Source organism: Arthrobacter sp. NPDC055138 (assembly GCF_053607305.1).
Genome location: NZ_JBSGTH010000001.1, coordinates 710,956 through 765,024, shown reverse-complemented (window position 1 = coordinate 765,024; position 54,069 = coordinate 710,956). Strand labels below are relative to the sequence as shown.

The following is a 54,069-nucleotide window of genomic DNA, read 5'->3' as shown; positions in this document are numbered from 1 at the left end:
TGGACCGGGAAGGCGGCCTGTTCGCGGGTGTAGGGACGGTCCCAGTCGGAGCTGATCACGGCCGCGGTGGTGTGCGGGGCCAGCCGCAGCGGGCTGTTCTCCAGCGGGAAGTCACCGTTGAGCACCTGGTCGATTTCGCCCCGGATCGAGATCATCGCGTCGATGAACCGCTCGATCTCTTCCAGGTCCTCGGACTCGGTGGGTTCCACCATCAGCGTGCCGGCCACCGGGAAGGACAGCGTGGGCGCGTGGAAACCGTAGTCGATCAGGCGCTTGGCCACATCTTCGGCGGTCACGCCGGACTTGGCGGTCAGTTCGCGCAGGTCCAGGATGCATTCGTGCGCCACCAGGCCGTCATTGCCGGTGTAGAGCACCGGGAAGTGCTCGTTCAGCCGCTTGGCCACGTAGTTGGCGGCCAGCAGCGCACTCTTGGTTGCCTCGGTCAGCCCCTCGGCGCCCATCATGGCTACATAAGCCCAAGAGATCGGCAGCACGCCGGCCGAGCCGTACTCGGTGGCGGAGACCGGAACGCCCTTGCCCTCATGCTCCGCCAACGCGGCGTTGCCGGGCAGGAACGGCACCAGGTGCTCGGCCACGGCCACCGGGCCGACGCCGGGGCCACCGCCGCCGTGCGGGATGCAGAAGGTCTTGTGCAGGTTCAGGTGCGAGACATCGCCGCCGAACTTGCCCGGCTGGGCCAGTCCAACCAACGCGTTGAGGTTGGCGCCGTCAATGTAGACCTGGCCGCCGGCCGCGTGCACCGCGTCGCAGACGTCGCGCACATCGGCGTCATACACCCCGTGCGTGGACGGGTAGGTGATCATGATGGCGGAGAGCGCGTCTGCATGCTGGTCGATCTTGGCGCGCAGGTCGGCGTGGTCGATGGTGCCGTCCAGTGCGGTGGCGACCACCACTACCTTCATCCCGGCCAGCACGGCCGAGGCCGCGTTGGTGCCGTGTGCGGAGGCGGGGATCAGGCAGACATCGCGCTGGTCGTCGCCGTTGGCCAGGTGGTAGCGGCGGATGGCGAGCAGGCCGGCGTATTCGCCCTGCGAGCCGGCGTTGGGCTGGATCGAGACGCCCGCGTAGCCGGTGATCGCGGCGAGCCGGTCTTCCAGGTCGGCGATCAGTTCGCGCCAGCCGGCGGTCTGGCTGGCGGGAGCGAACGGATGGATGGAGGCGAATTCCGGCCAGGTCATCGCCTCCATTTCCGCCGTGGCGTTCAGCTTCATGGTGCAGGAGCCCAGCGGGATCATGGTCCGGTCCAGCGCCAGGTCGCGGTCGGACAGCCGGCGCAGGTAGCGCAGCATCCGGGTTTCGGAGCGGTAGCTGTGGAACACCGGGTGGTCCAGGTAGGAGGAGCTGCGCAGCAGGTCTTCCGGCAGCTCGAAGCCAGCGGCGGCCTCGGCGGTCTTGCCGGCCGCGTCCTCTACGCCGAAGGCCTCCGCGACCAGGGCGAGGTGCTCCGCCGTCGTCGTTTCATCGGTGGAAATGCCCACGTGGTCGGCGTCGATGCGGCGCAGGTTCACGCCCTTGGCCTCGGCGGCGGCGGCGATCTCCGCGGCCTTGCCCGGAGCCTTCACCGTGAGGGTGTCGAAGAACTGGTCGGCAACCAGGCTGAAGCCGGCGCCGGTGAGCGCGCCGGCGAGGGTGCGGGCGGCCTCGTTGGTGTGCTGCGCAATCGCCTTCAGCCCCTCGGGGCCGTGGTAGACCGCGTACATGCTGGCCACGACGGCCAGCAACGCCTGCGCGGTGCAGATGTTGGAGGTGGCCTTCTCGCGGCGGATGTGCTGCTCGCGGGTCTGCAGCGCCAGGCGGTAGGCGGGGCGGCCGGCGTCGTCCTTGGAGACACCAACCAGGCGTCCGGGCAGCGAGCGCTCAAGTCCCTTGCGCACGGCCATGTAAGCGGCATGCGGGCCGCCGAAGAACAGCGGGACGCCGAAGCGCTGGGTATTGCCGACGGCGATGTCCGCACCCTGCTCCCCCGGCGGCGTGATCAGGGTCAGCGCCAGCAGGTCTGCGGCCACGGTAACCATGGCGCCGCGTTCCTTGGCCTGTGCGATCACCGGGGCGTGGTCGAAGACGCGGCCGGAGGCTCCCGGCTGCTGCAGCACGATGCCGGAAATGTCCCCGTCGGGCAGCCCGGCGGCGAGGTCGGCCACCTCCACCTCGAAGTCCAGCGCCTTGGCCCGGCCCTTGACGACGGCGATGGTCTGCGGCAGCAGGTCCGCGTCCAGCACGGTCTTGCCGGCGGCCTTGGATTTGTTGGAGCGGCGCATCAGCAGCACGGCTTCGGCCACGGCGGTGGCTTCGTCCAGCAGCGAGGCGTTGGCGATCGGCAGCGCGGTGAGGTCCTGCACCATGGTCTGGAAGTTCAGCAGCGCCTCCAGCCGGCCCTGCGAGATTTCCGGCTGGTACGGGGTGTAGGCGGTGTACCAGGCCGGGGCCTCCACCACGTTGCGGCGGATCACGGCCGGAGTGATGGTGTCGTAGTAGCCTTGGCCGATCATCTGCACGGCCGTCACGTTCTTGGCGGCCAGCGCGCGCAGGTCGCCCAGGACCTGGGCCTCGCTGCGGGCGGCGGGTAGGGCCAGCGGTTCCTGCTGGCGGATGTTTGCGGGCACCGCAGCGTCCACCAGATCGTCGATGCTTCCGTAGCCCAACTGCTTGAGCATGGCTTCCGCGTCGTTCCGGCGCGGACCGATGTGGCGGTCTGCGAAGGAAGTGCTGCCGGGCCGGGTGTCGAGGTTGGCTTTAGCCGTCATTGAGGAACTCCAGTTGATCCCCGGCATGGGGTGGCCATACCGGTAGTGAAGGGTTCCTCCCCGCTCTGTGACTGGACCTGAGAGATTCCGCAGGCGGACGGCCCGGGGCCGGTTCCTGCTTGCACCGTCGGTGAGCCGGTCCTTTGACGGTCCGGCTGCTTTCCAGAGTTGCCTCTCCGCGGCGGTACAGGGGCCTGAGAGATTCCTGGGGAGGTATTGCTCCTACGGCGCCTGCTGACCTAGTGCTCAGCAGGACTCTCCCGCCGCATGTCGAAGGCTGTATGCAGTTGTTTCTAACTCCTTGTATGGTAGTCCAGCCGTTGGCGGGCAACAAGGTGATGACCGTGCCGGAGCCGGCACGGTCAGCCGGCCCAGCCCGCTAGACTTCCCCGCGGGCGAGCATGCCCTTGATGTACGCGGCCTGGCCGATGTGCTCCAGGCAGTCGTCCAGGACGCTCACCAGCCGGACGCCCAGCTTCACGTGCGGGTCCCACCGGGTATCAACAATCCGGTCCAGATCGTCCTCGGTCAGCCCGGCCAGATAGCTCAGCGTGCCCGCATGCACGTCGTCGTAATAGTCGCGCAGCAGGTCGGCCGATTCCACCCGGACGGCCGCCACCTGCTCGGACGTATGGCCGTAGCCGTGGTCCTTCTCGGCCAGCGGCAGGTCGAAGCGCTCCCACCAGCCCGCGAGCCAGTACTGCCGGGTGCCTGCGACGTCGGCAATGTGATCGTCCTGGATGCGGGTCAAATGCCAGACGAGCCAGGCGATCGAGTTGCTGTCGCCGCCCGGCCGGGCAGCCAACTGGTCGGCGTCCATACCTTCCAGCACGTGGTGGACCCGTTCCTGGATCCGCCCGTAGGCATCGGCCAGCAGGTCATTGAACTTCATGGTGCCTCCTCGTGGCGGACTGTGCGCCAGCCTACCGGCGCCGGGCCGCCCGGGGAACGGGCAGCCGCATCAGTCCCGGGCCGCGTCTTCCAGATAGCGCGGCCGGCCCACGATGACCAGGCCCACCGCCAGCAGAAGAAGGGCGGCGCCCAGCAGGCCGAAGGAAGCCGCCCAGTCGCCGCTGACGTCGCGCAGCAGTCCGAAGGCCAGCGGACCGGCGCAGGCGACCGTGTAGCCGATCCCTTGCGCGAACCCGGACAGTGCACCGGCGCCGGCCGTGGTCCGGGTCCGCAGGTTGACCAGCAGCAGGGCCAGCGCGAAGGTGCCTTGGCCCAGGCCGGCCAGGGTAATCCAGAGCCAGGTGCCGAACGACGGCGACAACAGCAGGCCGGCGTAGCCGGCCGCATAGAAGCCGATGAAGAGCAGGCCCAGTCCCAGCGGATTGCGCAGCCGCGCCGCGATCAGCGGCACCAGCAGGCTGGTCGGCAGGGCCAGAATGGCGTAATAGGCCAGCATGGTGCCCGCCATGGGCGGCAACATTCCGCTGTCCACCAGCAGCGGCGGCAGCCACGTGAACATCGAGAACGTGTTCGACGAGGTCCCGGCGAACACCAAAGCCAGGCCCCAGGCGAGCGGCGAACGCCAGACGCGCACCGCCGTCGTTCTGGTGGTTGCGGTGGTGGCTTGCACTGTGGCCGGCGGACCTGGCGCGGGACCGTCCAGGCCCGCCACGGAAGACGCACCGGCTCCGCCCACCCCTGCCACGGCCAAGGCATGACGCGCCTGCGCCCCGTCGTCCTGATCCGGCTCCAGGCCCCCGGGCCGGTAGGGCTGCAGCACCAGGCGTGAAATCTTGCGCCGGGAATGTTCTGTCCATGCGGTGACCAGCCACGGCACCAGGGCCGCCACGCTCACGGCCGCCCAGACCCCGATCGAGAAACGCCAACCGGCTGCCTCCTCGAGCGGCACGGCCAGCAGCGGGCTGAACGCGGTACTGACCGCCAGCAGCGTCACGTAGAGCGCGGTGATGAGGCCGATTCGGTCGGGGAAATAGCGCTTCACCAACGGGGGCAGAAGGATGTTGCCGACGCCGTAGCCGGCCATGGTCAGGCCGGACAGGACCAGGAAGGACGGCACATCGGAGGCCATCGCCCGGCCCAGCTGGCCCACCGCGGCCATGACGATGGCCACTAGCAGCAGGACTTCCAAGCCGATCCGCCGCACCAGAACCGGCACGGCGAACCCCGCGGCGGCAAAGGCCGCGGTGGGCAACATGCCCAGAACGCCGGTGGAGGCGGTGCCGAATGGCAGCTCTGCGGCAATGCCCGCCAGCACCGGCGAGACGCCGGAGACGGCCAGCCGCAGGCTCAGCGCGAGCAGCAGGATGCCGGCGAGGACGGTCAAGCGGCCACTAAACGGGGAGGTCTTCCGGGGCGCCGGGCCTTGGCTGGAGCGGGAGCGGTCCTCGGAATGCGGTCGGGTATCGGCAGTCTGTGGTGCGGGCGAGGTCAAGCGTGGTCCAGGGGGTCGAACGGCGGGGCGGGACGGCCGAGTGGATTCGGCCGGGTTTCACCCTATCCCTTCACGGCGCCGCCTCCCGGCAGACCCGCAGACCGGCTATGAACTCTCCGGCGCCAGCTCCTCGGCGAGGATCCAGAAGGTCCGGCGCAGCCTCTCCACCGCGGCTTCGGGCTGGCCGCGCTGCAAGTACTGCACCGTCTCGTCCCAGCCATCGGTCCAGATGGGATAGGCCACGGCATGTTGGAAGAGGTGCAGCCGGGCCAGCGAACGGCCGAGCACATGGGTGTTCACGTCCCGCAGTTCCTGATGGTCGCCGGCCTGAAGGATGATGCCCACCAGGCCGTCATTAGCGCGGTGCGACGCCAGCATGTCTTCGTGCGCCAGGGCTGTCCGCAGCTCGCCCACCAACGTTGCCATTCTGTCGATCTCGCCGGCCGACAACCGCGGGGCGGCCCGTTCGAACAGTGCCACCAGCACCACGCCCATCACGTCCAAGAGCTGCACGGCCTGCTGCCGGCCGAGGTTGGCAATGCGGTGTTCATGTCCCTCAGCCTCGATCAGGCCCTCGTCTGCGAGGGCCGAGACCGCCTGGTGCATCAGCGCGTCTTCGGTGCCAAATCGACTAGCCAGCCCGGACACAGTCACTGTGGTGCCGGGTGCCAGTCCGCCGGACAGGATCTCGTCCCGCACCGCTTGGACCGCCTTGTCCACTTGCGCCCGATCGGCCGCGCTGCCCATCATGAAGACCTCCTGCCGGTAAGTGGTTATGACTGGCGTCACATACGAGTAATGTACGTGAAAAGGTGGATCGGGGTCAGGCCGCTGGTTACTCTGATGAGACCTGCGGCACAGCGTCGTGCGGCAGGTTCTAAACGTGCAGCAGGAGGTGCCGGTTGAACGCCATGTTTGGTGCTCGGATCAACGTGAACGCCACCTATACGGCCGCGGCCACCGCCAACAGCAAGAATCCCCACGACTGGGGCCGGGCCATGGCCGTTGCGCTGTCCGATTTGGTGGAGCAGAGCGAAAGTGATGCCGCATCGCCCGACGAACTGTACGGCGAGAATTTGCGCCTGGTCATCGAGGAGACGGAGAGCGGCGTGCAGATCCATCTGTCCTGGTCGCCTGGCGGCCAGGAATTGGAAGCCGGGGGCGCCGAGGGCTGAGGCGCATCGGCCAACCGCCGGCGGACCAAAGACTGTTCCGCAGCGGCCGATACTGCCAAGATGAGCTCATGGTCTATCGCCAGCCGTATGTCCATGACCTCACCGGAGTCTTTGCGGCTCCGCTCCAGGCGTGGAGCGAACCGCACGGGCAGATCCGGGGCCATGGTGCGCAGGGCGTGTACTTGGGGGACGACCGGGTGCTGGCCCGCTGCCTGCTGACGGTCAACGGCCAGGAGCCGGAATGGATGTCCACCCAATCGCGGTCCGCGGGCCGGGCCGATTTCATCTCCTTCCTCCGGACCGCAGCGGAGGGGACTGACCCGCTGGTCACCCTGAACCGTTCCCGGACGGTGCAGGGCGGCCGGCTGGGCGAGGCGTTGACCTTTACCTCCGCGCTGCAGGATGAGCTGGAACTTCAGGTCCGGATTGATCTGGTGGCGGATGCCATCCCGCTGGAGCAGGTGCGTGCCGGGGCGGCCGGCGAGGCCGGTTCGGTGGCCCCCGGCGAGGCCCGGTGGAGCTGGCGCGCCGGTACGCGCGCTGTGCTGACGGCGGAGGGCGCCGAGGCCGACTTCGACGGCAGCCTGGTCCGGCTGGCGTGGACGGCGCTGCTCAAGCCGGGCACCGTCGTCGTCCTCTCCTGGAGTATTGATTACGACGACGCCGGCGCTCCCCTCACTGCCGCATCGGCACCGGTGCTGCGCACGCCGTCGGTGACGGGAGACTCGCGGCTGCAGCGGCTGATGAGCCGCTCCCTCACGGACCTCAACAGCCTGCGTATGGCCGGCCGGGATGCCCCGGCCGACGTCTTTTTGGCAGCCGGCGCCCCGTGGTTCCTGACGCTGTACGGCAGGGAGTCGCTGGTGGCCGCCCGGCTGCTGCTGCCGATCGATTCCGCCGTCGCGGAGGGGACGCTGCGTTCGGTGGCCCGGTGGCAGGGCACCGTGGAGAGCGAAGAGACCGGCGAACAGCCCGGCCTCATGGTCCAGGAAGTGCGGCAGCGCCGGCTGTCGATGGCCGTTGACGCGGTGGTCCGGGAGCTGCCGCCGGTCATCTACGGTTCGCCGGATGCCACGCTGCTCTGGATCGTCCTGTTGCACGATGCTTGGCATTCCGGCATGCCAGAGGACGCCGTCCGCGACCTGCTGCCCCAGCTGGACGCGGCACTGGATTGGCTGCGGCGACACTCGGACCCCGGCGGCGACGGCTTCATCCGGATGCCGGTCCCGCCCCTCCAAGGCCCCGGGCACCAAGGTGTCGGGGACACCCGCGGCGCCTACCGCCATCTGGACGGCAGCGCGGCAACCGGAATCGTTGCCCCGGCCGATCTGCAGGCCTACGGCTACGAGGCGGCACGCGCGGCATCGGTGCTGCTGGACTACTTTGGCGAGGCCGACGCTGGCGACGAGTGGCGGGACTACGCGTCGCGGCTGGCTACTAATTTCCGCAACCGGTTCTGGTGTGCGGACGACGCCGGACCGTACCCGGCGATGGCCCTCGACGACCGGGACCGGCAGGTGGCCGGCGTCGGATCCGGCATGGGGCATCTGCTGGGCACCGGGCTGCTGGACGCCGAGGAAACCCGGACGGTGGCCGGCCGGCTGATGGACCGGACGCTGTTTACCGGCTACGGCATCCGCACGCTGTCCACGGCGAACCCGGGGTACTGGCCCACCCGCCGCCGCGCGGGGGCGGTCTGGAGCCAGGACACGGCATGGATAGTGATGGGACTGCTGCGCACCGGCTTCCAGGCGGAGGCCGCGCAATTGGCAGCGGGCCTGCTGGATGCCGCGGAGGGTTTCGACTACCGGCTGCCGGAACTCTTCAGCGGCCAGGCCGCATTGGAGGTCCGCCCGCCGCTGCCCTACCCGTCGGCCTGCCGCCCGCATGCCGGTGCGGCCGCGGCCGCGGTGCCCGTGGCGCTGGCCCTGGGCGGCTTCAGGGCCAGCGCGCTCTAGTACCGGTCAGGCTGCGGCGACGCTTCTCTGCCAGGCGGTCCAGGCTGCGTAGCTGCCGTCGAGTTCCGCGACGTCGTATCCGGCTCGGCGCAGGGCACTGGCCGCCACGGAGTTCCGCACGCCGGACTGGCAGTAGGTCACGATGGTGCCGTGGGCGGGCAGTTCATCCAAGTGCCACATGACTCGGCCGCCGCTGAGCTGGTGCGAGCCGGGAATGTGTCCGTCGGCGTACTCCGTTTTGTTGCGGACGTCCAGGACCATGGCGGCGTCGAACCCGTCGAGTTCCCCGGGCTGGATCAGCTTCGGGACAGCGGTGGGCAGCCCGTCGATGCCGGTGACGTAACCGGCGACGTTGTCGATGCCCACGCGGACCAGATGGTCCCACATCTCCTTCGCCGCATCCCGGTCCGGGGCCAAGAGGACCAGCGGGGACTTGTCCGTCTCCGGGTTAACCACCCAGGCGCCGTAGTTCGCCACGGACTTGCCCGCCGGGACATTCAGTGACCGGAGCACCGTGCCGGAGTGGACGTCGCCGTGGGAGCGGGTGTCGATGAAGGTCAGCTTGTCTTCGGCCAGCCCCTTGGCGACGTCCGCAGTGTCCAGTTCCTCCAGCGGGGCGCGTTCGCCCATCACTGCCGGGCCTTCGCGGTTCTCGCGTTTCATCCGCCCAAAGTAGGCGTGCGCATCGGGCTGTCCGTCGAGGAGCTCATCGATGAAGCCCTGCTCATCGTTCGCGGCAAGGTAGCGCCCCCACCAGGCGTAAAGACGTTCGTAGCCGACGGTGGAGGACGGGATGGCACCCAGGGCCTTGCCACAGGCACTTCCGGCGCCGTGCGCGGGGTGGACCTGGACGTAGTCGGGCAGGGTGAGGAACTTGTCCCGCAGGCTGGCGAAGAGCTGCTTGGCACCCTCGAAACGGGTGTCAACGCCGCCGGCGGCCTCGTCCAGCAAGTCGGGGCGGCCCAGGTCGCCGGAGAAGACGAAGTCTCCGGAGAGCAGGTAACCGGGCTGGTCGCTGAAGGCGCCGTCAGTGACCAGGAAGGCCAAGTGCTCCGGGGTGTGCCCGGGGGTGTGGACCGCCTTGATGCTGATGTTGCCCAAGGTGATGGTGTCGCCGTCGAACAGCCGTTCGCCGGCGAATTGGTATTGCCAGTCCGGCCCGCCCTCGCCCGAGACATGAATCTTCGCGCCGGTGGCGGCGGCCAGTTCGCGCGTACCGGAGAGGTAGTCGGCGTGGATGTGGGTCTCCGTGACGGCCACGATCTTCATGCCGTTCTTCGCGGCGAGGTCCTGGTAGACGGCGATGTCGCGGCGGCCGTCCACCACGATCGCCTCACCTTTGGCCTGGCAGCCGATCAGGTAGCTGGCTTGGGCGAGGTCGTCGTCGTAAATGCGCTCGATAAGCATCTGGTGCTCTCCTTCAAGTGAAAGGGTCTGGGAGGTTCGGTTGCGAGGTTTCGGTTCTGGATTGGGGCCCGGAGTCAGGCGGTGACGGTGCCGGCGGTGACCCACCCCGCGACGGCGAAGATGAGTACTGCAAACGAGATGCGGACGTGCTTGTCCTTCAGCCGGCGGGCCAGCCGGGCCGCGACGACGGATCCCACGACGGCGGGAACTGCGAACGCAAGGGTGGTGGGCCAGTCGATGCTGAAGCCTGCGGCGTGGGCGCTGAACCCCGCGGCTGAGTTGATGACGATGATGGCCAGGGAGGTTCCGACGGCCTGCTTCATGCGCAGCCCCAGGAAGATGGTTAGCGCCGGGATGATGAGGAAGCCGCCGCCCACGCCAAGGAGTCCGGTGAGGAACCCGACCAGCAGTCCCACTGCCAAGGCCTTGGGGGCACACGCCCGGAGGGCCCGGCCCGGCCCCGTGCCGCAGGACCCGTCGGTTTCGCGGGTCCCAGCGAGCATCCGGATGCCTGCGAGCACCATAATTGCTGAGAATGCCAGCATCAGGACGTTCGGGTCAAGGACTCGGCCGACGGCGGCGCCGCCCCAGGCGGCTGGGATGCCGGCCGCACCCACCAGGGCGATGATCGGCCAGTTCAGGCCTTCCCGGATCCGGGGCAGCAGGGCCGCCAGCGAGGACACTCCCACCACCAGCAGCGACGTGGGAATCGCCTGGGCCGGACTCATGCCCACCCCATACACCAAGGCCGGGACGGCGATGATCGCCCCACCGCCGCCCACCAAACCCAGGACAACCCCGACGAGCAGTCCCAGCAGCAGGGACAAGGTCATGCCGCCGGAGCTTCTGCAGTTGCGGGAACGGGGAGCTGCAGGATGGCACTCTCCCGGGTGGGCTCCTTGGCGGCCTTGTTCCAGGGCATGACCGAGAGTGCCTTACCCATGGCACAAGTGTTGGTCGCCGCGGAGAACGTCAGGCCGGTGCCAATCGCTCCGGCCAGCATCCGGACCTTGGGGGAAACGAACTTGCCTCCGGCCAGGCCCAGCATCACCAAGGAGCCGGCAGCGAGGCGGACCTGCCGTTCCAGGTCCCAGCGCGCTTTGCCCTTGACGACGTCGCCGCCGGCGGACGCGTAACCGGGCACTCCGCTGGTCAGGACGTAGGCGGTGTTCGCTCCGGAGGCGCCCAGGCGCTGGCGGGCCTGCTCGGCGCGCGCTCCGGACTGGCAGACCAGCACCACCCGGCTGCCCAGGCGGGCGGCGAGTTCGTCGGTGTGTTCGGACAGCAGCGGCAACGGCACATTGTAGGACCCACGGATGTGCAGGGACTCGAACTCAGCGGCTGAGCGGACGTCGATCACGATCAGGTCCTGGTGCTCCGACATCCAGGAGCGCAGGGTCTCCGGAGCGAGTGCGGTAACGGCATGGGCCGAAGAAGGGGAAGTCATGACTGGCCTTTCGATGGGAACTAGTGGATACCCCACCGAGTATTACAGATACCCCCGGGGGTACGTCAAACACCCTAGGGGGTATACACTTATGGCAGATCCGCCGCCCACATTTGGAGAAACATCTTGGAACTGAATCCGTCAGAACTCACGCCGGTGATCAACCGCATGAAGCGGGCCCAGGGCCAGCTGGCCGCCGTGACCCGGATGCTGGAAGAAGGGCGGGACTGCAAAGACGTCGTCACCCAACTGGCGGCCGTCTCCAAGGCACTTGACCGCGCCGGGTTCGCCATCATCGCCACCGGCCTGGAGCAGTGCCTCGTCCAGAAGGACGCCAGCATGGACAAGAAAGAGCTGGAAAAACTCTTCCTCTCGCTCGCCTAACCAGCCACTTCGAGCTTTCCGTGGAGCACCATGACCTCTAGCCCAGCCAGAACGCCACAGGGCGGAGCGGGCCGCGGCCTGCTCATCCACTCCGCCGGCCCACACGAGCAGGACGCCCTCCCCGGCATCCTGCGCAGTGCCGCCAACGCCCGTGCCGCGCTTGGCCCGGAGACCGAGATCGAAGTGCTCGTGCAGGGACCCGGCGTCGTCATGCTCGCCACCGGCACACCGGCCTCCGAAGCCATCGACAACGCCCGGAAACTGGACGTGCGCATCCTCGCCTGCGGCAACAGCATGCGGTCAGCAGGCCTGGAAGATGGAGACCTTGCCCTCGGCGTCGAGGCGGTGCCCGCGGCCATCGCCCATCTGGCCCAGCGTCAATGGACCGGCTGGGCTTACGCCCGGCTCTGAACGCTTACGCAGCGAACACCGGGCGCCGATGCTTCGGCACCAGCGCCCGCCGCCTTCCCGCGGCCCGGGCTAGCCTCGCGGCACATCCGGGCCGGTGGGCCAGCGAAGCAACGCCGCAATGCTCTTGCCGCCCGGCAGCGCACCCTCTGGGACCATGGCCATCCGGGCGTCGGTCAGCGCCGCGGCCCGTACCAGCGCCGCCGGTGCCGGAATCTTGGCCAGCAGCTCGCCGTTGACCGGTTGCTCGCCGGCGGTAGCGATCCAGGGTTCCACGTTCAGCACATTCACGTGGTGGTCGGCGAGCGCGTTGTCGTTCATAATCAGCGTGCCGACCTGCGCCTGCTGCAGCGCGCGGATGCACTCGCCCAAGCCCACGGTCCACTCCGGATGGGCCTGTCCCGTCTGGTTCGCCAGCCGGTTCAAGATGGCTTTGCGCTGCTCGGTCCAGACATGGGCCACCCGGGCGGCGATTTCGGCCCGGAGTGCCTCCTTGTCGGCACCGCCGGTGCGGGTGTGCGATTCAAAGGTGGATTCAATGGCCCGGCTGGCTTCGGAGAGCTGCTCGACCACCAGCTCACGGGCCCGGATATCGCCGGCTATGATCAGCAGCCGCGCCTTGCTGGCCTGCACCACGCGATCAATTTCGGCCGCGATCTCATCGGCGTTCTTGCGCCAAATTTCCTCGGTGCGGTGCTGATAGCGGCCTTGCGACCACCCGCCGCCGGGGATCTTGGTGAGGTTCTCCCGGTCGCCTTCCACCGTCGTCGTTTCCGCCACACCGTTTCGGCGCGCGTACTGCAGGTGGACCTCGCCGCCGTCCCGGCCAACCTCTGCCACAACATACGGAAAGTCCTCACCGCGCGCCTTCAACAGCGGCACCAGGTCCGGAATCGGACCGGCCTCGACGACTTCGGGCCCGGACATGGCCCCCGGAAGCACCTCGTTGACCTCTGCCTCGCCCTCGCGGACCAGCACGTAGCGGCTGACCGGCGACGGCACGCCAGTGGCGGGGGAAACGGCGTCGATCACGGCCCGGATGTCCGCTTTCGCGGCGCCTTGCTTTTCGAGCGATTCACGCAGTCTGTCCGGCAGCACGTCCCCCGCACGGAGCGTTTCCGCGGTCCCGGCGCTGGCGTCAACATAGACCGTAATCCACGGCCCCGGCTTCTTGTACAGCTCGGCGTACCTCTTGTTCGCTGCGTGGGTCGTATTGACCTGCTCGGCCATCATGATCACCTTCCCGGGCGAATAGGAAATGCGGGGTTTTCTTGATCAGTAGCCCTCACGGTAGCACCGGAAGTTTTGCCCTTGAAGGGGCTGCAGAACTTATCCGGATTGGCCCGGCCAATCAGTCCACGAACCCCGTTTCCGACGTCGGTTAACGGCCGCCGGGATGCGGATTTTCACCGTCCGGGCCCTGCCCGCGGCCCCTTCTGGCGGCCGCCGCACGAGCCCCGCTGACCGCGGCGCCCAAGGCAACGCCAATGGCAATCCACCACCACTGGCCGGTCACCGAGGAGATCACCACGCCAAGCAGGATCCCGAAAATCAGGCCCATCATCAGCGGGTTGCCGGGCTGCCCGCCGGGCCTGCGTTCATCAGCCATGGTTCCACCGTAGGCCGGTCCGGAGGGGCCAGACTAGGCCCCTCCGGAGGTGGGCCTACTTAGCCCCTTTGGAACTCCGCGTGCTGGCGGTGCGCTTCAGCCACCTGCTCGCGGATCTTGTCCACGTCCTTGGCCTTGTTGCGGTACTTCGGCTCCATTTGCTCGATCTGGCGTTCCTCGTTCACCAGCAGCCCGTAGATCCGTTCCCGCTCCGCCGTATCCGCCGTGTAGGAGAGGTCGAGGTAGTTGAGCGCGTGGCGGCGTGCGTTGTTGATGGCATTCTGCGCCTTGCCGGCCTTGCTCAGCAGCGAGCCGACGATGGTGATGACCAGGATGCCGATGATCACGGTGAGCGAGAAGCCGGTCGAGATCTCGATGACAGGCACCGGGTTGCCATCGTTGATGAAGGGCAGGTTGTTCTCATGCAGCGCGTGCAGGATCAGCTTCACGCCAATGAAGGCCAGGATCGCTGCCAGACCGTAGGACAGGTAGATCAACCGGTCCAGCAGGCCATCGATCAGGAAGTAAAGCTGGCGCAGGCCCATCAGCGAGAACGCCGTGGCGGTAAAGACAATGTAGACGTTTTGGGTCAGGCCGAAGATCGCGGGAATGGAGTCCAGCGCGAACAGGATGTCCGTGCCGCCAATGGCCACCATGACCAGCAGCATCGGGGTCAGGGCACGTTTGCCGTTCTGGATGGTGAACAGCTTGTCGCCGTCGTAATAGTCGGTGGTGTGGAAGAAGCGTTTGGCCAGCCGGATGATGAAGTTGTCCGCCTCATCGCCGCCGTGGCTGGGCTTGAGCAGGTTGCCCGCCGTCACGATCAGAATCAGGCCGAAGAGGTAGAACACCCACGCGAAGGAGTTGATCAGCGCAGCGCCGAGGAAAATGAACCCGGTGCGCGCAATCAGCGAGAAGACAATGCCGAACAGCAGCACCTTCTGCTGGTCCTCGCGGGGAACGGCGAAGCTGGCGATGATGATGAGGAAGACAAACAGATTGTCTACCGAGAGCGCCTTCTCGGTGATGTAGCCCGCGAAGTACTCGGAGCCCATGTCCACGCCGCCGAAGATCAGCACCAGAATGCCGAAGACGACGGCGATGCCCACATACAGGGCGGACCAGATGGCAGCTTCCTTCAGCGACGGCACATGCGCTTTGCGGATATGGAAGAAGTAATCGAACGCGAGCAGCGCGACAATAACGACGATCGTGATGCCCCAGATCAGGGGAGAAACGCTCATGTTTCCCTTTCGTAAGCAGGTAGCGGTTAGCCCGCAAGTCTCTCCTCCGGCGTGGCCGGTCGCTGCAGCCGGCCGGGCGTCGGTGCCCTACGTGTTGACGGCTGCAGCGCATGGGGGATACTCCCTTACGCAGTTGTCAGTCTAACGACGACGGCGGTGCTCGCCTAATGATGCAAGGGAAATCCAAGGTGGTCCGGACAGGATCTGTTTATGGAACGGGTCCTACCGCTGCTGACCTCTGCCGTCCTGCTCGCTGCCTTGGCCGACTGCTCCGCAAGCGCGGAGGGCGCGACGGTCCCGCCCGCGGCCGAACAGGGATCATCCGGGAGTACCGCGGCGACGGACGCGGCTTCGTCCCGCAGCACCTTGATGACGCATGCGGCTTCCGCAGGCAACTCCCCCGGCGTCGCCCCGGCCCGTACCAGTCCCCCGGTAGCGAGCTACGCACAAAGCCGGCCCACCGGCGAGGCCAGGGCCCGGATCGTTGCTGGCGCCGGCGGCGCTCTCGGCCAGGCCGAACACGGCGCCTATGTCTGTAAGCTCATCAGCACCCCCACTGTCAGCCTGTATGCGGCCGGGGGCTCCATGTCCGGCAGCGGTGTAGCGCTGGCCGTCAATGCCAACGAAGGCGGCACCACGGTGCTGGAACTGCCAGCCGGCGAAATCAACCTTGCGGCCTACTGCGCCGACCCCGGAGGGGTTGGACCCGACTTCACCGGTACCAGCGCAGCCTTCGTCGTCACAGAGGGCGGCAGCATCGACGTCGAAATCACTGCCGCACCGCAGCCGTGACCACCGCTCCCCTGTCCCGGGCACGTCAGGCCTAGCCACCCAGGAACTCAAGCATCTGGTCCCCCGCGCCGCGGGCCACGGCCACCGTCTAGGACGACGCCGGGCCCGGGTGATAGCTTTCGACGAACTGTCGGCCGCGCCCGACGAATTCGACGCCGGCCAACGCTGAAGGGAGTACGACCATGTCCTATTACGTGGAGTATGTCGTTCCGGCTGATCCGGACGAAGGGAACTTCGAGTTTCCGGTCAGCGAAGAGCAGCGCGGCTATACGGATCCACTGAGCGAAACCGACGCCGACCTCATCAGCACCGATAACCTGCCCGTCCGAACCGAGGTGTTCGGCGCTTCCCTGGCGGAAGCCAAAGAAGCTGCGGAGTCCATCCTGTCCCACAGCAAGGCGGACCAGGCGCGGCTCTTCGACGACCCCGACGACTCAATGCAGCCGGGAGCTGGCACCCTAATCGCCAGTTACACGGAGGGCGACGGCTGGCAGGATCACGAGTAGCCCTTAGACCGTCCCGAGTGCCGGCTCCGTAGCTCAAGTCGCGGCGGCGCCGGCCCCACCATGTCTCGGCCCCCACCATGTCTCGGCTGCCGCCTGGGACCTTTCCCGCTCCATCAGGTCCTCTTAGCCCTGCTTTCGGTTCTCGCCAGGAGCACTGCCCCCCCCCCGCTCCCAGGTTCCCTCTACCCTGCTTTCGAATCCCGCCCTCCGGATCTCCCGCCAACGCTTTCCACTGGGAACTCTGACTTCAAAGTGGCACGGCCCAAATTGTCGTAGGCAGCTGGTTGGGTTGGGTCATGGAGGAGAACGCGGAGCGGGGGCAGGTTGCCGGGGAGGGCCGGCGGTTGCCTACGCAGGAGGAGCGTGAGGTGGCGATCGCGGCGATTCTGGCGCGGATGAAGCCGGCCCGGAAGGAACCGGTGCCGGTGCCGGTGCGGTGGGCGGAGCCGGTGTTCGAGCCGGGCCCGGACCCGTACGCGGGGCTGGTGATCCCGCCGGCCGCGGATGAGGAGCTTGACCAGGGGAACCGGGCGTACCGGGAGGACTTCGCGGTCTGGGAACTCGACGACGGGACCGATCGGCCGCCGGGGCTGGGTGCGGTGCCGGCGGAGTTCGCGGAGCTGCCGAATCTGCCCGAGGGGTGTTGGCTGCCGGGGGGGTTGTTTGAGTCGGAAGCGAACGCCGACTATTACGCCGAACGCCTTGAAACACTGGTGGCGGGGGCGGAGCCGGCGGTGTTGTTGGCCACGCTGACCGGGTCGGAGACCGGCGGGCTGGGGTATCAGGAGGCGGTGGAGCATCTGGCCGCGGTGCACCGGGTCAGGTGTTGGCTGGATGCCCGGGAGGTGGCGTTGGAGGCGCAGCTGGGCCGCAGGGCGCTGAAGCAGTTGCCGCCGCCGGGGCCGGGGTGCACCACGTTGCGGCAGCGGCAGTTGCTGGCCGCGACGTCCGCGGCCGAGGAACTGGGCTGCCTGTTCGGCCTGCCCGATCACCAGGCCCGGGCGCGGATGGACCAGGCCGCTGACCTGCACCGGTTGTTCCCCGCCACGCTGGCGGCGATGGCCGCCGGGGACCTGGACCGGGAACAGGCCGCCGTTATTGTCAGCCAGGGCCGGTCCCTGCCCGAGGACGCGGCGGCCGGGTTCGAACAGGCCCTGTTGGGCCGGGTGAAGGGCAGGTCGCTGCGGTCGCTGCGGGACATGGCCCGGCGGCTGCGCGAGCGCACGCACCCGGAGACCATCACCAGGCGCCGCCGCAGGGCGGAGGAACGGCGGAACGTGGGCGTGGAACCGGCGCCGGACGGGATGGCGTGGCTGAACGCGTACCTGCCGGCCGAGCAGGCCGCCGCGATCGATGACCGGCTCACCCGCACCGCCCACCACCTGCGCGGCCAGACCGGCGAGAGCCGGTCCAGGGGGCAGTTGCGGGCCGACGTGTTCACGGACCTGCTCGTGCACGCGGGGATGGAGACCGGGCCGGCGGCCGGGATCCACGCCGAACCGGCGGTCACCGTCCCGGTGCTCTCGCTGCTGGGGTTGAGCGAGGAACCGGCCACGCTGGACGGGTTCGGGCCGATCCCGGCGGACACGGCCCGGCAGCTGTGTGCCGATGCGAAGTCGTTCTACCGGATCCTGACCCACCCGGAAACCGGGGCCCGGCTCTCCTACGGCCGCACCCGGTACCGGCCGCCGGCGGACCTGGCCCGGGCGGTGCGGAAGCGGGACGAGGTGTGTCCGTTTGCCGGCTGCCGCAAACACGGCAAGGCCTGCCAGATCGACCACACCCAGGCCTTCCGCGCCGACGGCGCCAGGGGCGAAACCGACGCCGGGAACCTGGGCCCGCCGTGCGAGACCCACCACGGGCTGAAAACCCGGGCCGGCTGGAACATGGCCCAGCCCGCGCCCGGGGTTTTTGAAGTGACCACCCCGGCCGGCCGGACCTACACCGACCAACCCGGCGAAGACAACGACCCGCCCGGCCAACCGGCCTACCCGCCAGCCCTCGCCAACGCGCTCCCCAAAGACCACCGGCCACGAATCCAACCACTCACCACACGCCCGCTCCACGGAGCAGGCGCCGGTGGGCAAGCCGACAACGACTGGCTGCCGTCCTGGCACCCCGCCCGCAAAAACCGTGCAGGGACCGAACAACAGAACCAACCGCCGACGGTCAACCCGCAGAAGGACCCCTCGTCACCGCACCAACAGCAGGACCCGCCACCGTTCTGAGAAGAATTCCCCCGCACAGTTCAGCCGGAGTCGGCGAACATCTTCAGGCGGGCAGCGGCGGCTATTCGCGCAGGACCACGTCCGAGGCTTCGGTGGACCGGTCGGTGACAGTGGTGGGAGATTCCAGGTGCACGGCGCCGGAGGGCAGGATGCCGGCGCCGCCATAGCGCTCCATGACTTTCAATTGCGCCACCACATCCTCGCCCGCGTGATCGGGCGGCAGTTCCCGCCAGAACTCGAAGCCGCCGCAGTCCAGCAAGGCGTCCCTCCGGTACAGCACGCAGCCGCCGGCCCAAGCAATCTTGTATAGCCGCCAGCCGCCGTCGGCAATCCCCAACTCAGCGGCGATGTGGGTCAGGTTGGCCGCGTTGTGCAGTTGCCACCGGGCGAACCGTTCGTCGGAGCGCCGGATGCGCTCCGGGGAAACCGGGCCATCCCACAGTTCGAAGGGTTCCTGCTCCCCCGGTCGGACATCGTCCAGGTACGACATTCCTTGCACGGCCGCACCGATAAACCCGCAGCCTTCCTGCCGGATGGCCGCAGTCATTCGTGCCAGCATGCCCGGCTCCAGCCACACGTCGTTGTCCAGGAACAGCACGAGATCGGCGGTGGCAAGACCCAGCAAGAAGTCGCGCTGCTCGGCCAAGCCGCGCCGGGGCAGATGGCGTTCCAGCCGGACCGGCCGGCCTTGGGCTTCCAGCACCCGCGCCATCGCGGCGACTGCGGGGTGTTCCCAGGCGGGCGCTCCGTCGGACTGATCGCTGATCACCACGGAGAACGCCGGGCCGTCCTGGGACGCCAGGCCGGAGAGCGTCACCGCCAGTTCCGCTTCGCGGCCGTAGCTGGGCACCAACACATCCAGCTCCGGACCTGGTTCCGGAGGTGGCACGGCCCAGCTGCCCGCGCTCCTGCGGCTCATGCCGGATCGGCCCCGGTCGCTGGCGTCGGGTTTGTGCCGGCCGTGGGCGCCGGGGCGGAACTCGTGGTGGGGGCCGGGGTGGAACTCGTGGTGGGGGCCGGGGTGGAACGAGTGATGGGCGCCGGGTGGGTACCGACCTTGGGTGCCGGGGTTGTACCGTCCGTAGGCGCCGGGTTTGCGCTGCCTGCCGGTGCCGAGCCACGGATGCGGCGGACCACGGCGGACGTGGAATGGTCGGCGACGTAATCCAGGATGCAGACTTCGCCGCCGCAAGCCTCAACCACCGCGGTCTCCTCGAGCATCTCCGGCGAATAGTCGCCGCCCTTGGCATAAATGTCCGGCCGGATCGCTTCGATCAGTGGGATGGGTGTGTCCGTGTCGAACACGGTCACATAGTCCACGCAGCTGAGCGCAGCAATGATGCCGGCCCGGTCCGCGGCGGAGTTGATCGGCCGGTCGGGCCCCTTCAGGCGCCGTGCGGACGCATCGCTGTTCAGCGCCACCACCAGCACATCGCCCAACTGCTTGGCCTGGGTCAGGTAGCGCGTATGTCCGCGGTGCAGCACGTCGAAGCATCCGTTCGTCAGCACAATCCGCCGGCCGGACGCCCGCTCGGCTGCCACCGCCTGTCCGAGCTCCTCCGCGCCCAGCGCTGCGTCGGAAAAGGTGCCTAGGTGCGCGGCCAAGTCCGTGGTGCTGCAGACAGAGGTGCCGCGCCGGTGCACCACCACGTCGGCAGCCGCTTGGGCCAAGTCCAAGCTAGTGCTCAGCGGAAGGCCCGCGGCCCGGGCCAGAGTCAGGCACGCCACGTACGTGTCGCCGGCACCCGATGCCTGCTTCTCGGTGACCGGGGTTGCCCACGTGCGGTGGGTCCCGCCGTCGTGCATCATCAGGAGGGAGCCGTCCTTGTCCAGCGTGACGACGGCGGCGCCCGCCCCGGTTGCCTCAAGCAGCTTGCCTGCCTGGCTGGCCACTGCGGAAGCGCGGTCCGTGTCCGGGTCTAGTGTCACACCCAGCACGGCTGCCGCCTCGGCGGCGTTCGGGGTGACGAGGTCCGGCGCAATCCCGGACCAAAACCGCGGGTCGTGGGCGTCGACCACCAGCAGCCGGCCGCCGCGGTGCCGTGCCAACACGCTGCGCACCGCATCGCCCAAGCCACCGGTGCCGTAGTCGCAGACCACCACTGCGTCGCTGCCGGCCAAGGCAGTGGGCACAGCCGCGGCCAGCCGTTCCTGGGCGGCTTCGGGCACCCGGTCCATGGTCTCGTCCAGGCGCAGCATGATCTGATCGCCACCGATGATGCGGTACTTGGTGGTGGTCAGGACGTCTCCGTGTTCCACCAGCCCCGAGGTGTCTACCGCGGCATTCTGAAGGAGGGCGCGGAGCCGCCGCCCGGCGTCGTCCGGTCCAATCAAGCCGATCATACGCACCCGCGCACCGAGCGCGGCAAGGTTCAGGGCCGTGTTGGCGGCGCCGCCCGGGGCGTACTCCCGTTTAGTCATATCCACCACCGGTGCCGGCGCTTCCCGGCAGAACCGTTCAATCCGTCCGCTGAACCAGCCATCCAGCATCACGTCTCCCACCACGGTGACCAGCGGTGCGGCCTCGGCCAGCCGGGACGGCAGCCAGTTGGCGAGCCCGGAGACATCCGACAACGGGGTGCTCATAGCCGCGCTCCGCCGGGCAGGCCCATATGGACCACCTTGACCGTGCTGAATTCGTCCAGCAGTTCGGGACCGTAGCCGAAGCCTGCGCCGCTGTCCCGTCGCGGCTGGGCTGAACCGCCGGGCGCGCCGCCGAATACCGCGTTGATCTTGACCGTGCCGACTTGGAGCGCGGCCACGGCGCGGTGGGCATGGTCCATGTCCGCCGTCAGGACAGTGGCCGCCAGTCCGTAGCGCCCTTCCGACGCGAGCCGCAGCCCGTCGTCGAAGCTGTCCACCAGCTGGACCGGAGCCACCGGGCCGAAGGTCTCCTCCTGCATCACGGCCATATGGCCGTGACAGTCCATCAAGACCGTGGCCGGGTAGTGCGCCCCGGGGCCTTCGGGCACCGCGCCGCCCTCCGCCGCTGCCGCACCGAGGGAAAGCGCCTCGGATACCTGCGCGTGGACGTTGTCCCTCAGCCTTCGGTCAACCAGCGGGGCAATCCCTCCGCCCTTGTTGCGCCTGCGGGCCTCGGCTGCGAGCGCTTCACCGAACGGCCCGGCGACGGCCCGGTGCACATAGATGCGTTCCACCGAGGTGCAGATCTGCCCGCTGTTGGTGAACGCGCCGATGGCAGCCTGTTCGGCCGCCCACGCGGGATCGACGCCGTTGTCCACGATCAGGGGATCGTTGCCGCCGTTCTCCCGGATGACATGTGCCCCGGTGAGCGCCGCCGCCTGGGCAATCCGGGCGCCGGTGAGGCTGGAGCCCACGTGCGCAATGACGTCCACGTCCTGATGGCTGGCGAGCGCGGCACCCACTGCCGGTCCGCCGGTCAGGGTGTTCATGACCCGGGATGGCAGCACGTCGGAGAGGATCCTTCCCAGCAACTCGCCCAAGTGCGGGCAGCGTTCGCTGGGTTTGTGAAGCACGGTGTTGCCGGTCGCCAGCGCCGCGCCGAGCAGTCCGGCCGCCACCGCCACCGGATCGTTCCAAGGCGTCAGCACCACCGCCACGCCGCGTGGTTCGTTGACGGTGTAGTCAACGGCCAGCTGACCGCCGCGCAGGCTGCGTCCGCGGTGCACCGGGCCCAGCTGCGCGTACTGCCGCAACGTTCCCGCCCCGGCCATGACGCCTTCCCGGGCTTCGTGTTCGGGCCGGCCGGTTTCGCGGGCGTTCATCTCTGCCAACTCACCGGCATGCTCTTGCAGGGCCGAGGCAGCGGCTTCCAGCAGTTCTCCGCGGGCGGCAGCATCGGTGGCGGCCCAATGCGGTCGGGCCTCCTTGGCGGCGGCGACGGCGGCGCCCACTTCCTCGGGAGTTGCCTCCTCCAGCGCTCCCACCAAGCTGCCGTTCCTGGGGTCGTACACCTCCAGCGAGGCAAGGTCCTGGGCAATATCGGAATCGGTGGTCATATCGCTCCTCCCGTCCACGGCGGGGCCAAAGCCCCCGCTGGTCTCTGGTCTGGGTCCACGTTCACGTTCACGTTCACGCAAAGTGGGCGCTGCCCACCGCGGGCAATTCCCACCGACAGCAACGCCTGCCACATCGCGTGGTACTGGTCTCCTACCCCTCGCCGGGCGCTTTCAGACGGCCCAACCGAAGCAGGATTCCTCCGGCCTGGCCTGAGTTTCCTCCGAGGCAAAACAGGTTTCCGGCGAGGCCGGTGGGTGCTTCCCGGGGCGGTTGCGGGGCGGCTCCCGGGCGCCTTCGGGACGTCTCCGGCGTGGTTGCGGGCTCTGGCCAGCGGCCGTGATGCGCTTTAGGGTGAAGTGCACGAGGGCTCCCGCGGGCGGGGACGTACACGCGGGACCTCTGCGGCTGGACTAACCGGGCAGGACCTTCGCGGGGTGGGACCTCCGGTGCGGGACTTATCGGGCCGGGCTGACCCCGGCTTCAGGGAGACAGGAAGCCACGGACCGCCGCAGAGCTGAATCCCCGGAGACGGACTACACCGGCTGCGGAGGGCGTGGATCCAGGAGGTGGAGATGACAGATTCCCCTACAGGCGGGGCCGCTTTCGGCGACCAGCGGCTGAGTGCCGAGGCCAGGCACGGCCTCGGCATCGGACCGGTGCTGCAGCCCTTCGAGGACGTACGCAAGATTGCGGTGCTCCGCGGCGGCGGCCTGGGCGACGTACTGTTTTCGGTTCCTGCGCTGGAATCATTGGCCGCTGCCTATCCGGAGGCGACCGTGACCCTGCTGGGCACAGAGGCCCACGCAGCTTTGTTCCGCGGTCGGCCCGGCCCGGTGCACCGGGTGGAGCCGCTGCCGTTCGCGCACGGCGTCCGGCCCGGACCGGAGGACCCGCAGGCCGTGGCGCTGTTCCAGCAGCGGATGCGCGGCGAGCAGTTCGACCTGGCGGTGCAACTGCACGGCGGCGGGCGGTTTTCGAACCCGTTCCTGCTGGAACTGGGCGCACGGCACACGGTGGGTACCCGGACCGAAGATGCGGCGGCGCTTGAGCGGTCCATCCCGTACCTCTACTACCAGCACGAGGTGTTGCGTGCGCTGGAGGTGGTGGGACTGGCCGGCGCGGCCCCGGCCGCGCTCCAACCGGAGCTGGAGCCGCTGGCCGATGAGGAAGCGTTGCTGGCCGGGCTGCTCGACGACGGCCGGCCGTCGCTGGTGACCATCCACCCGGGTGCCACTGATCAACGGCGGCGGTGGCCGGCGTCGTACTTTGGCCAGGTGGCAGCCTGGGCGGCCGACGAGGGGTGCCAGGTCCTGGTGGTGGGCGACCCGTCCGACGCCGAGCTGGCCGACGAAGTGGTGGATCGCGGCCGCGAGAGAGCCGGATCCGGTAACGGGGGCAGCATTAAATCCGTGGCAGGCCGCCTAGGTTTGGAGGAGCTGTCCGCGGTGCTGCGGGCCAGCGACGTGATGCTGGGCAATGACAGCGGGCCCCGGCATCTGGCCCAGGCCGTCGGGACCCCGACGGTGGGCATTTACTGGGTGGGCAACCTGATCATGGCCGGGCCGCTGGGCCGGACCATGCACCGGGTCCATATGTCGTGGCTGACGCGCTGTCCGGCCTGCTCGGCGGACTTGACCCAGGTGGGTTGGACGGCGGAGCGTTGCCCGCACGAGTTCTCCCTGACGCAGGAGATCCGCGCAGAGGACGTCTACGCGGATCTGCGCCAGCTTAGGGCCACGAGTCTTCTTCTTCGTGGCAAATGACCATCTCACGCACTTCGCAGCCCTTCGGCTGTGAGAGCGCGAAGATGATGGCGTCGGCCACGCGTTCCGGGTCGTTGAGCCGGGAGTCGTCCTGCGGCTTGTACTGCTCGGTGCGGTCGTCGAAGAACCTGGTCTTCATGCCGGCCGGGATCATGGTGGTCACGCCGATCTGCCCGCGGGTCTCAGCCGCCAGCGCGCGGCTAAAACCCACCACGCCGAACTTGGAGGCGCAGTAGGCGGTGGCGTCGGAGACGGCCTTGATCCCCAGCGACGAGGCCACCGTAACCACCCGTCCGTGCGCGGACATCAGGTACGGCAGGGCCGCCCGCACCACCGAGACCGTGCCCATCAGATTGACCCCAATGACCTTCTCCCACTCCTCGGCCGGAACGCCCTCCAGGCGGCCGCAGCGGTCAATGCCGGCGGCCGTCACCACGGCGTCCAGCCCGCCGAGCGTGTCCGCCGCCTGCTGCACGGCGGCCTCGACGGCGGTGCGGTCGGCGACGTCGACCTCCACGCTCTTGGCCTGGCTGATTCGGCTGACATCGCGGTCCAGCACCACCGGGGTGCCGCCGGCGGCCAGCACCGCATTCACGACGGCGGCTCCGAGCCCGGATCCGCCGCCGGTGACCAGCACACGGCCGGGGTTGGTTGCTGCACTACTCATGTTTTCCTCCTCGGATTCAGGGATGAGGGTTCTCACCAGGGTTAGCCAACCTTCGCCAGCGCGGCGGCCAAGCCGGTGGTGGAACGGGCCGGGTAGTAGGGCACGGTGACGATCTGCCCGCCCCACGACTGCAGCAGTCGGGCTTCGGGCAACTGGTCGGCGGTATAGTCGCCGCCTTTGACCCAGATGTCCGGACGCAACCGTTCCAGCGCCGACTCCGGCGTGGATTCATCGAACACCAGCACGGCATCCACGCACTCCAGGGCCAGCAGCAGCTCGGCCCGGTCCTCCTGGTTCATGATCGGACGCTCCTCACCCTTCAGACGGCGGACCGAATCGTCCGAGTTGAGGCAGACGATCAGGCAGTCGCCCAGCTTGCGTGCAGCAGCCAGGGTCCTGGCGTGGCCGGCATGCAGCAGATCGAAGCAGCCCCCGGTGGCCACCACCGTTCCGCCGGCGTCGCGCGTCTGGGCGGCAATGCGCACGGCGTCCATGCCGGGGCCGCGCAGCGGAACCGGCGCCGTGTCCTGGCGCAGGGATGCCACGCCGCCGGCCGCGAGGAAGGCAGCCGCCTGCCCTACCGCGTCCTGCACCGAGGCGGTCAGCGAGCGCCCGGAGGCCAACGCCACCGCCAGAGAGGCGGCGAACCGGTCGCCCGCCCCGCAGGTATCGGCCGCGCCCGTCGCGGGGGTGGGAATTGCCTGAGGCAGTTCCCCCTCCTGCTGGACCATCGCCCCTTCCTCGCCGAGTGTGACGACGACGGCGCGGCTGTTCCAGCGGGAGCGCAGCTCGGCGGCGGCGAGCGCTGCTTCACCGGCTCCGCCCTTCGCGAGCCCCGTTGTCAGTCCGGCCATCCGCAGCGCCTCCGGCAGGTTCGGCGTCGCGGCGGCCACGCCCTCGACCGGATCCGGGCCGGCCGGGTGCGGATCCCAGACCACCGGGATCCGGTGTACCAGCGGCGCGAGCGCAGCGCGCAGCGCGGGTGCGGCCGCCAGACCGCGCCCGTAGTCTGCCACGATGATGGCATCGGCGGTCCCGAGCGCCTCAAGCATGTCCGGTGTCGGGACCGGCAACGGGGCCGGGGCACAGCCTTCGTCCACCCGGACCACCGACTGGCCGCCGGCGCGGACGCGGGTCTTCACCGGCGTCGGCGCACCGGAAGGGCCGGCGACCACGCGGATGCCGTCCAAGGCCTCGCGCAGCCGCGTGGAGGCCTCGTCGTCGGACATTGCCGTCACCAAGAGGACGTCCCGGCCATCGCGGGCCAGCATGCGGGCCACCAGCCCTGCTCCCCCGGCACGGTAGGTGGTTTCGGCAGCATCCACGACCGGCACCGGTCCGTCCGGGCTCAGCCGGGTAGCCGCGCCTTCCACATCGGCATCAAGCAGGGCGTCGCCCACCACCACAATCCTCATGACCGGGCCGCCCCACCGTGAGGCCCGGGTTCCGCTCCCGCGGCGGTGTTCCCGTGCCGCGCCACCTCGGCGTCGAAGGCCCGGCAGAGGGCGTGAAGCGCCATCAGATGGCCCTCCTGCACATTGGCGGGCAGCGCGTCCACGGCCACGTAGTCGTCGCAGAGCCTAGTCAACGGATTCGGTGCGCTGCCGGTCAGCGCCCAGCTGGTGACGCCGATGCCGCGGGCTGCCTCGGCCGCACGCAGCAGGTTCTCGCTCTTGCCGCTGGTAGTCAGCAGGAGCAGCACATCGCCCGCCCGCCCGTGGCCCAGCACCTGCCGGGCGAAGAGATGGTCGTAGCCGTAGTCGTTGGAAATCGCTGTGACAGCCGAGGTGTCCGCATGCAGTGAGATGGCGGAGAAGGCCTGCCGTTCGCCGTCGAACCGGCCCACCAGTTCCGCGGTCAGGTGCTGGGCTTCCGCCGCGGAGCCGCCGTTGCCGGCCGCCAGCAGCCGCCTGCCGTCCAGCAGCCGCCGCGCCAGCTCGGTCCCCCAACCCGCCAGCTGGCCGGCCTGGGCTCGCAACGACTCAACCGCGGGCTCCACTTCCCGCAGGTGTGCCAGCACGGCGTCCACCGCCTCGGTTCCGGTGTGCCGGCCGGGAGCGGACGGCACCGGGACGAGCGCGGGTCCCGTCGGCCGCAGATAGGCTTCGGTCCGGGCCGAGGGGGTGGCCGCGAGGGGCGCGGCAGCGGTCAGCGCGCCGGTGCTGGCGGTTGTTGGGCTGCCGCCCGAAACTGCGCGTTTCACAGTGCCTCTCCTTCCAGTTGCCTGGCTCCGGCGGTGACTGCACCGGCCCCCTGACTGATCGCCAAGTGGTAGGCCTTTTCGGTGTCGGCCGCCACCCGGTCCCAGGAGTAGCGGGTGGCGACGCGTTGGTGCCCGGCCTGGCCAAGCTCCCGGCGCAGCTGCGGATTCGCCAGCAGTTCGGCCACGGCATCAGCCACCGCCTGCGGGTCGCGCGGCGGCACGTGCAGACCGGTCTTCCGGTCCACGACGGTGTCAATCAGGCCGCCGACCGAGGCCGCGACCACCGGAACACCGCAGGCCATCGCTTCCAGCGGCACAATCCCGAACGGTTCGTACCACGGCGCGCAGATGACCACGTCGGCACTGCGCAGCACCGGCGGAATGTGCTCCTGCGAGAGCTGCCCTCGCAGCACCAGTTGGTCTTCCACGCCGAGCTCCCGGGCCAGTCCGCGCAGCCGCTGGGCTTCCGGATCTGCCGCCAGCCCCGCCGCTCCGGCAGCCCCGCCGACCACCAGCAGTTCGACGTCGTCGATGCCCTGGTCCTTGAGCAACTGCACGGCCCGTACCGCCAGATCGACGCCCTTGCGCGGAACCAGCCGGCCGAGCGTGACAATCCGGTGGGTCCGGCCGCGCGGTTCGGCCTCGCCGTCGGCGGTGAACAGTCCTAAATCCACGCCGCAGGGGGCGATGGACACGTTGCCGCGCGGGATGCCCATGGCCGCCAACTCGAACACCTCGTCCGAGCAGGTTGCGATGATCCGGTCCACGTCGCGGCCCACCGACGGTTCCAGCCAGGCGCGCTGTGCGGGGCTGGTGTCCTGGGCGCCCTGGTGCCGCCGCTTCACGGTGCCGAGCGCATGGAAGGTCTGCAGCACCGGCACCGAGCAGCTGCCCGGGCGGCGGGCGGCGTCGAGGGCAGCGACGCCGGACATCCAGAAGTGCGCATGCACCACGTCAGGCGGGTTTTCCGCCCAGTCGGTGCTGATGCCGTCGGCCAGCTGGCCCATGAACGGCAGCAGTTCGTCCTTGGCCACCGGTTCCGGCGGGCCGGCGGTGACGTGCACCACTTCCACCCCGGGCCGCATGGTGACGCGGGCGGGCAGCAGCGGGTCATCGCGGCGGGTGTAGACGCTCACGCTGTGCCCGCGCCGGGCCAAGGCTGCGGAGAGGGCCGCAACGTGCACGTTCTGGCCGCCGGCGTCCACTCCGCCCAGCGCGGCCAGCGGGCTGGCATGTTCGGAAACCATCGATATTCTCATGGCTCTCTCCTCTCGTTGGCGGCGATGGCCCGTCCGTTATTGGTTGTGGTCTCGGCCAGCAGGCTGTCCCAGTTGTCCAGGAAAGCCTGCAGCCCGTAGTTCTGCAGCGCCGCCTCGCGTGCGATCGCTCCGCGGGCCGCGGCCTCCTCCGGGTCCTTGAGCAGGCGGGCCGCGTGGCGGCGCAGTTGGTCCACGTCCGTGGAGATGGCCCCTGCTTCCGGCGGAACCGCGCGGGCCGCCTCAGTGCTGGCCAGCGCCACTACCGGCATGCCCAAGTGCATGGCTTCCAGCAGCGCCAGGCCCAGCGACGTCCAGCGCAGCGGGTGCAGGTAGAGGCGGCAGCGGGCCAGCTCGGCGTGCAGCTGGTGGCTCGGCAGGTCGCCGCGGACGCGCAACTGGTCGGGGCCCAGCTCGGCGGCAGCGGCCAGCTGGTCGGTTCCCATGCCGAACACGTCCAGCGGTCCCGCCTGCGCAAAGGCCGCCAGCAGGTCCGTCCCGGTGACGCGCCAGCGGCGTACCGGTTCGTTAACCACCACGCCCTGCCGTTCCAGCTCTCCGGTGTAGAGCCTGCCAGGGTCCACGATGCCGTGTTCGATCACGGTGGTCCGGGCCGTACCGCAGTCCCAGAACAACTGATTGAAGTGGGTGACATGCACAATCGTCATGTCCTGCTGGTCGGCCAGCGGGTGCAGCGAGTTGGGCACATCGCCCTTGGGTGTGTTGTGTTCCAGGAACACCGCGGGAAGGTCCCGTCCCGGCCGGCGGCCGAGCAGCCGCCCGCATTCCTCGATCTCCTCGGGCCGCTGCAGCACCACCAGGTCGGGTTCCTCGTCGCGCAGCCGGCCCGGCTCCACATCCCGCACCGACGGCGGCCAGTCGCGGCCGGCGCGGCCCAAACCCCACGCACCCCCCTCGGCCGTGGCAGGAAGCAGGTACTCGTGGCGGCCGCGCACAAAAGCATCGGTCCAGCCGCCGTGGACATGCCAGAGCAAAATCTTCACGCGTTCCTCGTCTTCCTCCGGGCGGACAGATACGTCACGCCGCGGGTCAGCCGCTGCACGGCCTCGAGCACTTCTTCGGGGGCCACATTGGAGAGGCAGGGATGCCCGGGGACCGGGCAAAGGCGGGCGCGGCTGAGCCGGCACGGCGCATGTTGCTCACCGAGCAGCTCCAGCGGGACTTTGTAGGGCGCCCAGCGGATGGCCGGCACCACCGGCGCGAACAGGGACACCACCGGGGTGCCCACGGCGGCGGCCAGATGCGCCGGTCCGGTGTTCCCGGTGACGACGGCGGAGGCTCCGGAGAGCACCCCGGCCAGACTCCGCAGGTCGGTCCGCCCGCCCAAGTCCAGGGCACCGGGGACGGCCACGGTGGCCGTCAGTTCCTGTTCCTGCGGGCCGCCGGTGACCACCACCCGGTATCCGGCTCCGATCAGCAGCTCGACCGCGGCGGCGTGGTGCAGGGGTGGCCAGGCACGGGCCGGAACCGCCGCGCCGGGATGGACCGCGATATACGGCCCGTCTCCGGTCAGGCACGAGGTATCCGGGATGTCGCGCAGCTGCAGCCGGCCGTCGTCGCCGGCCGGTAGCCGGTAGCCGGCGGCTGCGGCGATGCCCAGCGCACGCTCGGCCTCCGGCTGGTCCTCCGGAAAGTCCTCGCCCGGCCGGAGCCGCCGGTCCAGCAGCGAGCCGGCGTAGTCCACCGAAGCCCCGGTGATTTGCCCGACGCCGGCCAGCCGCAGCAGCAGAGCCAGCGGCAGCGGCGACTGGTGGAAGGAGGTCAGAATGATGGCCTCGGAGATCCGGGTTTTCCGCACCCAGTCGGCCAGCGCGGCAACGTGGTCCTGGGTTGCCGGCGGCGCAGGGTCCACGATCCACGGACTGGCCCAGCTGAAAACCTCGGCGACGCCGGGCAGCAATTCCGCGGCAGCCTTGCCCTGCGGGCCGCACAGCATCATGACATCGTTGGGCCCGCCACCGTTGCCGGCCGCCACTGCCCGCACCGCCGGGCCGGCCAGCAACACGTCTCCGGCGCTGTCCAGCCGCGCCACCAGCACGCGGCTCACGGGCCCGCCTCCAGCAGGAGGGAAATGGCTTCGGCCAGATCCCCTGCCACCAGTCCGGCGGCCTCGACCTCTTCGCGCCGGGTCACCGGCGTCGGCACCAGCACGCCGCTCGCGCCGGCCGCGGCGGCAGCCTCGACGTCCGCCCCGATGTCCCCGATGTAGGCCACGTCGGACGGATCCAGCCCCAGCCGGCGGCAGGCCGCCAGGATCATCCCGGGCTGCGGTTTGCGGCAGCGGCAGCCGTCGTCGGGGTGGTGCGGGCAGACCTCCCAGACGTCAAAGGGGCCCAACAGCTCATCGACCCGAGCGTTGACCGCGTCCACCTGCTCCCGGGTCATCAATCCGCGTCCGATGCCGGATTGATTGGTCAGCACCCCGCAGGGCAGCCCGGCAGCCCGGACTGCTTCGAGCGCCGCGCGGGCACCGGCTACCGGCTGGACCTTCGCCGGATCCGGGTTGTACGGCACATCCGTGACCAGCGTGCCGTCCCGGTCGAACAGGATGGCCCGCGGCGGGGAGACTGCGGCTGCACTCATACCAGCACTGTTCCCAGCAAAGCCGCGACCTAAACACTTTGCCGCTACTGGTTTTGCCATCCGCTTTCCCTCCCGCCGGCAGGAATGGGGCTGGAAGCGGACGCCGCGGGCATCTGGCAGGATGGGCCACAACAGGCTTGGAAGGAAGTGCACGGTGGCCGAACCCCAAGAACTGGAACGCGACGGACGGCCGGAGCTGTTGGTGCTCCGGGCGCTGAAGTTGGGCGATCTGCTGGTGGCGGTTCCTGCGCTGCGGGCACTGCGCGCGGCGTACCCGGAGCACCGGATTCTCTACGCCGCCCAGGCCTGGCTGCGGCCCGTCCTCGAACTGACCGGATCCGTGGACGACCTGCTGCCCACGCACGGCCTGGATGTTCCGGTTGCCTTGGCGCCCGGCCGGGTGGAGATCGCCGTGAATCTGCACGGTAACGGCCCGGAGAGCCGCGGTCGGCTGGAAGTCCTGCAGCCCGCGGTCCGCATCGGCCACCAGGCGCCGGGTTGGAACGGCCCCGAGTGGCTGGAGGGGGTGCACGAACGCGAGCGCTGGGCCCGCCTGCTGCAGTGGCACGGGATTGACGCCGATCCGCTGGATTACCGGCTCAACAAGCCGGAGGTGCCGAGCCCCTGCCCGGGGGCTGCCGTCCTGCACGTCGGTGCCGCCTACGGGAGCCGGCTCTGGCCGGCCGAGCGGTTCGCTGCCGTCGCCCGCGAACTGGCATCCCAAGGGCACCGGATCCTGTTCACCGGGAGCGCGGCCGAACGGCCGCGCGCACAGGCCGTCGCCGATCTCGCGGGACTCGGGCCGGAATCCGTCGTCGCCGGCACCCTGTCGCTGGCGGAATTTGCGGCCAGCATCGCCGAGTCCGCCGTCGTCATTTCCGCCGACACCGGCGCGGCCCATCTGGCCTCCGCCTACGCCAGGCCGTCAGTCGTCATCTTCGGTCCCGCACCGGTCGGCGTGTGGGGGCCGCCGCCGGGACCGCACACCGTTCTGACCGACGAAAGCCTGCGGCTGGGCGACACGTTCGCCGCAGATCCCGACCCGGCACTGCTGGCTGTCAGCGCCGAGGATGTCCTGGCGGCGGTGGCGCAGCTCCCGATGGCTACGCCGTCCGCATCGGCTGCCGGGCCGGCGCTGGCTGCTGCCCCAGCACCCTGCGCTGAAGCTTGACCAGGATCCGGGCCAGCGCCCGGGACACCTGCATCTGCGTCATGCCAATGCGTTCGCCGATGCGGCGCTGAGATTCTTCCTGGAAGTAACGGTAAAAGAGCAGTTCCCTTTCCCGCGGTTCGAGCTCTTGGATGGCGCCCCGCAACATCAGCAGTTCCTCGGTCCGTTCGGTCCCGCCGTCCGTCACGGCCAGCGACTCGGCAATGTTCCGCCCTTCAGGGGTCCCGTCCAGCGATTCCGGCCGCAGGCTGCCGTGGCAATTCAGCGCTTCGGCCACCGTGTCCGGGCTTTCCGCGAGCGCACCGGCCAATTCCTGGAGCCGAGGTTCGCGGCCCAATCGCTGCGCAAGTTCCGGCGTCAGCTTGATGGCGGCGGTGCGCAGGTCCTGAAGATGGCGCGGCGGCCGGACCATCCACGAGCTGTCCCGCAGATACCGCTTCAGTTCGCCGTGCACGGTGGGGACGGCATAGGCGGAAAAGTCGGCGCCGTGGTCCGGATCGAAGCCGCGGACGGCCTTGAGCAGACCCAGCCGGGCAACTTGCTGCAGATCATCGATCTCCCGGCCCGGACCCAGATAGTTGCGGGCAATCCCTTCGGCGATGCCCAACTGCCCCAGCAGCAGCTCCTCTTCCAACGCCGCGCGCAAGGAACCCTTGGCGCTTCTCGCTCTGCGGAACAATACCTGCAAGGCATCCTCGTCGCAATGCATCGGCAGACCACTCTCACTCAGGGAAGTGCGGGACCAGAACCACTTCCCCCCAAGAGATCATAAGCATGCTGATTATGCAACAGGTCGGGGTGGGGAAAAAGCTGAAAAGCCTTTTCTTCTCCGCGGAGAAGAAGGTATAAGCCGCAGAAGCAGCCCGACGGTAGGCCGGCTTCAAGGGCGGCCATGGCCCCGGGGCGAGTGAGACCTGGGGGCCGGGACCCGAGTCAGGACCAGGGAGTGTCCGGCCGGTCCTGCGGGAGGCCGTCGACCACCAGGTCCACGCGCTCGTTAAAGAAGCAGAATAGGTCGCGGATCTTGGGATTTTCCGGGATCGGATCCGGATAGCTCCACATCACGTCGCGGACCAGGTTTTGGCCTAGCCGGACGGACCAGTACCGCGCCATACCCTTGTACGGGCAGCTGGTGACGGTGTCGCTGGCCTCCAGCAGGTCCGTCCGTACGTCTTCGGCCGGCAGGTAGTAGCGGACGGGCAGATGCGTTTCGAAGAGCAGCAGCGGCCGGATACTGTCGGCCACCTTCTGGCCCTCCAGGTAGATCTGGACCCGGCGCGAACTGCGCAGCGTATCCACCCGCTTATAGGGATCGCGCGCATGCACCAGCACCCGTTCGTCTTCCTCGTACCATTCGAGCTGCCGCCAGGAGAATGTCACATGCCCGGCCAGTTCGGCCAGGTCTCCGGTGGGATTGGCGTGCTCCCAGGCACCGGCTTCCGCCCGCTTTCTGCCCAGGGCCACGTCCCAGACCTGCTGCCCGGCCGACCCGGCGCGCGGATTGTCGAGCACTCCCGCTGCCACATCCTCCCGCGGCAAGTAGTAGGTGGGCAGTTCGCCCCGCCCGTACTGGACCAGCAGCCTGGCCCGGCTGCTGTCCGCCACCAATGCTCCGCCCAGCCGGACCCGGATCCGGCGACCGGTGGGCTCCGCAAACGGCTTCTCAAATTCCATGGGGCACACGCTACTCTTCCCGGGCCCCGGCGGGCAGGGTGCCAGAATGGGAATTCACCCCAGTATCAGGAGGCTTGAGTGAGCACCGACGAACGTCGCGCCAACATCTACATCGACAAGCAGACCCCCGCGGCATACCGCGCCCTCAACGGCTTGGCGCTCAAGGTCGGCGAGGCCGCCGACGCGGCCGGCATGGACCGGAAGCTGGTCGAGCTGCTCAACCTGCGCATCTCGCAAATTAACGGCTGCGCCTACTGCCTGAACATGCATACCCGGCTTGCGCTAGGCGAAGGCGAAACGGCGCAGCGGCTGTCCGTCCTCCCGTCATGGCGCGATACCGAAGTATTCACGGACAAGGAACGCGCGGCTCTGGCCTTGGCCGAGGCGTTGACCGAGCTGCCGGCCCACCATAGCCAGGAGCGGGAGTATGCTGCCGCCCGTGAGCAGCTCACGGACGAGGAGTTTTCCGCGGTCAGCTGGATCACGGTCGCAATGAACGCGTTCAACCGGGTCTCCATCGTCAGCAAGCACCGCGTCCGCCCCAACAAATAACCGACGACGGCGGGGGCGCACCTACCGAGGGTGCCGCACCCCGCCGCCGTGGCGCCTTGCAACTACCAGGCGGCGCGCCAGTACTGGTCCGCACGGGGGTTTCCGTCGCGGGCCACTCCGAGGACCTTCGCAGCGTTCGCCGGCCAGTGCGCGTCCTTCAGCGCAGCGCGGCCAACGCTCACGCCGTCGGCCTGCCCGGTGACCACCACGTGTTCCGCCTGCGCCGGGTCGGTCAGCAGCCCGACGGCGGTGACAAACGAATCCGTGCCCTCCAGCGCCTCGCGCACTGCGGCAGCGAGCGGCACTTGGAAGCCCGGGCCGGAGGGTCCGTGATACGCGCCGATGCCGGCGCTGGAGAGGTCGAACGCGGTCACGCCGAGTTCCCTCGCCTCGCGGACAAAGCGGACCGTGTCGGCCAGCCGCCACCCGCCCTCGACCCAGTCGTCGCCGGAGAGACGGATCGCCAGCGGCTTGTGGTCCGGCCAGACAGCCCGCACAGCCTTAATGACCTCGCGCGCGTACCGGGTGCGGTTTTCATAGCTGCCCCCGTAGGCGTCTTCACGGTGGTTGGTCAGCGGGGAGAGGAACTGGTGGATGAGGTAGCCGTGGGCGGCGTGGATCTGCACAACGTCGAACCCGGCCTCGTCCGCTCGGCGGGCAGCGTCCGCCCAGGCCTGGACGGATGCCTGGATCTCAGGGAGGTCCATGGCATGCGGCCGCTCCAACCCGAAGATGTCGGTCGTCGAGGGGCCCACCGTCTTCCAGCCGCCGTCGGCCAGCGGGATGGAGCCCTCGGGCTGCTCGGGCAACCACGGGTAGGTCGAGGCCTTGGCGCCGGCGTGGGCCAACTGGATGCCGATCGCCGCCCCCTGCTTGTGGGCGAAATCCACCACGGGCTTCCAGGCGTCGCGCTGCGCGTCGTTCCATAGTCCGGCATCGCGGTCGGAGATCCGGCCTTCAGGGACCACGGCGGTTGCCTCGGCGACCACGAGCCCGAAGCCGCCGGCGGCCCGGGCTCCGAGGTGCACCAGATGCCAGTCGTTGGGCACTCCATCGCGTGCGCTCACCGAGTACTGGCACATCGGTGCCAGGACCGTGCGGTTGCGCAGCATCAGTCCGGTGCCGTCGGGGGTGGTCAGGGTAGCGGGTTCAAAGAGCTTACTCACGATGAGCCCCAACCCTGCCGCCGCAATGGCTATTCCCGGGGCGGCCCAAGACCGCGACTCATGCGTCAGGCCGGTGCCGGAACCTGTGCGAGGGCGTCGATCTCCACCAGCACGCCCGGCCGGGCGGAGCCCACCTGGAGGACGGTGATCGCCGTCGGCACCTGCCCCCAGACCTCGGCGGCGGCGGCGAACCCTTCGTTCGGGTCCTGTCCGGCGGCCAGATAGATATTCAGCTTGGCGACGTCCTGCTGCGTTGCGCCGGCCTCCTTGAGGACTGCCAGCACGTTGCGCATTGCCTGCTTGGTCTGGCCGGCGAGGTCATCGCTGACCATTTCGCCGTCGGCATTGACCCCGTTCTGGCCGCCCACCACCAGCAGCCGTCCGGGCCCGTCGATCAGCACGCCCTGGGAGTAGGCCGGGCTGCGGAACATGCCTGCCGGGTTGATGTGCTTCAGGCTCATGGCGTTCCTCCGTAGGTGCTCCGCGTTGAGGTTCATCACGCTAGGCCGTTACGTCGTCGGGCACCAGACCTCTGCCGCCGGAGCGTCCACGCCGGGCCGTGTTGAACCGGCCTGTCGAAACCGGCGTGTGAACATCATTCGTGCGGAACACCACATGAACGGTCTGTGCCGGGTATGAAAACATAGGGCATGCGCCCGATGCAGCACTCCAGCAAACTCCAGAACGTTCGATACGAGCTCCGCGGCCCGATTTTGCACGCCGCCAAGAAGATGGAAGCCGAGGGCCAGCGCATCCTGCGGATGAACCTCGGGGACCCCGCGCCGTTCGGGCTGGAGGCGCCGGAGTCGATTGTGGTCGACATGATCCACCACCTGCGCGGAGCCCAGGGCTACAGCGATTCCAAGGGCATCTTTTCCGCCCGCACGGCAATCTCGCAGTATTACCAGACCAAGGGCCTGATGCAGATCGGCGTGGAGGACATCTTCATCGGCAACGGGGTCTCCGAGCTCATCTCCATGACGCTGCAGGCGTTCCTGGAGAACGGGGACGAAGTGCTGATCCCCGCACCCGACTACCCGCTGTGGACCGCATCCGTGACGCTCTCCGGCGGCAAGGCCGTCCACTACCTGTGCAACGAAGACAACCACTGGTGGCCGGACATGGCGGATGTCGAAGCCAAGATCACCGGCCGGACCCGCGCCATCGTGCTGATCAACCCGAACAATCCCACCGGTGCCGTCTACCCGCGGGAGGTGCTGGAGCAGTTCGCGGCACTGGCCCGCAAGCACGACCTGGTGCTGTTCTCCGACGAGATCTACGAAAAGATCACCTACGAGGATGCCGTCCACATCCATACCGCGTCCGTGGCCCCGGACCTGCCGGTGCTCACCTTCAGCGGGCTGTCCAAGGCCTACCGGATGCCCGGCTACCGGGCCGGGTGGGTGGCCATCAGCGGCCCCCGCGCCGAGACCGCCGCGTACCGGGAATCACTCGAACTGCTGGCCTCGCTGCGGCTGTGCTCGAACGTGCCGGCGCAGCACGCCATCCAGACCTCGTTGGGCGGCTACCAGTCCATCGGCGACCTGGTGAAGCCCGGAGGTCGGCTGCGCGAACAGCGCGATCTGGCCTGCCGGCTGCTCAACCAGATCCCCGGCGTGAGTTGCGTCCCTGCAGCCGGCGCGATGTATCTGTTCCCCAAGCTCGACCCCGCCGTCTATCCCTTCGAGGACGACGAAAAGTTTGTGCTGGACCTGCTTGAGGAGCAGAAGATCCTGGTCTCGCACGGCTCCGCCTTCCATTGGCCCACGCCGGACCACTTCCGCTTCGTGATCCTGCCTTCGGTGGAGGACATCGAAGAAGCGGTGCGCCGGATTTCCTCCTTCCTGGCCATTTACCGGAAGAAGACGGCCGACGCCGCAGCGGCCACCGCGGGGTGATCGCGCCGGCAGCTCCTCAACATCCACGACCAAACGGCACTGCCCTGCTAGGCTGCTGACGTTTCGGCTGCCTTCGGATGCGGCCTCAGGGCTGACATCGGGGGACCATGCGGATCCAGCTATCTGCCGCTTTCGTGGTGATGGGCGGGTTGCTGCTCGTCGGGTGTTCCGGGCCCGCGGCATCCGAAGCCCGTGCGGCCCCTGCTGGGATGGAAAGCCCGACGGCGGTGCCAGCCGCCGGCGACGAAACGTCCGATGCTGCACCTGATGCTGCCGCGGCGTCCGGCCGCTTCGCCACTCCCCTGCCGTCCGGTTCCGCCGTTGAGCCCGAGGTTGCCCTCAGCGAAGAGGAGTCGGCGGCGAATACCGCGCACACCGGCAACTTCCTCGCTGAACAGTGGAAGGCAGGAACCAAGCCGTCGACTTTGAGCGCTGCCCTGCCCGGCGACTGCGTGTTCTTCGACCGGGAATATTCCTCCGGCCCCACCCAGACTGTCATCTTCCCCGTGCCCTGCGATGAGCCGCACGAGGGTGAGGTCTTCGGCGTCGTCACCCATGGAGACCAGCCCTATCCGGGCGAACTGGTACTTGGCGACGAAGCTACCGGAGCCTGTGCAGATTTTCTCGAACAGCACATTGAGAAGCTAGCGCCCGGTCATAGCTTCCGGCCGCTCTCCCCCACCGAAGCCGATTGGAAAGCCGGTGAACGCAGTTCAGTGTGTTTGTACAGCCCGCCCGGGCTCTTGTCGGAGCGAAGCCACTTCAGGAGTTAAAGCCCCGACTCCAGCACGGCGGAATGTGTGAATTCGTCGTAAACAACGGGCCGGTCCCCTTGTGGCCGCCACGCTCCGCCAGCATTGTTGAAGTTGATGCATCGGCGTCGACCCGACTTGAGGAGCACCACATGCCTGATACCCCGCTTGAAAACTGGGACTTGGTTCCCGGCACCCTGGTGGAAGTCCACAAGAACGGGATGATGCTGCGGACCGGGCGGATTGATGCTGTGACCCTGGATGCGGACATCGTCTGGCTCGCCAACAACGGCTCACACCCGCGCGGCCTGTTCGAAAAGTCCGAGGGGTACCAGCTCCGCCTGGCTAGGGACAGGACCTGACCGCGAGCGGAGGATTGCCCCTATCCCCACCTCCGCGCCGACGCTAGCGTGTCCGACATGGATATGAAACTCGAGCTCGTTGCCGTGCCGGTCACCGACGTGGACCGCGCCAAGAAGTTCTACGTGGAGCAGGTGGGCTTCAATGCAGACCACGACTACCAGGTAAATCCGGAGTTGCGGTTCGTGCAGCTCACCCCGCCCGGATCCGCCTGTTCCATTGTCATCGGCGATGGCATCACCCAGATGGCGCCCGGCTCACAGCAAGGCCTGCAAATGGTGGTGGCCGACGCAGCGGCCGCCCGGGAGGAACTCATCGGCCGCGGCGTCGGAGCCAGTGACGTGGACGAACAGCCGTGGGGACACTTCGTGTACTTCAGCGATCCGGACGGCAACACCTGGTCGTTGCAGCAACTGCCGCCCCGGGATACCCCCTGACCCGGGCTGATCCGGGCACCAGGTCACCCTGGCCTCCGGTTCACGTGGCGCTTTCCGCCCGTACCGAGAAAGTCCGCGCGAAACCACATCCGAATAATTTTGCCCGCTCCGGAATAAACCCCGCTGGCGGCCCGTTCCATTAGGTGAAACTGCGAATGGACTATCAAGGGATCAGCATGCTTGGAGCAGGAGATCAGCGGAGAAGTTCTTTCCCGCGCCCTGCCGCATTGCTCCCCCGCCCTCATTGTTAGCGCCCTTCTACAGCCGGTATGAACCGGCCTTTTTTGCCTAACCCGCAGTCCCCGAATGTTGCCTCGGCAGGCCAGCCTCACAGCTGTGCCGTCCTACTGAGGCACCCCATTTCCCGCCCGCTACACAGGAGGTCATGCATGACACTATCCACCACAGGTCAGTCCCCATTGGTCAATTCCACTCCCACCCGGATCCGCAACCTCGGGCATCTGCGCCGCGGCGATTCGGTCGAGGCCCGGATGGACAACGCCGTCCAGTACCGGGGCCGTGTCGACCGCACCGCGCCGGGAGTCGGCTTGGTCTGGATCCGCGACGACGCCGACGGCTCACGGCGCGCCATCAGCACCCAGGATTGCACGGTCTGGCGTTTACCCAGCCAGCAGGCGTAAAGAGCGGCACCACCCCCACAGGCGGACGACGCCGGCACCCACTGATGTGCCGGTTCGTCCGTTACTGCGTTAAAGCGCCATGACGGCTTCAGGCGGAGCTTGTCCATCAGCCGGGTGCGGAGTTGAATAGAGCCGGAGCCGCCGGACGGGAGCATTCCGGCCACCGCAATCGGAGAGCCTCATGGCCGTTTCGTTTAACCACACCATTGTGTATGCCGCGGACAAGAACGCGTCGGCCGAATTCTTTGCGGACATCTTTGGGCTCGGTCCGCCGCGGCCAATGTTCGGATACTTCATGACCGTCATGCTGGAGGGCGGCGTGGCGCTGGACTATGCCGACGCGGACGGCAGCGTCCAACCCCAGCACTATGCCTTCCTGGTCAGCGAAGCCGAGTTCGACGGAATTTTCGCACGCATCCAAACGGCCGGAATCGACTACTGGGCCGACCCAGCGAGGAGCAGGCCCGGGCAGATCAACCACAACGACGGCGGCCGCGGCGTCTACTTCACCGATCCGTCCGGGCATTTTCTGGAGGCAATCACCCGCCCCTATGGCTCCGGGACCGTCTGAGGCGAGGCACGGGGCAGAGGCGAGGTACCGGCAGGGGTGAGGCGCCGGCTAAAGCGATGCACCGCCGTCGTACGCTGGACGCACATCCGTGAGGAGGGACGCATGGACGAACAGCACGGGACCGGCGGGAACGTCCGGCTCAGCGCGACCGTGAGCGGCCGGGTCCAGGGCGTGGGCTTCCGCTACTGGACGCGCGACCAGGCCGAGCAGCTGGGACTGGTCGGATCGGCGGTGAACCAGCCCGACGGAACCGTCGGCGTGGTGGCCGAGGGCCCGCAGGATGCAGTCGAACAGCTGGTGGCAGAGCTTGAGTCCGGCAACACGCCGGGCCGGGTCAGGCGCGTTGAGAAAACCTACGCGGCCGCGAGGGGCGGGCTCAGCGGCTTCGATGTGGGCTGAGGCTCAGGCCGCTTGGGTACCATCGGGGCATGAATAACCCTGTAGCCGCCGTCCGCACTGCCTTGCTGGAACGGGGTGTTGCGGATACCGTCACGGTGCTCGACGACGAGGTGCCCACCGCGGCCGACGCGGCCAGGGTGCTGGACTGCGACGTGGCGGCCATCGCCAACAGTCTGGTCTTCAATTCCGGCGGCAGCCCGCTGCTGATCCTGGCCAGCGGAGCGGCGCGGGTGGACACGAAGCTGGTGGCGGCCGAGCTCGGAATGGACCGCATCCGGCGGGCCGATGCGGACTTCGTCCTCACGCACACAGGCCAGGCCATCGGCGGGGTGGCACCGGTGGGACACCCTGCGCCGATCCGCACGGTGCTGGATCGGTCCTTGGCCGGCCATCCCGTGCTGTGGGCCGGCGCCGGCGATCATCGGGCGATGTTCTCGATCGGCTTCGAGGACCTGCGCCGGATCACATCGGCCGTGGTCATGGACGTCAGGGCGGGCTGACTCAGTCTCCGGCTCAGGATCCCGCGCGGGCTTCCCCGCGACAGGCGGACGGTGTGACGTTTAAATCGGCCAGCCCCGCGGGGTGTTCACGCGGGGCTGGCTCTGGGGGATTCGCCAGCCCGGTAATGATGGGGGGTCCGGAACCGGCTAACGCTGAAAGTATGCCACTCGTCCTGCCCAAATTACAGCTTTGTGATTTATATTACGTATCCGCGTAACAGTCCGGTTTCACGTCGGACGGGACACGGACCGGTCACCGGAAGATCAAGGAAAGGCCCGCGGGAACAGTGCGCCGTAACGGTTTCAGCGTCATCTCGAAACCGCCCGGTCCGCTGCCTGAAAACGCTTCTATCCTGAGTGCATCTGTCACCCGATGAGAGGCGGTGTGCCGTGAGGAAGCTCCCCACCTGGCTGTCCGTGATCCTGCTGGTCCTCGGCCTGGGATTGGTGGCACCGGGCCCCGCTGCCGCTGCACCCTACTGCGGGATTTCCTGGGGATCTGGGGCAAAATCCGCGCCCGGGAGCACCACCGCACCGATCACGAATGTCCGCACGGGGCGGCACACCTGCTACGACCGCATGGTCGTCAACATCCGTGGCGATGTGGCCGGCTACTCCGTTCGCTACGGAACGGTGCGGGCCCAAGGCTCAGGCCGCGTGATCCCGCTGCGCGGCGGCGCCGACCTGGCCGTGGTGGTCAAGGCACCTGCCTACAATTCCGGCGGCCGCGCCACCTACCGTCCCGCCAACCCGAAGGAACTGGCCAACGTTCGTGGCTACACCACCTTCCGGCAGCTCGCTTGGGGCGGAAGTTTCGAAGGCTACACCACCATCGGATTGGGCGTGCGCGCCCGGCTGCCGTTCAGGGTCTTCACCCTGGATGGCCCGGGAAACATGTCCCGGCTGGTGATCGATGTGGCCCACCGCTGGTAGGCGGAACCGCAGGCAGCGGTCCGGCACGGACCCTGTCTGCCGCTGACGACGGCGGTGCAACCCCCAGGTGCCCAACGCGCCTGAGGGGAGCACCGCCGTCGTTATGTCATCACTCGGCGGCAGCGGCTTCCAGGAAGGCCTCGGCCAGCGGCCCGGCGGTCTCGGCGCCGAGCTTGCCATCCTCCACGAACACCGCAATGGCAAGGTCGCCATGGCCGGCGATCACCCAGGAGTGGGTCTGCGGCGGATTTTCCGAGCCGTACTCTGCGGTTCCGGTCTTGCCGATCGCGGGCTTGCCGGGCAGGTCCGCCAGGTTGGCCAGATAGCCGTCGACCACGGCCGAGCGCATCATGGTGCGCAGCTGCTCGGCCTCCTTTTCGGTCAGCTTCGGAACATCCGGGAGCTTGGCCTCGGGATCGTGTCCATCCACCAACGTGGGCACTACGGATCCGCCTTTCACCACGGCCGCCATCAGGGTGGCGAGCGAGAGCGGCGACGTTTGCACGCGGGACTGGCCGATCATCGAGGCGGCGTGCGCGGTGCCCTCGGAGTCTTCGCGCGGCACTGTGCCGAGGAAGGCCTCGATCCCCGGGCTGGCCGTCATGCCTACGCCGAGGGCACCGGCGGCATCCGCGAGCTGGTCCTGCGAGAGCTCCTGGTGTTCGGAAATGAACGCCGTATTGCAGGAGTGGGCGATGGCCTCGGTCAAAGTGATCTCGCCGGTGAAGGCCGCCGGATAGCTGTCCGCGTTCTCGAACGTCCGGCCGTCCACCACCAGCTCCGGATCGCAGGTGACGGTGGAATCCGGGGTCATGCCGTTGCGCAGCAGGCCCAGCGCCGTGGCAATCTTGAAGGTGGAACCGGGTGCGTACTGGCCCAGGAACGCGGTGTTGTAGCCCTCGCTGTCAGGGCCGTTGGCGGCCGCCAGGACTGCCCCCGTGGACGGCCGCAGCGCGACAATCGAACTCGGCGATTTGGTGTCGGCCAGGATGTCCTCGGCCGCGGACTGCAGGTCCGGCACCAGCGTGGTCTTCACGTCCTTGCCGTCGGCCGGGTCTTGGTGGAACAGTTGGCGGGTCGGCGCGTCCGCACCTTCCTCGGCCGGCTCGCCTACGGCGGAAACGGTAGTTCCCGGGGTACCGGCTAGTTCCTGGTTGAAGGAGGCCTGCAGACCGGAAGAGCCGACGGTCTCGCCGGCCACCACCTTGCCTTCGGACTTCTCGATATCCTCTGCCGTGGCCTCCCGGACGGAGCCCAGCACCGGCCCGGCGAAGGTGCGGCTGGGCGCCAGCGGGATCTGGTCGTCCACGGCTAGGAAGCCGTCGATGTCCTCCAGCTTCCCCTGGTCCAGCTCCTTGAAGGCGCCCTCGCGAAGGGTAATCGCGTCCACGAAGGCCTCCGGCCCGTATTCGGCAACCTTCTTCGCATAGCCGGCCGCGTCAATCTCCACGAGCTCTGCCAGCTCCCGGGCGGAGTCCTCGGCGGCCGATTCGTCCAGCCCGGTCTTGTCGATCCCGACAATCTTGACCGGGCGGTTCTTGACGATAGCCTCGCCGTCGGCGTCGAGGATCTGGCCGCGCTGCGGCTCTTCCGTGGCCAGCACCAACCGCTCGCCCTCCGCCAGCGACGGTTCAAGGACCTGCGGGGTCCACCGCACCTGCCAGCGGTCGTCCGCATAGTGCAGGTCCGCGGTGGTGGTGTAGCTCCAGCCCTGCTCCGAGTCCGTCTCCGCGTCCTTCTCCGTGTCCTTCTCCGGGTCCGCCGCCGGCCAGTCATAGGAAAGGGTGGCCCGGAACAGGTTGGACTCTACTTCTTCGACACTGTCCACGGTGACGTCGGGCTGCCACCCGCCCATCCCCTTGGTCAGCGCGGCTAGCTGCTCCTGCACCTGGGCCCCGGTGGCATCGGCGAAGGCCACCGTCGAGACGTCTTTGGCGGCCAGCCCCTTGGCCAGGGCCTGGGCGGTTGGATCCGGCGATTCCCGCTCGGGGGCACAAGCAGCCACCGCCACCGTCAGCAGCAGGGCCATGATGAGTGCAAGTGCGCGCCGAAGCATACTTCTCCTGGATCCGGGATTGTCCTGTTCGAACTTATAATCGCCCCGCGGCGATGTCGAGCCGAACGCCAGTTGGTGAATGCTGCTTGAATGGTTTCGTCGGGTTGAACGGCCACGGCCGGCCGGACAGGACCCAGGTAAAGGACATCATGACCGAATTCGCTCCCCCAGGCTCCCGCCGTGCCGCGGTGGTCTGGAATCCATCGAAGAAGTTCAGCTTTGATCTAGTGGCGCTGGTCGAAGAGGCATGCGCCGAAACCGGCTGGCAGCCGCCGCTGTGGCTGGAGACCACGCTGGAGGATCCCGGTGCCGGACAGACGCAGCAGGCGATGGACGCCGGCGTCGACCTGGTCATTGCGGCCGGCGGCGACGGCACCGTGCGGCGCGTGGCCGGCAAGCTGGCCGGAACGGACATGCCGCTGGGCGTGATCCCGCTGGGCACCGGCAACCTGCTGGCACGCAACCTGGACCTGCCGGTGGACGACCCGGAGACCGCGGTGCGCATCGCCCTGGCCGGCCGCGACCGGCCCATCGACGCCGTGCTGGCCAAGGTGGACGGCTCGGGCAGCGGCGCGGTGTTCCTGGTCATGGCCGGACTCGGCTTCGATGCCGCCGTCATTGGCGGCACGGACGACGGACTCAAGGACCGAATCGGCTGGCTCGCCTACGTGGAAGCCGGGCTGCGCAACCTCCCGGGCAAACCGGTCCGGGCCACGCTGTCAATCGACGGCGGCAAACCCATCACCCTGCGGATGCGCAGCGTGATGGGCGGCAACTGCGGCAAGATCCAGGGCGGGTTTGAGATGTTCCCGGGCGCGCAAATCGATGACGGGCTGTTGGACATCATGACCATTTCCCCGCGCGGCCGGCTCGGTTGGCTCGGTGTGCTGGCCGGGCTGGCCAAGCGCGGCCGAAGCGTGGACCCGTCGGTGGACTACTACCAGGGCAAGGAAGTGGAGATCACCGCCGGCCGGCCGCAGGAGATGCAGCTGGACGGGGACCATATTGGCCTGGGTTCCCGGCTCTCGATGCGCGTGGATCCGGGCGCGCTGCGGGTCCGGGTGGCGGCGGACTGACCGAAGGACGACGGCGGTTCCTACCGCCGGACGACGGTGCGGCCGCGTGCCGCGGCGTCCCGGACGGCGTGCGGCTGCTCACAGTATCGACACAGTTCGGAACATATCTTGAGGTCGCGGTTGTTGTACGTGCTAGCGTTCAGCGTCCGCCGGCCACCCCACCGGCAGGCTTACCGTCCTAGACACAAGGAATTTCCACCATGATTCGTCGTCGTTTGTCCGTACTCGGTGCCGCCGCAGCTGCCGCCCTGGTGCTGGCCGGCTGCAGCACTTCCTCGCCGTCGGAGTCGCAGCCGTCGACCTCCGCCGCCGCCAGCTCGCTTCAGCAGATCCAGGACGCCGGCGTGATCACCGTGGGGACCGAGGGCACCTACCGCCCGTTCAGCTTCCACGAGGGCGGTCAGGGCGACCTGACCGGTTACGACGTCGAGATCGTCAAAGCCGTGGCGGACAAGCTCGGCGTAGACGTGAAGTTCGAAGAGACCCAGTGGGACGCCATCTTCGCCGGCTTGGATGCCGGCCGGTTCGACGTGATCGCCAACCAGGTCTCCATCAACGAAGAGCGCCAGGCCAAGTACGACTTCTCCGACCCCTACACGGTGAGCACCGGCGTCGTCGTCGTGAAGAGCGACAACAGCGACATCGCCTCGCTGGCCGACCTGGAGGGCAAGACCAGCGCGCAGTCGCTTACCAGCAACTGGTACAAGCTCGCCGAGCAGGCCGGCGCCAAGGTCCAGTCGGTCGAGGGCTGGGCGCAGGCCGTTTCGCTGCTGGAGCAGGGCCGGGTGGACGCCACCATCAACGACAAGCTCACCTACCTGGATTACCAGGCCAGCCATGACAACAAGGACATCAAGGTGGCCGCGGAAACCGATGAAGAGTCGCAGAGCGCCTTCACCTTCCGGAAGGGCAGCGAGGACCTGGTGGGAGCCTTCGACAAGGCGCTCGGCGAGCTGCGCGATGACGGCACGCTGGCCAAAATCTCCGAGAAGTACTTCGGCGCAGACGTCACCAAGTAAACGGGCAGGGGCAAGACGCTAACGTAGCCGTATGAACATCGACTGGGAGCTGCTGCGCAGTTCGTTCTGGCCTATCGTCCAGGGCGGACTGACCGGCACCATCCCGCTGTCGCTGGCCAGTTTCGCCATCGGGTTGGTCCTGGCGCTTCTGCTCGCGTTGATGCGGATCAGCGGCAACCGGATCTTGGCGGGGGCCGCCCGGGCCTACATCTCGGTCATCCGCGGCACTCCGCTGCTGGTGCAGCTGTTCGTGATCTTCTACGGACTGCCGACCATCGGCGTGGTGCTCGAACCGTGGCCCAGCGCGATCATCGCGTTCTCGATGAACGTGGGCGGCTACGCGGCAGAGGTGATCAGGGCCGCGATCCTGTCCGTGCCGAAGGGCCAGTGGGAAGCCGGCCACACCATCGGCATGGCCCGCACCACCACGCTCCGGCGCATCGTCCTGCCGCAGGCGGCCAGGGTCTCCGTGCCGCCGCTGTCCAACACCTTCATTTCTCTGGTCAAGGACACGTCCCTCGCCTCGCTGATCCTGGTCACCGAAGCGTTCCGGGTGGCCCAGGAAATCGCCGCCTTCAGCCAGGAATTCCTGCTGCTGTACATGGAGGCCGCGGCGGTCTACTGGGTGTTCTGCCTGGTCCTGTCCGCCGGACAGACCCGACTGGAGAAGAGGCTGGACCGCTATGTCGCCCACTGAAGTCCCGCCCGCGGCGCCTTCCGGCGCCGACGGCGGTCCCGTGCTCTCCGTGGAGGGACTGCGCAAGTCCTTCGGCGGCAACCAGGTGCTGACCTCAATCGACCTGTCGGTGAAGACCGGAGGCGTGCTGGCGCTGATCGGCCCCTCAGGCTCCGGCAAGACCACCGTGCTGCGGTGCCTGAACGGCTTGGAAATTCCCGACGGCGGACGGGTCGCCTTTGCGGGCGGGCCCGCCGTGGACTTCGGCTCGCCCGTGGGCCGCAAGCAGATTTCCGAGCTGCGGGACCGCAGTGCCATGGTGTTCCAGCACTACAATCTGTTTCCGCACATGACCGTGCTGCAGAACATCATCGAGGGCCCGGTCCAGGTCCAGAAGCGGCCCCGGGCCGACGCCGTACGCGAGGCCATGTCGCTGTTGGAACGCGTGGGGCTGACCGGCAAGGAAGACCAGTACCCGCACCAGCTCTCCGGCGGACAGCAGCAGCGGGTCGGCATAGTCCGGGCGCTGGCGCTCAAACCCTCGCTGCTGCTCTTCGATGAGCCGACCTCGGCGCTGGACCCCGAACTGGTGGGCGATGTGCTGCACGTGATCAAGGAACTGGCCGACGAAGGCTGGACCATGGCGCTGGTGACGCACGAGCTGGCGTTCGCCCGGGAAGTAGCCAGCGAGGTGGTGTTCATGGACGGCGGCGTGGTGGTGGAGCGAGGCCACCCCGACCAGGTGCTGCGCGAGCCGCGGGAGGAGCGCACCCGGCAGTTCGTCCACCGGCTGCTGAACCCGTTCTAGGCCGGATAATCCACGACGACTGCCGCTAGCGGCCGGGCTGCGCGGGCCCTCGCATCGGCATCGGCGGGATTCCCGTGCTTGGGGTTCCCTGTCCGGGTGCCTGAGCGCGCTCGTGGCCCTGGACCGGAGCCGCCGGCAGCGGCGCAGGGTATGGAGCCGCCGCGATCCCTGGCTGCAGCGTCCGGAACCAGCCGTCGTACCGCTGGTCGGCACGCTTCACGGCGCGCGAAATGCCTACCGTCAGCAGCACGAAGCCGGCGATCGAAACCACCGCGAACAGCACCGCGAAGCCGGTGTAGACCTCCGCGTTAGAGCTGTAGAACACGCTGGTGGCGTCCAGGAAGGACTCGCGGACCGCCGAGGCGGACATCCAGCCGCTCATCGCACCTCCTGCAACGAAGAGGGCAATGCCCCAAACGGTCAGGCCGGCAGCTGAGGGGATGTAGCGGTAGTTCATGCTTCCCACTATCGGCAGCCCACCCGCGTAACGTCGGCCTCCACGACGTATTCTTGGCCACACTCCCCGGCCGCCGAACCCCGCCAAATCCGCGCCAGAACCTCTGAATCCCGAGAGGTGTTCCACGCCACGCCGCTTGATAATTCATCTGATGTCCATTGGAATGGCAGAATGTAAACTTCCATGCACCGTTCCGCATGGCACCACGTTCCGGCCGGAAGCTACCCATCCCGCGCTTTCTCCTCTGCGGCGGCCTCCGGTCACGAAAGGCAGAACCATGGCCACGACTTTGGCTACCAAGTCTTTGACGGCACAGACGGCCTCCGAGGCCCACGACCTCCTCAATGCTGCGGTGGAAGAACTGCAATCAATCGCGGCCATCGACGGCGATTGCGGCATTCTGGTCACCCGCACCGGGCCCGGGCAATTCACTGTGGAACTGAGCGACGACGTGCCCTACGGCATCACGCAGGAATCCGACCTCGACTAGGATCCGCCTCTCCGGCTGGGCCCACCAGCACGGGCCGTCGCGGCATTGACTCCCGGTTTCAGGCTGCTAGCGTTTCGCTCGTACGTTCAGGCAATCCGGCAGATCTGAGGAGCGTTCCCGTGGCAAACGTCAGCATCATCGGTACCGGCAACATGGGCCAGGCCATCTCCAGCGTGGTCAGCAAGGGCGGAAACGTCGTCGAGTCGTTCGACCATGACGACGCCCGGCCCGTAACCGGCGACATTGTTATCCTCGCGGTGCCCTACCCCGCCCTGTCCGACATCGTCCGCAGCCGCGGCGACCAGTTGGCGGGAAAGGTGGTCGTCGACATCACCAACCCGCTGAACTTTGAAACCTTCGACTCGCTCACCGTGCCGTCCGACAGTTCGGCCGCAGCCGAACTCAGCGCCTCGCTGCCGGATTCGCGCGTGGTCAAGGCCTTCAACACCACCTTCGCCGCCACGCTGTCCTCCGGCACCGTCGGCGGCCTGCCCACCACCGTGCTTATGGCCGGGGATGATGCCGCGGCCAAGTCCCAGCTGGCCGAGGTGGTCACCGCCGCCGGGCTGAACGCCATCGATGCCGGCGCACTGTCCCGGGCCCGGGAACTCGAGGCCCTGGGATTCCTGCAGATCTCCCTGGCCGCCGCCGAGAAGCTCCCGTGGACCGGAGGCTTCGGCGTCGTCGCCTGACCGCCTAATAGCCCGGCGCTAGCGCCGTCCCGACCGCCTGGCAGCAATAGCCATTCCGGCCAGCACGCCGGCGGCGATCAGCAGCAGCACGGACACCACGATTAGCGGGGGCATGATGTCCAGCCCCATGATGGACGGCATCACCGTCAGGCTGACCGCGAAGAGAGCGACGACGGCAGCAGCGAGCCCGAGGGCAACGGCACGGGGATTGGATCCTTCCACGCCCTCCACTCTATCGGCGCTTCGCTCCGGCTTTGTGACGCCGGCCGGCGCCCGTCGAATAAGGCCACGGGCCCTCCCGGTGGGATAATTTCGCCCATGGCTCCAGCAATCGCATACCAAGGTGAACCCGGCTCGAACTCGCACATGGCGTGCCTTGAGGTCCGGCCCGGCTGGGACGCGGTGCCATGCGCCAGCTTTGAAGACGCCTTCGCCGCCGTCACCAGCGGCGAGGCCGAACTGGCCATGATCCCCATTGACAACTCGATCGCCGGCCGCGTGGCGGACATCCATGCCCTGCTGCCCCGGACCACGCTGCAGATCGTGGAGGAATTCTTCCTGCCCATCCGCTTCAGCCTGCTCGGCATTCCCGGGGCCACGGTGGAACAGGCCCGTGAAGTGCACAGCCACATCCATGCCCTGGGACAGTGCCGCAAGCTGATCCGCCGTTTGGGGCTAACGCCGGTCATTGCCGGCGATACCGCCGGGTCGGCCCGTGAAGTTGCCGAGTGGAACGATCCCACCAAGGTCTCGCTCGCGCCGCCGATGGCCGCGGAGCTGTACGGCCTGCAAGTCTTCGCCGAGAAAGTGGAAGACGATCCAACGAACACCACCCGGTTTGTGGTGCTGGCCGACCGGCGGCCCGTCCCCCGCCGCGAGGAGCTGCCCGGTCCCGCGGTGACCAGCTTTGTTTTCCGGGTGCGCAACGTTCCCTCGGCGCTGTACAAGGCCCTCGGCGGGTTCGCGACCAACGGCATCAACATGACCCGGCTGGAGAGCTACATGGTGGGCGGCGAATTCGCGGCCACCATGTTCATGGTGGACGTCGAAGGCCATCCGGAGGACCAGCCAATGGTCCATGCCTTCGAGGAACTCGAATTCTTCACCACCGAAATCCGGATTCTGGGCGTCTATCCCGCCCACCCGTTCCGGTTGAACCGCGGCGCGGAACAGCCGGCAGGCACCTAGGCAAGGGAAGCGCGTGCCACCGAGTGGCACGCGCGGCGCCGGACAGAGTTCTTAACGAACTGTTACCCGCGTTTGACCGAGGCCACGTCCCGCTTTACCTTGGAAATGAATCACGAGCGCCAACTTCACAGCCCTGGCTGGTTGGCCGGCAACCCTCTACCGTAGCGGGGTGCTCCAGGTGATGATTCGGCCCGCCGGGTTTGTCGGCAGGCAAGTACGCGTATCCTCCGGCAGCAGCGGATGCGCCTGAGCTTCAAGGATGGCCATGTCCCTGCACAACGACTTGACCCCGAACACCCTCCGCTCCGCCTTCGGGCGCTTTCCCTCCGGAATCGCAGCGCTCTGCGCCGTCATCGACGGTCAGCCGCAAGGCATCGTCGCTTCCTCCTTCACCGTGGGCGTTTCACTGGAGCCGCCGCTGGTGATGTTCGCCGTCCAGAACACCTCGCGGACCTGGCCGCTGCTCCGCCAGGCCGGCCGGATCGGCGTGTCGGTGCTGAGCACGGAGCACGACGGCGTCTGCCGCCAGATTGCTTCCAAGAGCGGCGACCGCTTCGCCGGGCTGAGCCTGCACCGCACCGACCGGGACGCGCTTTTCCTCAACGAGGCAGCGCTGTGGCTGGATTGCTCGGTGCATCAGGAGTTCCCGGCCGGTGACCACCAGGTGGTGCTGCTGGAGGTACACGCGCTGAGCACGCACGACGGCGCGCACGAACCGCTGGTCTTCCACGACTCCTCGTTCCGCCGGCTGGTACAGCCCGCGTTCGTCTAGGGCAGCGGGCGTCCCCGCGCCGCCACCCACAGCGCGTACCATTCCTGCCGGGTCATTGCCGCGCCGATCTCCTCGGCCTGGCCGCAGGCCCTGATCCGCTCCGGGTTGCTGGTACCGACGACCGGCCGGATCCGGGCAGGATGGCGCAGCAGCCAGCCCAGCACCACGGCTTCCTGCGTGCAGCCCTTGTCCCGGGCCAGCTCGGAGACCAAGGCTGCCGTCGCGCGATCCGCTGCCGCACCACCGCCGCCGGGGCCGTCAACTGTGCCGGCGGCCCGTTCCGCCGGCCGGCCGCTGTAGCGGCCCCGCGCCAGCGAGCCCCAGGCCTGCAACTCCACCGCGTGGGCAGCACAGTACTCCAGGGTGCCGTGCGGGAAGCCGACGGCGGCGCCTTCCGGGTGGTTGACCAGCACGCCGGATTCAAGCCAGTCCCGCCGGTACAGGCTCATTTCCAACTGGTTGACGGCGAGCGGCTCGTCGAGCGCGGCCTGCAGCCACCTCATCTGCTCGCCGGACATGTTCGAGACGCCTAGGCGGCGGACCTTCCCGGCCAGCCGGAGGCGGCTGAACGCCTCGGCAATCTCCTCGGCCGGGGCCAGCGGATCCGGCCGGTGGATCAGCAGCGTGTCCAGGTGGTCGGTGTGCAGGCGGCGCAGGCTTTCCTCGGTACCGGCCACGATGGCCGCGCGGGATGAGTCGTACTGGCCCACCAGTCCGGGAACCGGCAGTCGGATGCCGCATTTGCTCTGCAGCTGGATGGTTTCCCGGAGTTCCGGTCGCTCGGCCAGCACCCGGCCGAACGCAGCCTCCGCCTTGCCGTGGGCGTAAATGTCCGCGTGGTCGAAGATCCTGATGCCGATGTCCAGTGCCGCCTCCACGGCCGTGTGGGCGGCGGCGACGTCGGCGGCCTCCAGCGGGCCGCTCCCCCAGCCACCGCCCAAACCCATGCTGCCGAAGATCAGGCGGGATCCGGCGTCGTCCATTGATATGTCCCTTCGCTGGGCAGGCTTCCAGCGTACGACAGCGGCTCGCCGAAATCGGGGGTTGTGCCGCCTCGCGGACGGCAGTACGGTAACTCTCGCGGGGCCGGATAGCGTCCCCAGGCAACCAGTATTAGGCCGCCTGCGCCACCCGCGCCGCCAGGAAGTTAACCATGGCAGTTCCTCCCAGCCCGGACCGGGGCCCTCACCAGCCGTCCGGTCCCTCAACAGCCCGGGAGTCCGCGCGCGCGGACCAGGACCGGGCCCAACTCCCGGACGGCGCTGCCGCTGCACAGCCCCGGATTACGGTGGTGTTCCTGGGGCTGATGCTCACCGTGCTGCTGGCAGCGCTGGACCAGACCATCGTGGCGACGGCGCTGCCCACCATCGTCGGGGACCTGAACGGGCTGGAGCACATCTCCTGGGTGATCACCGCCTACATTCTGGCCGCCACCATCGGGCTGCCGATCTACGGCAAGCTCGGCGACCTGTTCGGACGCAAGAGCATCTTCATCTTTGCGATCGCGGTGTTCCTGGGCGGCTCGATGCTCTCCGGCATGGCGCAGAGCATGCCGCAGCTGATCGCCTTCCGCGCCATCCAGGGGGTGGGCGGCGGCGGGTTGATGATCGGCGCGCAGGCGATCATCGGCGATCTGGTCTCGCCGCGCGAGCGCGGCAAGTACATGGGCCTTATCGGGGCGGCCTTCGGCCTCGCCTCGGTCAGCGGACCCCTGCTGGGCGGCTTCATTACCGACCACTGGAGCTGGCGCTGGGTCTTCTACATCAACCTCCCGCTGGGTGCCGCGGCGCTGACTGTCATCACCACCACCCTGCACCTGCATAAGCCGGGCGGGCCGAGGCCCAAGCTGGACTATCTGGGCACCTTCCTGCTGGCGGTCGCCAGTGCGGCGGTCATCCTGTTCGCCAGCTGGGGCGGGACCACCTACCCCTGGGACAGTCCGGTGATCATCGGGCTGGGCGCGGTCACCGTGGTTGCCTCGGTGTTGTTCGTGCTGGCCGAACGCCGGGCGGTGGAACCGGTGCTGCCGCTGCGGCTGTTCCGCGACCGGGACTTCACGCTGCCCACCTTGATGGGCGTGTGCGTGGGCATCGCGATGTTCTCCACGATCGCCTATTTGCCCACCTTCCTGCAGATGGTCAACGGGGCCAGCGCCACCGAGTCGGGCCTGATGATGATCCCGATGACGGCGGGGATGGTGGGAGCCACCACCACCACAGGCCAGCTGGTGAGCCGCACCGGCCGCTACAAGATCTTCCCGATCATCGGCACCATCCTGATCGCGGCCGGGCTGGTGATGCTCTCGCAGATCTCCGACACCACCCCGTACTCCTTCACCGCCGCCGGCATGTTGGTGCTGGGGCTGGGGCTGGGGTCCATCATGCAAAACCTGGTGCTGATCGTGCAGAACAGCGTCCGGCGCCGGGATCTGGGCACGGCCACCTCGGCCACCAACTACTTCCGGCAGATCGGCGCCACCTTCGGCATCTCGCTGTTCGGCGCCATTTTCATCAGCCGACTGACCGAGCAATTCTCGACGGCGCCGCCCGGCCTGGTGACGACGATCGGTTCCGGCGGCGGCCAAAGCTTCAGCTCGCTCGGTCCCGCCGTGCTCAAATCGCTGCCGGCCCCTGCCCAGGAATTCATCGCACATGCCTTCGCCCAGGCGCTGCCGCCGATCTATCTTTACGCCGTGCCGATCGTGCTCGCGGCGCTGGTGTTCGCCTGCTTCGTCAAGGAGATCCCGCTCTCGGAGGAAGTGGGAACTCCGGCCAGCCGGGACCGGCCGGAGTGAGCCGATACGATGCGGCAGGACGGCAGGCTGGTCCCTCCCCCGGCGGCAGGGCTGCAGGCCGGTGCCTCGCCGGGCTGCCGCCAGCGTAAAAGCATGACTACGCGAACGATCGGAACGCTCGACGTCGGCAGCATCGGGCTGGGCTGCATGAACCTCAGCCACGCGTACGGGGTGCCGCCGGCCCGC

At 68.3% G+C, this 54,069-nt stretch carries 57 protein-coding genes and 2 riboswitches (2 of these 59 cut by a window edge); of the genes, 29 read left to right on the top strand and 28 right to left on the bottom strand.

What is annotated here, in order from left to right; all coding sequences use genetic code 11:
* From gcvP to ACWF5H_RS03685, 4 genes are all read right to left on the bottom strand, one after another.
* Positions 1 to 2,765, bottom strand: the 5' portion of a protein-coding gene (gene gcvP / locus ACWF5H_RS03700; protein WP_452034922.1) for an aminomethyl-transferring glycine dehydrogenase. It extends 109 nt beyond the left edge of the window; only the first 2,765 of its 2,874 coding nucleotides appear in the window; the start codon lies at positions 2,763 to 2,765; its stop codon lies off the left edge, out of view.
* 172 nt (positions 2,766 to 2,937) lie between these two features.
* Positions 2,938 to 3,038, bottom strand: a riboswitch (glycine riboswitch).
* Between the two features lie 106 nt (positions 3,039 to 3,144).
* On the bottom strand, positions 3,145 to 3,657 hold the full coding sequence (locus tag ACWF5H_RS03695) for a mycothiol transferase (RefSeq protein WP_452034921.1): 513 nt from the start codon (positions 3,655 to 3,657) through the stop codon (positions 3,145 to 3,147).
* A gap of 69 nt (positions 3,658 to 3,726) precedes the next feature.
* Positions 3,727 to 5,061 (bottom strand): MFS transporter, encoded by a 1,335-nt coding sequence (locus tag ACWF5H_RS03690; RefSeq protein WP_452034919.1) that lies wholly within the window; start codon positions 5,059 to 5,061, stop codon positions 3,727 to 3,729.
* Between the two features lie 213 nt (positions 5,062 to 5,274).
* The gene (locus tag ACWF5H_RS03685) at positions 5,275 to 5,919 is read right to left on the bottom strand and encodes a GntR family transcriptional regulator (protein WP_452034917.1); all 645 of its coding nucleotides are present in this window, start codon (positions 5,917 to 5,919) and stop codon (positions 5,275 to 5,277) included.
* 152 nt (positions 5,920 to 6,071) lie between these two features.
* Here ACWF5H_RS03685 and ACWF5H_RS03680 point away from each other — a divergent pair, with 152 nt between their 5' ends.
* Both ACWF5H_RS03680 and ACWF5H_RS03675 read left to right on the top strand, forming a co-directional pair.
* Complete coding sequence (locus ACWF5H_RS03680; RefSeq protein ID WP_452034915.1) at positions 6,072 to 6,344, top strand: hypothetical protein; 273 nt, start codon at positions 6,072 to 6,074, stop codon at positions 6,342 to 6,344.
* Between the two features lie 68 nt (positions 6,345 to 6,412).
* Positions 6,413 to 8,302 (top strand): glycogen debranching N-terminal domain-containing protein, encoded by a 1,890-nt coding sequence (locus ACWF5H_RS03675; protein ID WP_452034914.1) that lies wholly within the window; start codon positions 6,413 to 6,415, stop codon positions 8,300 to 8,302.
* A gap of 6 nt (positions 8,303 to 8,308) precedes the next feature.
* Here the strand turns inward: ACWF5H_RS03675 and ACWF5H_RS03670 are convergent, their stop codons facing one another.
* The 3 genes from ACWF5H_RS03670 to ACWF5H_RS03660 all read right to left on the bottom strand — a co-directional run bounded on the left by ACWF5H_RS03670 (position 8,309) and on the right by ACWF5H_RS03660 (position 11,156).
* Complete coding sequence (locus tag ACWF5H_RS03670; RefSeq protein ID WP_452034913.1) at positions 8,309 to 9,709, bottom strand: MBL fold metallo-hydrolase; 1,401 nt, start codon at positions 9,707 to 9,709, stop codon at positions 8,309 to 8,311.
* A 74-nt stretch (positions 9,710 to 9,783) separates the two neighbouring features.
* A complete protein-coding gene (locus tag ACWF5H_RS03665; protein ID WP_452034912.1) occupies positions 9,784 to 10,542 on the bottom strand; it encodes a sulfite exporter TauE/SafE family protein in 759 nt (252 codons plus the stop codon).
* Positions 10,539 to 11,156: a rhodanese-like domain-containing protein gene (locus ACWF5H_RS03660; RefSeq protein ID WP_452034910.1), complete on the bottom strand. Its 618-nt coding sequence runs from the start codon at positions 11,154 to 11,156 to the stop codon at positions 10,539 to 10,541. The genes ACWF5H_RS03665 and ACWF5H_RS03660 overlap by 4 nt, the downstream gene beginning before the upstream one ends.
* 126 nt (positions 11,157 to 11,282) lie before the next feature.
* Between ACWF5H_RS03660 and ACWF5H_RS03655 the strand changes: the two genes are divergently transcribed.
* Together ACWF5H_RS03655 and ACWF5H_RS03650 are read left to right on the top strand one after the other, a co-directional pair.
* Entirely contained in the window at positions 11,283 to 11,540 is a 258-nt protein-coding gene (locus tag ACWF5H_RS03655) for a metal-sensitive transcriptional regulator (RefSeq protein WP_364643342.1), read from the top strand.
* A 30-nt stretch (positions 11,541 to 11,570) separates the two neighbouring features.
* Positions 11,571 to 11,951: a DsrE family protein gene (locus tag ACWF5H_RS03650; RefSeq protein WP_452034908.1), complete on the top strand. Its 381-nt coding sequence runs from the start codon at positions 11,571 to 11,573 to the stop codon at positions 11,949 to 11,951.
* A 69-nt stretch (positions 11,952 to 12,020) separates the two neighbouring features.
* Here ACWF5H_RS03650 and ACWF5H_RS03645 read toward each other — a convergent pair whose 3' ends face one another.
* From ACWF5H_RS03645 to ACWF5H_RS03635, 3 genes are all read right to left on the bottom strand, one after another.
* A complete protein-coding gene (locus ACWF5H_RS03645) occupies positions 12,021 to 13,181 on the bottom strand; it encodes a baeRF2 domain-containing protein (protein WP_452034906.1) in 1,161 nt (386 codons plus the stop codon).
* Between the two features lie 148 nt (positions 13,182 to 13,329).
* A complete protein-coding gene (locus ACWF5H_RS03640) occupies positions 13,330 to 13,557 on the bottom strand; it encodes a hypothetical protein (RefSeq protein ID WP_452034905.1) in 228 nt (75 codons plus the stop codon).
* Positions 13,558 to 13,616: 59 nt separating this feature from the next.
* Positions 13,617 to 14,801 carry a TerC family protein gene (locus ACWF5H_RS03635; protein ID WP_452034903.1) on the bottom strand — a complete coding sequence of 395 codons (1,185 nt, stop codon included), beginning with the start codon at positions 14,799 to 14,801 and terminating at the stop codon, positions 13,617 to 13,619.
* 210 nt (positions 14,802 to 15,011) lie between these two features.
* Here ACWF5H_RS03635 and ACWF5H_RS03630 point away from each other — a divergent pair, with 210 nt between their 5' ends.
* The 3 genes from ACWF5H_RS03630 (at position 15,012) to ACWF5H_RS03620 (ending at position 18,327) form a co-directional block, all read left to right on the top strand.
* Positions 15,012 to 15,593: a hypothetical protein gene (locus ACWF5H_RS03630; RefSeq protein ID WP_452034902.1), complete on the top strand. Its 582-nt coding sequence runs from the start codon at positions 15,012 to 15,014 to the stop codon at positions 15,591 to 15,593.
* A 182-nt stretch (positions 15,594 to 15,775) separates the two neighbouring features.
* On the top strand, positions 15,776 to 16,099 hold the full coding sequence (locus tag ACWF5H_RS03625) for a hypothetical protein (protein ID WP_452034900.1): 324 nt from the start codon (positions 15,776 to 15,778) through the stop codon (positions 16,097 to 16,099).
* A 296-nt stretch (positions 16,100 to 16,395) separates the two neighbouring features.
* A complete protein-coding gene (locus ACWF5H_RS03620; RefSeq protein WP_452034899.1) occupies positions 16,396 to 18,327 on the top strand; it encodes a DUF222 domain-containing protein in 1,932 nt (643 codons plus the stop codon).
* 61 nt (positions 18,328 to 18,388) lie between these two features.
* Here ACWF5H_RS03620 and ACWF5H_RS03615 read toward each other — a convergent pair whose 3' ends face one another.
* The 3 genes from ACWF5H_RS03615 to ACWF5H_RS03605 are packed head-to-tail and all read right to left on the bottom strand — an operon-like array spanning position 18,389 to position 22,307.
* Positions 18,389 to 19,246 (bottom strand): glycosyltransferase family 2 protein, encoded by an 858-nt coding sequence (locus tag ACWF5H_RS03615; RefSeq protein WP_452034897.1) that lies wholly within the window; start codon positions 19,244 to 19,246, stop codon positions 18,389 to 18,391.
* Entirely contained in the window at positions 19,243 to 20,913 is a 1,671-nt protein-coding gene (gene rfaE2 / locus ACWF5H_RS03610; protein WP_452034896.1) for a D-glycero-beta-D-manno-heptose 1-phosphate adenylyltransferase, read from the bottom strand. The genes ACWF5H_RS03615 and rfaE2 (ACWF5H_RS03610) overlap by 4 nt, the downstream gene beginning before the upstream one ends.
* Positions 20,910 to 22,307 (bottom strand): aldehyde dehydrogenase family protein, encoded by a 1,398-nt coding sequence (locus tag ACWF5H_RS03605; protein ID WP_452034894.1) that lies wholly within the window; start codon positions 22,305 to 22,307, stop codon positions 20,910 to 20,912. Before ACWF5H_RS03605 ends, rfaE2 (ACWF5H_RS03610) begins: the two co-directional genes overlap by 4 nt.
* A gap of 573 nt (positions 22,308 to 22,880) precedes the next feature.
* On the opposite strand from ACWF5H_RS03605, the gene ACWF5H_RS03600 reads away from it, so the two are divergent.
* Positions 22,881 to 24,071, top strand: coding sequence for a glycosyltransferase family 9 protein (locus tag ACWF5H_RS03600; RefSeq protein ID WP_452034892.1), 1,191 nt, complete (start codon positions 22,881 to 22,883; stop codon positions 24,069 to 24,071).
* Here ACWF5H_RS03600 and ACWF5H_RS03595 read toward each other — a convergent pair.
* From ACWF5H_RS03595 to ACWF5H_RS03565, 7 genes are all read right to left on the bottom strand, one after another.
* On the bottom strand, positions 24,037 to 24,738 hold the full coding sequence (locus tag ACWF5H_RS03595; RefSeq protein WP_452034891.1) for an SDR family oxidoreductase: 702 nt from the start codon (positions 24,736 to 24,738) through the stop codon (positions 24,037 to 24,039). The two genes, ACWF5H_RS03600 and ACWF5H_RS03595, sit on opposite strands and share 35 nt — an antisense overlap.
* A gap of 41 nt (positions 24,739 to 24,779) precedes the next feature.
* Positions 24,780 to 26,153 (bottom strand): D-glycero-beta-D-manno-heptose 1-phosphate adenylyltransferase, encoded by a 1,374-nt coding sequence (rfaE2, locus tag ACWF5H_RS03590; RefSeq protein WP_452034889.1) that lies wholly within the window; start codon positions 26,151 to 26,153, stop codon positions 24,780 to 24,782.
* Positions 26,150 to 26,806, bottom strand: a complete 657-nt coding sequence (locus ACWF5H_RS03585) for a D-sedoheptulose-7-phosphate isomerase (RefSeq protein WP_452035338.1) — start codon at positions 26,804 to 26,806, stop codon at positions 26,150 to 26,152. Before ACWF5H_RS03585 ends, rfaE2 (ACWF5H_RS03590) begins: the two co-directional genes overlap by 4 nt.
* A 131-nt stretch (positions 26,807 to 26,937) precedes the next feature.
* Entirely contained in the window at positions 26,938 to 28,200 is a 1,263-nt protein-coding gene (locus ACWF5H_RS03580; RefSeq protein ID WP_452034888.1) for a glycosyltransferase, read from the bottom strand.
* Positions 28,197 to 29,201, bottom strand: a complete 1,005-nt coding sequence (locus tag ACWF5H_RS03575; protein WP_452034887.1) for a glycosyltransferase family 4 protein — start codon at positions 29,199 to 29,201, stop codon at positions 28,197 to 28,199. The genes ACWF5H_RS03580 and ACWF5H_RS03575 overlap by 4 nt, the downstream gene beginning before the upstream one ends.
* Complete coding sequence (locus ACWF5H_RS03570) at positions 29,198 to 30,265, bottom strand: glycosyltransferase family 9 protein (RefSeq protein ID WP_452034885.1); 1,068 nt, start codon at positions 30,263 to 30,265, stop codon at positions 29,198 to 29,200. The genes ACWF5H_RS03575 and ACWF5H_RS03570 overlap by 4 nt, the downstream gene beginning before the upstream one ends.
* Positions 30,262 to 30,801 (bottom strand): D-glycero-alpha-D-manno-heptose-1,7-bisphosphate 7-phosphatase, encoded by a 540-nt coding sequence (locus ACWF5H_RS03565; RefSeq protein ID WP_452034883.1) that lies wholly within the window; start codon positions 30,799 to 30,801, stop codon positions 30,262 to 30,264. The genes ACWF5H_RS03570 and ACWF5H_RS03565 overlap by 4 nt, the downstream gene beginning before the upstream one ends.
* A gap of 154 nt (positions 30,802 to 30,955) precedes the next feature.
* On the opposite strand from ACWF5H_RS03565, the gene ACWF5H_RS03560 reads away from it, so the two are divergent.
* Positions 30,956 to 31,972: a glycosyltransferase family 9 protein gene (locus tag ACWF5H_RS03560; RefSeq protein ID WP_452034881.1), complete on the top strand. Its 1,017-nt coding sequence runs from the start codon at positions 30,956 to 30,958 to the stop codon at positions 31,970 to 31,972.
* Here ACWF5H_RS03560 and ACWF5H_RS03555 read toward each other — a convergent pair.
* Both ACWF5H_RS03555 and ACWF5H_RS03550 read right to left on the bottom strand, forming a co-directional pair.
* A complete protein-coding gene (locus tag ACWF5H_RS03555) occupies positions 31,905 to 32,660 on the bottom strand; it encodes a sigma-70 family RNA polymerase sigma factor (protein WP_452034879.1) in 756 nt (251 codons plus the stop codon). The two genes, ACWF5H_RS03560 and ACWF5H_RS03555, sit on opposite strands and share 68 nt — an antisense overlap.
* A gap of 245 nt (positions 32,661 to 32,905) precedes the next feature.
* Complete coding sequence (locus ACWF5H_RS03550) at positions 32,906 to 33,646, bottom strand: DUF427 domain-containing protein (RefSeq protein WP_452034878.1); 741 nt, start codon at positions 33,644 to 33,646, stop codon at positions 32,906 to 32,908.
* A gap of 78 nt (positions 33,647 to 33,724) precedes the next feature.
* Here ACWF5H_RS03550 and ACWF5H_RS03545 point away from each other — a divergent pair, with 78 nt between their 5' ends.
* On the top strand, positions 33,725 to 34,198 hold the full coding sequence (locus tag ACWF5H_RS03545; RefSeq protein WP_364652282.1) for a carboxymuconolactone decarboxylase family protein: 474 nt from the start codon (positions 33,725 to 33,727) through the stop codon (positions 34,196 to 34,198).
* A 62-nt stretch (positions 34,199 to 34,260) separates the two neighbouring features.
* Here ACWF5H_RS03545 and ACWF5H_RS03540 read toward each other — a convergent pair whose 3' ends face one another.
* Complete coding sequence (locus ACWF5H_RS03540; RefSeq protein ID WP_452034877.1) at positions 34,261 to 35,364, bottom strand: NADH:flavin oxidoreductase/NADH oxidase; 1,104 nt, start codon at positions 35,362 to 35,364, stop codon at positions 34,261 to 34,263.
* A 65-nt stretch (positions 35,365 to 35,429) separates the two neighbouring features.
* Positions 35,430 to 35,825: a RidA family protein gene (locus ACWF5H_RS03535; RefSeq protein ID WP_452034875.1), complete on the bottom strand. Its 396-nt coding sequence runs from the start codon at positions 35,823 to 35,825 to the stop codon at positions 35,430 to 35,432.
* A gap of 189 nt (positions 35,826 to 36,014) precedes the next feature.
* On the opposite strand from ACWF5H_RS03535, the gene ACWF5H_RS03530 reads away from it, so the two are divergent.
* The 9 genes from ACWF5H_RS03530 (at position 36,015) to ACWF5H_RS03490 (ending at position 41,855) form a co-directional block, all read left to right on the top strand.
* On the top strand, positions 36,015 to 37,262 hold the full coding sequence (locus tag ACWF5H_RS03530; protein ID WP_452034873.1) for a pyridoxal phosphate-dependent aminotransferase: 1,248 nt from the start codon (positions 36,015 to 36,017) through the stop codon (positions 37,260 to 37,262).
* Positions 37,263 to 37,369: 107 nt separating this feature from the next.
* Positions 37,370 to 38,035: a septum formation family protein gene (locus tag ACWF5H_RS03525; protein ID WP_452034871.1), complete on the top strand. Its 666-nt coding sequence runs from the start codon at positions 37,370 to 37,372 to the stop codon at positions 38,033 to 38,035.
* Between the two features lie 131 nt (positions 38,036 to 38,166).
* Complete coding sequence (locus tag ACWF5H_RS03520) at positions 38,167 to 38,376, top strand: hypothetical protein (RefSeq protein WP_452034869.1); 210 nt, start codon at positions 38,167 to 38,169, stop codon at positions 38,374 to 38,376.
* Positions 38,377 to 38,433: 57 nt separating this feature from the next.
* Positions 38,434 to 38,811, top strand: coding sequence for a glyoxalase superfamily protein (locus ACWF5H_RS03515; RefSeq protein ID WP_452034868.1), 378 nt, complete (start codon positions 38,434 to 38,436; stop codon positions 38,809 to 38,811).
* A gap of 389 nt (positions 38,812 to 39,200) precedes the next feature.
* Entirely contained in the window at positions 39,201 to 39,452 is a 252-nt protein-coding gene (locus ACWF5H_RS03510) for a hypothetical protein (protein ID WP_364652275.1), read from the top strand.
* A gap of 181 nt (positions 39,453 to 39,633) precedes the next feature.
* Positions 39,634 to 40,023 (top strand): VOC family protein, encoded by a 390-nt coding sequence (locus ACWF5H_RS03505; RefSeq protein WP_452034866.1) that lies wholly within the window; start codon positions 39,634 to 39,636, stop codon positions 40,021 to 40,023.
* Positions 40,024 to 40,125: 102 nt separating this feature from the next.
* The gene (locus tag ACWF5H_RS03500; RefSeq protein WP_364652273.1) at positions 40,126 to 40,422 is read left to right on the top strand and encodes an acylphosphatase; all 297 of its coding nucleotides are present in this window, start codon (positions 40,126 to 40,128) and stop codon (positions 40,420 to 40,422) included.
* A gap of 29 nt (positions 40,423 to 40,451) precedes the next feature.
* Positions 40,452 to 40,922: a YbaK/EbsC family protein gene (locus tag ACWF5H_RS03495; RefSeq protein WP_452034865.1), complete on the top strand. Its 471-nt coding sequence runs from the start codon at positions 40,452 to 40,454 to the stop codon at positions 40,920 to 40,922.
* A 390-nt stretch (positions 40,923 to 41,312) separates the two neighbouring features.
* Positions 41,313 to 41,855, top strand: coding sequence for an AMIN-like domain-containing (lipo)protein (locus tag ACWF5H_RS03490; RefSeq protein ID WP_452034864.1), 543 nt, complete (start codon positions 41,313 to 41,315; stop codon positions 41,853 to 41,855).
* Between the two features lie 109 nt (positions 41,856 to 41,964).
* Here the strand turns inward: ACWF5H_RS03490 and ACWF5H_RS03485 are convergent, their stop codons facing one another.
* Positions 41,965 to 43,911 carry a penicillin-binding transpeptidase domain-containing protein gene (locus tag ACWF5H_RS03485; protein ID WP_452034863.1) on the bottom strand — a complete coding sequence of 649 codons (1,947 nt, stop codon included), beginning with the start codon at positions 43,909 to 43,911 and terminating at the stop codon, positions 41,965 to 41,967.
* Positions 43,912 to 44,060: 149 nt separating this feature from the next.
* Here ACWF5H_RS03485 and ACWF5H_RS03480 point away from each other — a divergent pair, with 149 nt between their 5' ends.
* From ACWF5H_RS03480 to ACWF5H_RS03465, 4 genes are all read left to right on the top strand, one after another.
* A complete protein-coding gene (locus ACWF5H_RS03480) occupies positions 44,061 to 44,987 on the top strand; it encodes a diacylglycerol/lipid kinase family protein (protein ID WP_364652269.1) in 927 nt (308 codons plus the stop codon).
* 200 nt (positions 44,988 to 45,187) lie between these two features.
* Positions 45,188 to 46,006 (top strand): amino acid ABC transporter substrate-binding protein, encoded by an 819-nt coding sequence (locus ACWF5H_RS03475; protein ID WP_452034861.1) that lies wholly within the window; start codon positions 45,188 to 45,190, stop codon positions 46,004 to 46,006.
* Positions 46,007 to 46,037: 31 nt separating this feature from the next.
* Positions 46,038 to 46,703, top strand: coding sequence for an amino acid ABC transporter permease (locus ACWF5H_RS03470; protein ID WP_452034860.1), 666 nt, complete (start codon positions 46,038 to 46,040; stop codon positions 46,701 to 46,703).
* The gene (locus ACWF5H_RS03465) at positions 46,690 to 47,490 is read left to right on the top strand and encodes an amino acid ABC transporter ATP-binding protein (RefSeq protein ID WP_452034859.1); all 801 of its coding nucleotides are present in this window, start codon (positions 46,690 to 46,692) and stop codon (positions 47,488 to 47,490) included. The genes ACWF5H_RS03470 and ACWF5H_RS03465 overlap by 14 nt, the downstream gene beginning before the upstream one ends.
* A gap of 25 nt (positions 47,491 to 47,515) precedes the next feature.
* Here ACWF5H_RS03465 and ACWF5H_RS03460 read toward each other — a convergent pair whose 3' ends face one another.
* On the bottom strand, positions 47,516 to 47,947 hold the full coding sequence (locus ACWF5H_RS03460) for a hypothetical protein (RefSeq protein WP_452034858.1): 432 nt from the start codon (positions 47,945 to 47,947) through the stop codon (positions 47,516 to 47,518).
* 277 nt (positions 47,948 to 48,224) lie between these two features.
* Between ACWF5H_RS03460 and ACWF5H_RS03455 the strand changes: the two genes are divergently transcribed.
* Together ACWF5H_RS03455 and ACWF5H_RS03450 are read left to right on the top strand one after the other, a co-directional pair.
* The gene (locus ACWF5H_RS03455) at positions 48,225 to 48,437 is read left to right on the top strand and encodes a hypothetical protein (protein WP_127512440.1); all 213 of its coding nucleotides are present in this window, start codon (positions 48,225 to 48,227) and stop codon (positions 48,435 to 48,437) included.
* A gap of 119 nt (positions 48,438 to 48,556) precedes the next feature.
* The gene (locus ACWF5H_RS03450; protein ID WP_452034857.1) at positions 48,557 to 49,129 is read left to right on the top strand and encodes an NADPH-dependent F420 reductase; all 573 of its coding nucleotides are present in this window, start codon (positions 48,557 to 48,559) and stop codon (positions 49,127 to 49,129) included.
* Positions 49,130 to 49,147: 18 nt separating this feature from the next.
* On the opposite strand, the gene ACWF5H_RS03445 is transcribed toward ACWF5H_RS03450, so the two are convergent.
* Complete coding sequence (locus tag ACWF5H_RS03445) at positions 49,148 to 49,351, bottom strand: hypothetical protein (protein ID WP_452034856.1); 204 nt, start codon at positions 49,349 to 49,351, stop codon at positions 49,148 to 49,150.
* Between the two features lie 96 nt (positions 49,352 to 49,447).
* Here ACWF5H_RS03445 and ACWF5H_RS03440 point away from each other — a divergent pair, with 96 nt between their 5' ends.
* A complete protein-coding gene (locus ACWF5H_RS03440) occupies positions 49,448 to 50,317 on the top strand; it encodes a prephenate dehydratase (protein WP_452034854.1) in 870 nt (289 codons plus the stop codon).
* A 108-nt stretch (positions 50,318 to 50,425) separates the two neighbouring features.
* Positions 50,426 to 50,540, top strand: a riboswitch (SAM riboswitch).
* Between the two features lie 42 nt (positions 50,541 to 50,582).
* The gene (locus tag ACWF5H_RS03435; RefSeq protein WP_452034852.1) at positions 50,583 to 51,089 is read left to right on the top strand and encodes a flavin reductase family protein; all 507 of its coding nucleotides are present in this window, start codon (positions 50,583 to 50,585) and stop codon (positions 51,087 to 51,089) included.
* On the opposite strand, the gene ACWF5H_RS03430 is transcribed toward ACWF5H_RS03435, so the two are convergent.
* Positions 51,086 to 52,072 carry an aldo/keto reductase gene (locus ACWF5H_RS03430; protein ID WP_452034851.1) on the bottom strand — a complete coding sequence of 329 codons (987 nt, stop codon included), beginning with the start codon at positions 52,070 to 52,072 and terminating at the stop codon, positions 51,086 to 51,088. The genes ACWF5H_RS03435 and ACWF5H_RS03430 overlap by 4 nt on opposite strands.
* A 170-nt stretch (positions 52,073 to 52,242) precedes the next feature.
* Between ACWF5H_RS03430 and ACWF5H_RS03425 the strand changes: the two genes are divergently transcribed.
* Both ACWF5H_RS03425 and ACWF5H_RS03420 read left to right on the top strand, forming a co-directional pair.
* Positions 52,243 to 53,883 (top strand): DHA2 family efflux MFS transporter permease subunit, encoded by a 1,641-nt coding sequence (locus tag ACWF5H_RS03425; protein ID WP_452034849.1) that lies wholly within the window; start codon positions 52,243 to 52,245, stop codon positions 53,881 to 53,883.
* Between the two features lie 93 nt (positions 53,884 to 53,976).
* On the top strand, positions 53,977 to 54,069 hold the beginning of the coding sequence (locus ACWF5H_RS03420; protein ID WP_452034848.1) for an aldo/keto reductase. It continues 903 nt past the right edge of the window; the window shows 93 of its 996 coding nt (coding positions 1–93); its start codon is at positions 53,977 to 53,979; its stop codon lies beyond the right edge, outside the window.

Coding starts and splice junctions, on each gene's coding strand:
- rfaE2 (WP_452034896.1), bottom strand. CDS start 20,913: ATGAGCACCCCGTTGTCGGATGTCTCCGGGCTCGCCAACTGGCTGCCG.
- ACWF5H_RS03625 (WP_452034900.1), top strand. CDS start 15,776: ATGTCCTATTACGTGGAGTATGTCGTTCCGGCTGATCCGGACGAAGGG.
- ACWF5H_RS03635 (WP_452034903.1), bottom strand. CDS start 14,801: ATGAGCGTTTCTCCCCTGATCTGGGGCATCACGATCGTCGTTATTGTC.
- ACWF5H_RS03465 (WP_452034859.1), top strand. CDS start 46,690: ATGTCGCCCACTGAAGTCCCGCCCGCGGCGCCTTCCGGCGCCGACGGC.
- ACWF5H_RS03530 (WP_452034873.1), top strand. CDS start 36,015: ATGCGCCCGATGCAGCACTCCAGCAAACTCCAGAACGTTCGATACGAG.
- ACWF5H_RS03605 (WP_452034894.1), bottom strand. CDS start 22,307: ATGACCACCGATTCCGATATTGCCCAGGACCTTGCCTCGCTGGAGGTG.
- ACWF5H_RS03505 (WP_452034866.1), top strand. CDS start 39,634: ATGGCCGTTTCGTTTAACCACACCATTGTGTATGCCGCGGACAAGAAC.
- ACWF5H_RS03520 (WP_452034869.1), top strand. CDS start 38,167: ATGCCTGATACCCCGCTTGAAAACTGGGACTTGGTTCCCGGCACCCTG.
- ACWF5H_RS03620 (WP_452034899.1), top strand. CDS start 16,396: ATGGAGGAGAACGCGGAGCGGGGGCAGGTTGCCGGGGAGGGCCGGCGG.
- ACWF5H_RS03640 (WP_452034905.1), bottom strand. CDS start 13,557: ATGGCTGATGAACGCAGGCCCGGCGGGCAGCCCGGCAACCCGCTGATG.
- ACWF5H_RS03580 (WP_452034888.1), bottom strand. CDS start 28,200: ATGAGAATATCGATGGTTTCCGAACATGCCAGCCCGCTGGCCGCGCTG.
- ACWF5H_RS03510 (WP_364652275.1), top strand. CDS start 39,201: ATGACACTATCCACCACAGGTCAGTCCCCATTGGTCAATTCCACTCCC.
- ACWF5H_RS03425 (WP_452034849.1), top strand. CDS start 52,243: ATGGCAGTTCCTCCCAGCCCGGACCGGGGCCCTCACCAGCCGTCCGGT.
- ACWF5H_RS03565 (WP_452034883.1), bottom strand. CDS start 30,801: ATGAGTGCAGCCGCAGTCTCCCCGCCGCGGGCCATCCTGTTCGACCGG.
- ACWF5H_RS03495 (WP_452034865.1), top strand. CDS start 40,452: ATGAATAACCCTGTAGCCGCCGTCCGCACTGCCTTGCTGGAACGGGGT.
- ACWF5H_RS03660 (WP_452034910.1), bottom strand. CDS start 11,156: ATGACTTCCCCTTCTTCGGCCCATGCCGTTACCGCACTCGCTCCGGAG.
- ACWF5H_RS03460 (WP_452034858.1), bottom strand. CDS start 47,947: ATGAACTACCGCTACATCCCCTCAGCTGCCGGCCTGACCGTTTGGGGC.
- ACWF5H_RS03685 (WP_452034917.1), bottom strand. CDS start 5,919: ATGATGGGCAGCGCGGCCGATCGGGCGCAAGTGGACAAGGCGGTCCAA.
- ACWF5H_RS03535 (WP_452034875.1), bottom strand. CDS start 35,825: ATGAGCCTGAAGCACATCAACCCGGCAGGCATGTTCCGCAGCCCGGCC.
- ACWF5H_RS03430 (WP_452034851.1), bottom strand. CDS start 52,072: ATGGACGACGCCGGATCCCGCCTGATCTTCGGCAGCATGGGTTTGGGC.
- ACWF5H_RS03475 (WP_452034861.1), top strand. CDS start 45,188: ATGATTCGTCGTCGTTTGTCCGTACTCGGTGCCGCCGCAGCTGCCGCC.
- ACWF5H_RS03480 (WP_364652269.1), top strand. CDS start 44,061: ATGACCGAATTCGCTCCCCCAGGCTCCCGCCGTGCCGCGGTGGTCTGG.
- ACWF5H_RS03645 (WP_452034906.1), bottom strand. CDS start 13,181: ATGATGGCCGAGCAGGTCAATACGACCCACGCAGCGAACAAGAGGTAC.
- ACWF5H_RS03470 (WP_452034860.1), top strand. CDS start 46,038: ATGAACATCGACTGGGAGCTGCTGCGCAGTTCGTTCTGGCCTATCGTC.
- ACWF5H_RS03675 (WP_452034914.1), top strand. CDS start 6,413: ATGGTCTATCGCCAGCCGTATGTCCATGACCTCACCGGAGTCTTTGCG.
- ACWF5H_RS03670 (WP_452034913.1), bottom strand. CDS start 9,709: ATGCTTATCGAGCGCATTTACGACGACGACCTCGCCCAAGCCAGCTAC.
- ACWF5H_RS03650 (WP_452034908.1), top strand. CDS start 11,571: ATGACCTCTAGCCCAGCCAGAACGCCACAGGGCGGAGCGGGCCGCGGC.
- ACWF5H_RS03485 (WP_452034863.1), bottom strand. CDS start 43,911: ATGCTTCGGCGCGCACTTGCACTCATCATGGCCCTGCTGCTGACGGTG.
- ACWF5H_RS03455 (WP_127512440.1), top strand. CDS start 48,225: ATGGCCACGACTTTGGCTACCAAGTCTTTGACGGCACAGACGGCCTCC.
- ACWF5H_RS03500 (WP_364652273.1), top strand. CDS start 40,126: ATGGACGAACAGCACGGGACCGGCGGGAACGTCCGGCTCAGCGCGACC.
- ACWF5H_RS03515 (WP_452034868.1), top strand. CDS start 38,434: ATGGATATGAAACTCGAGCTCGTTGCCGTGCCGGTCACCGACGTGGAC.
- ACWF5H_RS03550 (WP_452034878.1), bottom strand. CDS start 33,646: ATGGAATTTGAGAAGCCGTTTGCGGAGCCCACCGGTCGCCGGATCCGG.
- ACWF5H_RS03600 (WP_452034892.1), top strand. CDS start 22,881: ATGACAGATTCCCCTACAGGCGGGGCCGCTTTCGGCGACCAGCGGCTG.
- ACWF5H_RS03665 (WP_452034912.1), bottom strand. CDS start 10,542: ATGACCTTGTCCCTGCTGCTGGGACTGCTCGTCGGGGTTGTCCTGGGT.
- ACWF5H_RS03615 (WP_452034897.1), bottom strand. CDS start 19,246: ATGAGCCGCAGGAGCGCGGGCAGCTGGGCCGTGCCACCTCCGGAACCA.
- ACWF5H_RS03435 (WP_452034852.1), top strand. CDS start 50,583: ATGTCCCTGCACAACGACTTGACCCCGAACACCCTCCGCTCCGCCTTC.
- ACWF5H_RS03525 (WP_452034871.1), top strand. CDS start 37,370: ATGCGGATCCAGCTATCTGCCGCTTTCGTGGTGATGGGCGGGTTGCTG.
- ACWF5H_RS03630 (WP_452034902.1), top strand. CDS start 15,012: ATGGAACGGGTCCTACCGCTGCTGACCTCTGCCGTCCTGCTCGCTGCC.
- ACWF5H_RS03695 (WP_452034921.1), bottom strand. CDS start 3,657: ATGAAGTTCAATGACCTGCTGGCCGATGCCTACGGGCGGATCCAGGAA.
- rfaE2 (WP_452034889.1), bottom strand. CDS start 26,153: ATGAGGATTGTGGTGGTGGGCGACGCCCTGCTTGATGCCGATGTGGAA.
- ACWF5H_RS03595 (WP_452034891.1), bottom strand. CDS start 24,738: ATGAGTAGTGCAGCAACCAACCCCGGCCGTGTGCTGGTCACCGGCGGC.
- ACWF5H_RS03440 (WP_452034854.1), top strand. CDS start 49,448: ATGGCTCCAGCAATCGCATACCAAGGTGAACCCGGCTCGAACTCGCAC.